General features: G+C 35.5%; 40 protein-coding genes (2 of these 40 cut by a window edge). 25 read left to right on the top strand and 15 right to left on the bottom strand.

Annotated features, from left to right (window positions below; genetic code table 11):
* On the bottom strand, positions 1 to 111 hold the start of the coding sequence (locus IC221_RS02455; RefSeq protein ID WP_188167439.1) for a tetratricopeptide repeat protein. It extends 2,019 nt beyond the left edge of the window; only the first 111 of its 2,130 coding nucleotides appear in the window; its start codon is at positions 109 to 111; its stop codon lies off the left edge, out of view.
* A gap of 387 nt (positions 112 to 498) precedes the next feature.
* Between IC221_RS02455 and IC221_RS02460 the strand changes: the two genes are divergently transcribed.
* The 9 genes from IC221_RS02460 to atpG all read left to right on the top strand — a co-directional run bounded on the left by IC221_RS02460 (position 499) and on the right by atpG (position 8,000).
* Entirely contained in the window at positions 499 to 1,371 is an 873-nt protein-coding gene (locus IC221_RS02460) for a M23 family metallopeptidase (RefSeq protein ID WP_044203137.1), read from the top strand.
* A 136-nt stretch (positions 1,372 to 1,507) separates the two neighbouring features.
* On the top strand, positions 1,508 to 1,939 hold the full coding sequence (locus tag IC221_RS02465; RefSeq protein ID WP_052444230.1) for a polymer-forming cytoskeletal protein: 432 nt from the start codon (positions 1,508 to 1,510) through the stop codon (positions 1,937 to 1,939).
* Positions 1,926 to 2,237 carry an AtpZ/AtpI family protein gene (locus tag IC221_RS02470; RefSeq protein WP_188167440.1) on the top strand — a complete coding sequence of 104 codons (312 nt, stop codon included), beginning with the start codon at positions 1,926 to 1,928 and terminating at the stop codon, positions 2,235 to 2,237. Before IC221_RS02465 ends, IC221_RS02470 begins: the two co-directional genes overlap by 14 nt.
* A gap of 491 nt (positions 2,238 to 2,728) precedes the next feature.
* Positions 2,729 to 3,790, top strand: coding sequence for a F0F1 ATP synthase subunit A (gene atpB, locus IC221_RS02475; RefSeq protein ID WP_188167441.1), 1,062 nt, complete (start codon positions 2,729 to 2,731; stop codon positions 3,788 to 3,790).
* Positions 3,791 to 3,924: 134 nt separating this feature from the next.
* Positions 3,925 to 4,176 (top strand): ATP synthase F0 subunit C, encoded by a 252-nt coding sequence (gene atpE, locus IC221_RS02480; protein ID WP_044203144.1) that lies wholly within the window; start codon positions 3,925 to 3,927, stop codon positions 4,174 to 4,176.
* A gap of 119 nt (positions 4,177 to 4,295) precedes the next feature.
* On the top strand, positions 4,296 to 4,787 hold the full coding sequence (gene atpF, locus IC221_RS02485; protein WP_188167442.1) for a F0F1 ATP synthase subunit B: 492 nt from the start codon (positions 4,296 to 4,298) through the stop codon (positions 4,785 to 4,787).
* Positions 4,788 to 4,840: 53 nt separating this feature from the next.
* Entirely contained in the window at positions 4,841 to 5,377 is a 537-nt protein-coding gene (atpH, locus tag IC221_RS02490; protein WP_188167443.1) for an ATP synthase F1 subunit delta, read from the top strand.
* Between the two features lie 75 nt (positions 5,378 to 5,452).
* Positions 5,453 to 7,030: a F0F1 ATP synthase subunit alpha gene (gene atpA, locus IC221_RS02495; RefSeq protein WP_188167444.1), complete on the top strand. Its 1,578-nt coding sequence runs from the start codon at positions 5,453 to 5,455 to the stop codon at positions 7,028 to 7,030.
* Between the two features lie 73 nt (positions 7,031 to 7,103).
* On the top strand, positions 7,104 to 8,000 hold the full coding sequence (atpG, locus tag IC221_RS02500; RefSeq protein WP_062618525.1) for an ATP synthase F1 subunit gamma: 897 nt from the start codon (positions 7,104 to 7,106) through the stop codon (positions 7,998 to 8,000).
* A 380-nt stretch (positions 8,001 to 8,380) separates the two neighbouring features.
* Here atpG and IC221_RS02505 read toward each other — a convergent pair whose 3' ends face one another.
* The 5 genes from IC221_RS02505 to IC221_RS02525 all read right to left on the bottom strand — a co-directional run bounded on the left by IC221_RS02505 (position 8,381) and on the right by IC221_RS02525 (position 14,095).
* On the bottom strand, positions 8,381 to 9,688 hold the full coding sequence (locus tag IC221_RS02505; RefSeq protein ID WP_188167445.1) for a Na+/H+ antiporter NhaC family protein: 1,308 nt from the start codon (positions 9,686 to 9,688) through the stop codon (positions 8,381 to 8,383).
* Positions 9,689 to 9,889: 201 nt separating this feature from the next.
* Positions 9,890 to 10,879, bottom strand: a complete 990-nt coding sequence (locus IC221_RS02510; RefSeq protein WP_188167446.1) for an aspartate-semialdehyde dehydrogenase — start codon at positions 10,877 to 10,879, stop codon at positions 9,890 to 9,892.
* Between the two features lie 208 nt (positions 10,880 to 11,087).
* Positions 11,088 to 11,693, bottom strand: coding sequence for an RNA polymerase sigma factor (locus tag IC221_RS02515; protein WP_188167447.1), 606 nt, complete (start codon positions 11,691 to 11,693; stop codon positions 11,088 to 11,090).
* On the bottom strand, positions 11,684 to 12,817 hold the full coding sequence (locus IC221_RS02520) for a glycosyltransferase (protein ID WP_188167448.1): 1,134 nt from the start codon (positions 12,815 to 12,817) through the stop codon (positions 11,684 to 11,686). Before IC221_RS02520 ends, IC221_RS02515 begins: the two co-directional genes overlap by 10 nt.
* Positions 12,818 to 12,820: 3 nt before the next feature.
* Positions 12,821 to 14,095, bottom strand: a complete 1,275-nt coding sequence (locus tag IC221_RS02525; RefSeq protein ID WP_188167449.1) for an asparagine synthetase B — start codon at positions 14,093 to 14,095, stop codon at positions 12,821 to 12,823.
* 334 nt (positions 14,096 to 14,429) lie between these two features.
* Here IC221_RS02525 and IC221_RS02530 point away from each other — a divergent pair, with 334 nt between their 5' ends.
* Both IC221_RS02530 and IC221_RS02535 read left to right on the top strand, forming a co-directional pair.
* Positions 14,430 to 15,266: a hypothetical protein gene (locus IC221_RS02530; RefSeq protein ID WP_188167450.1), complete on the top strand. Its 837-nt coding sequence runs from the start codon at positions 14,430 to 14,432 to the stop codon at positions 15,264 to 15,266.
* Positions 15,263 to 17,266 (top strand): hypothetical protein, encoded by a 2,004-nt coding sequence (locus IC221_RS02535; RefSeq protein WP_188167451.1) that lies wholly within the window; start codon positions 15,263 to 15,265, stop codon positions 17,264 to 17,266. Before IC221_RS02530 ends, IC221_RS02535 begins: the two co-directional genes overlap by 4 nt.
* A gap of 68 nt (positions 17,267 to 17,334) precedes the next feature.
* Here the strand turns inward: IC221_RS02535 and IC221_RS02540 are convergent, their stop codons facing one another.
* The 4 genes from IC221_RS02540 to IC221_RS02555 all read right to left on the bottom strand — a co-directional run bounded on the left by IC221_RS02540 (position 17,335) and on the right by IC221_RS02555 (position 21,741).
* On the bottom strand, positions 17,335 to 18,294 hold the full coding sequence (locus IC221_RS02540; RefSeq protein ID WP_044203162.1) for an acetyl-CoA carboxylase carboxyltransferase subunit alpha: 960 nt from the start codon (positions 18,292 to 18,294) through the stop codon (positions 17,335 to 17,337).
* Between the two features lie 203 nt (positions 18,295 to 18,497).
* Positions 18,498 to 20,192 carry a Na/Pi cotransporter family protein gene (locus tag IC221_RS02545; RefSeq protein WP_188167452.1) on the bottom strand — a complete coding sequence of 565 codons (1,695 nt, stop codon included), beginning with the start codon at positions 20,190 to 20,192 and terminating at the stop codon, positions 18,498 to 18,500.
* A 284-nt stretch (positions 20,193 to 20,476) separates the two neighbouring features.
* Positions 20,477 to 21,379, bottom strand: a complete 903-nt coding sequence (locus tag IC221_RS02550) for a histone deacetylase (RefSeq protein WP_188167453.1) — start codon at positions 21,377 to 21,379, stop codon at positions 20,477 to 20,479.
* The gene (locus IC221_RS02555; RefSeq protein WP_188167454.1) at positions 21,379 to 21,741 is read right to left on the bottom strand and encodes a CoA-binding protein; all 363 of its coding nucleotides are present in this window, start codon (positions 21,739 to 21,741) and stop codon (positions 21,379 to 21,381) included. The genes IC221_RS02550 and IC221_RS02555 overlap by 1 nt, the downstream gene beginning before the upstream one ends.
* 365 nt (positions 21,742 to 22,106) lie before the next feature.
* Here IC221_RS02555 and IC221_RS02560 point away from each other — a divergent pair, with 365 nt between their 5' ends.
* Positions 22,107 to 24,110 carry a DUF3857 domain-containing protein gene (locus IC221_RS02560; RefSeq protein ID WP_188167455.1) on the top strand — a complete coding sequence of 668 codons (2,004 nt, stop codon included), beginning with the start codon at positions 22,107 to 22,109 and terminating at the stop codon, positions 24,108 to 24,110.
* 4 nt (positions 24,111 to 24,114) lie between these two features.
* Positions 24,115 to 26,040 carry a DUF3857 domain-containing protein gene (locus tag IC221_RS02565; RefSeq protein WP_188167456.1) on the top strand — a complete coding sequence of 642 codons (1,926 nt, stop codon included), beginning with the start codon at positions 24,115 to 24,117 and terminating at the stop codon, positions 26,038 to 26,040.
* An 89-nt stretch (positions 26,041 to 26,129) separates the two neighbouring features.
* Here the strand turns inward: IC221_RS02565 and IC221_RS02570 are convergent, their stop codons facing one another.
* Positions 26,130 to 28,100, bottom strand: coding sequence for an OmpA family protein (locus IC221_RS02570; RefSeq protein ID WP_188167457.1), 1,971 nt, complete (start codon positions 28,098 to 28,100; stop codon positions 26,130 to 26,132).
* 174 nt (positions 28,101 to 28,274) lie between these two features.
* On the bottom strand, positions 28,275 to 29,054 hold the full coding sequence (dapF, locus tag IC221_RS02575) for a diaminopimelate epimerase (protein ID WP_188167458.1): 780 nt from the start codon (positions 29,052 to 29,054) through the stop codon (positions 28,275 to 28,277).
* 226 nt (positions 29,055 to 29,280) lie between these two features.
* On the opposite strand from dapF, the gene trpA reads away from it, so the two are divergent.
* Positions 29,281 to 30,057: a tryptophan synthase subunit alpha gene (gene trpA, locus IC221_RS02580; protein ID WP_188167459.1), complete on the top strand. Its 777-nt coding sequence runs from the start codon at positions 29,281 to 29,283 to the stop codon at positions 30,055 to 30,057.
* Between the two features lie 87 nt (positions 30,058 to 30,144).
* Positions 30,145 to 30,594, top strand: coding sequence for a hypothetical protein (locus IC221_RS02585; RefSeq protein WP_188167460.1), 450 nt, complete (start codon positions 30,145 to 30,147; stop codon positions 30,592 to 30,594).
* 172 nt (positions 30,595 to 30,766) lie between these two features.
* On the opposite strand, the gene IC221_RS02590 is transcribed toward IC221_RS02585, so the two are convergent.
* From IC221_RS02590 to IC221_RS02600, 3 genes are all read right to left on the bottom strand, one after another.
* Complete coding sequence (locus IC221_RS02590; protein WP_188167461.1) at positions 30,767 to 31,813, bottom strand: GntR family transcriptional regulator; 1,047 nt, start codon at positions 31,811 to 31,813, stop codon at positions 30,767 to 30,769.
* Between the two features lie 154 nt (positions 31,814 to 31,967).
* Complete coding sequence (gene fucK, locus IC221_RS02595; protein ID WP_188167462.1) at positions 31,968 to 33,365, bottom strand: L-fuculokinase; 1,398 nt, start codon at positions 33,363 to 33,365, stop codon at positions 31,968 to 31,970.
* A 66-nt stretch (positions 33,366 to 33,431) separates the two neighbouring features.
* A complete protein-coding gene (locus IC221_RS02600; RefSeq protein ID WP_223241270.1) occupies positions 33,432 to 35,210 on the bottom strand; it encodes an L-fucose isomerase in 1,779 nt (592 codons plus the stop codon).
* A gap of 228 nt (positions 35,211 to 35,438) precedes the next feature.
* Here IC221_RS02600 and IC221_RS02605 point away from each other — a divergent pair, with 228 nt between their 5' ends.
* From IC221_RS02605 to IC221_RS02650, 10 genes are all read left to right on the top strand, one after another.
* On the top strand, positions 35,439 to 36,467 hold the full coding sequence (locus IC221_RS02605; protein ID WP_188167463.1) for a LacI family DNA-binding transcriptional regulator: 1,029 nt from the start codon (positions 35,439 to 35,441) through the stop codon (positions 36,465 to 36,467).
* Between the two features lie 283 nt (positions 36,468 to 36,750).
* The gene (locus IC221_RS02610; protein ID WP_188167464.1) at positions 36,751 to 38,580 is read left to right on the top strand and encodes an alpha-L-fucosidase; all 1,830 of its coding nucleotides are present in this window, start codon (positions 36,751 to 36,753) and stop codon (positions 38,578 to 38,580) included.
* 239 nt (positions 38,581 to 38,819) lie between these two features.
* Complete coding sequence (locus IC221_RS02615) at positions 38,820 to 39,755, top strand: SGNH/GDSL hydrolase family protein (RefSeq protein ID WP_188167465.1); 936 nt, start codon at positions 38,820 to 38,822, stop codon at positions 39,753 to 39,755.
* A 229-nt stretch (positions 39,756 to 39,984) separates the two neighbouring features.
* Entirely contained in the window at positions 39,985 to 44,070 is a 4,086-nt protein-coding gene (locus IC221_RS02620; RefSeq protein WP_188167466.1) for a hybrid sensor histidine kinase/response regulator transcription factor, read from the top strand.
* 125 nt (positions 44,071 to 44,195) lie between these two features.
* The gene (locus tag IC221_RS02625) at positions 44,196 to 46,631 is read left to right on the top strand and encodes a hypothetical protein (protein WP_188167467.1); all 2,436 of its coding nucleotides are present in this window, start codon (positions 44,196 to 44,198) and stop codon (positions 46,629 to 46,631) included.
* Positions 46,632 to 46,807: 176 nt separating this feature from the next.
* Complete coding sequence (locus tag IC221_RS02630; RefSeq protein WP_188167468.1) at positions 46,808 to 47,971, top strand: putative glycoside hydrolase; 1,164 nt, start codon at positions 46,808 to 46,810, stop codon at positions 47,969 to 47,971.
* A gap of 170 nt (positions 47,972 to 48,141) precedes the next feature.
* Positions 48,142 to 52,146, top strand: coding sequence for a putative glycoside hydrolase (locus IC221_RS02635; protein ID WP_188167469.1), 4,005 nt, complete (start codon positions 48,142 to 48,144; stop codon positions 52,144 to 52,146).
* A 278-nt stretch (positions 52,147 to 52,424) separates the two neighbouring features.
* Complete coding sequence (locus tag IC221_RS02640; RefSeq protein WP_188167470.1) at positions 52,425 to 55,595, top strand: TonB-dependent receptor; 3,171 nt, start codon at positions 52,425 to 52,427, stop codon at positions 55,593 to 55,595.
* Between the two features lie 3 nt (positions 55,596 to 55,598).
* A complete protein-coding gene (locus IC221_RS02645; protein ID WP_188167471.1) occupies positions 55,599 to 57,224 on the top strand; it encodes a RagB/SusD family nutrient uptake outer membrane protein in 1,626 nt (541 codons plus the stop codon).
* A gap of 14 nt (positions 57,225 to 57,238) precedes the next feature.
* Positions 57,239 to 57,671, top strand: partial view of an Ig-like domain-containing protein gene (locus IC221_RS02650; protein ID WP_188167472.1) — the beginning only. Its footprint extends 1,193 nt past the window's final position; only the first 433 of its 1,626 coding nucleotides appear in the window; its start codon is at positions 57,239 to 57,241; its stop codon lies beyond the right edge, outside the window.

Here is a 57,671-nt window from a genome sequence, read left to right on the forward strand (position 1 = left end):
CTGTTCTTTATGCGATAATGTTTTATTAGAATCTATGGGAATAAGAATAGAAAGAACATCGTTGTAATCATCCACGTGTTCATTGAAGTAGTCTTCTTCAAACTTCTCCATACCCTCTTTTGCTAGGAAATAGGAATTATAATGCGTTGCCGTATTATGATAAAAATGACACCCTGATCCTAGTAATAAAAAAATTAATAGAAAAGATTTAAAAAAATACTTATATATGAAGTTTGAAAAAGTTTGCATCGTTTTTCAACAAGAATTACTCTTTTAAATTGAATTTATTGAAGTAGCGAAGTCTAAGCTAAAATTACAAACATCATCAAAGAAGGATTCATGTAAATTAGTTTTGTCTTGATACTTAATAGCTAATTTACAGTTTTTCTTGACCAAAAAGTTATAATAATTCAATACTTCTATCAAAAATGACAAGAAACTCTGCATTTATTGTAATTTTGTGAACCAGAACCTTCTGACAAGAAGAAGAAATTATACATGAAAAGACAAGGTAAAACGTTATCAGAATGGCTAACAACAAGATTTGTACTTGTTGTTCGAGACGAAGAAACATTTGCAGAAAGAGCAGCATATAGATTATCCTACGTAAAAATACTTTTACTTACTGGTATTGTTTTTACAATTTTAGGCGGGTTAAGTTTTCTTTTAGCAACTACCTTATTATCTAAGATCTTTGATCCTAGAGTCGCTTATAGAGAGACTGATCGTAAATTAATCGAAATGGAGCGTATTGTAGATTCATTGAAAATCGCTTCAGATGAAAAAGATGTTTACATGGCATCTATTAAAGCCATTTTGGATGGTGAAGTAGAAGACGCGGAAGATATAAAGGCCAAAATAGAGGATGAATCAAGCGTAAAAGAAGCAGAGGTAGATTTAACGCAATTAGATCCTGTAGACTCTGTATTTAGAAGCGAGTTTGAAGATCTAGAAATAAATTCAGCACCTATTAATAGTGTCAGTACAAGTGTAGATGACTTATTTTTCTTTCCTCCTGTATCCAATGGTGTATTATCCAAAGGATTCGATATTCGAAATGGACACTATGGTGTGGATGTCTTAGCAAAAAGAAATGAAGGAATAAAAGCGATTGCTGAAGGAACTGTTATACTATCTTCTTGGACTCAGGATTCAGGTTATGTTATAGGTATACAACACAAAGGTCAAATCCTTTCATTCTACAAGCATAATTCTGTCTTATTGAAAAAAGTAGGAGAGACTGTAAGAACAGGAGATATTATAGCCATTATTGGAAATAGTGGAGAGATGACCGATGGTCAACATCTTCATTTTGAATTGTGGTTTAATGGTAACCCAGTTGACCCTGTTGACTTTATACCTTTTGAATAGAATTACTTATCTTTAAAAAGAGTTTTAGTAGGCTTTATAAAAAGTGACAAACGCTTTTTTGGAATAGTTTTTAAAGATTAAGAGTTATTTCCTCAATAAGAAGTACTACTTCAACGATTATAAATATTAAATAAATATGGGATTGTTTAAAAACAATGAAGAAAGAGTTGCTCCAGCTCAGCAATCTTCAAACGCCGCAAATAATACTATTGGCCATGGCACTACTCTGAAAGGAGATGTAGAAACACATGGTATTTTGAGAATGGACGGTAAGGTGATTGGAAACTTACACTGTCATTCTAAATTATTCTTGGGTAAAGACGGACAGGTAGAAGGAGATATTTTTTCTCAAAACGCAGAAATTGAAGGAGAGATCCATGGTAAGATTGAAGTATCTGAGAACCTTGTTTTAAGGGGATCAGCAGTGGTACACGGTGATATCATCACAAAGAGTTTGACGATTGATCCAGGTGCTATTTTCAATGGACAATGTCATATGGGAGAGTCTGCAAAACCTCTTTTAACTGCAAACGCTTCTAAGGAAGTAGTAGAAGATGAAACAACATAAGGAGGAACATTCTGATGATACTTCAAAGCCAAAGAAGGCCATTGAAAAATATTCCACCTTTTTGAGATACTCTTCATTAAGCACTGAAATGATCGTGACAATGCTGATTTGTGCTTACAGTGGAAGGTATTTAGATAATATTATTAAAGCCAATGGTCCATATTGTACCATTGGTTTTCTTTTGTTTGGAACTTTTGCCTCGTTAGTGATTCTAATCAACGGGTTGAAGAAAATTTCTAATAAAAAAGGAGAAATATTGAAAAAAAAAGGTAAACATGACAATTTTTCTGAAAAATGATTACTTCCTTCTTTGTGTTTAAAAGGTATTACCTTATGTTTGCAATCGATTCAACTGATTGAGTTGAAAATTTAATATGCAACTAAGTTTACGAACAAGATTTTACTTTGCTTTGCTAATTACTTCATCAATTTTCTTGTTGATCATTATAATAGCAGAACAAAGTGAATTCAATGTTGGTCGCTTTATTTATCTTGAACTCGCATTCAATTTAATATTGGCGATAATGTCATATGAGGTCACATGTTTAGGAGCAGGATCGGGAAACGGAGAAATCTTCTATGGCTTTTATATGGCGACAGTATTGATAAGGATTTTACTAACATTAACGATCTTTGTCTTGTACTTTATTTTGATGGATGCAGATAAGCAGGAGAAATTAGTTTTCATATTAAGTTATTTCTTTTTTTATTTTGCATATACTATCCTTGAGGTAAAGCACCTCATGTCTAAGTTACAGGATAAACGAGGTAGTGAGTGATTTTATAATAATGAAAAGTACTTATTCTTTTTACACACGCTTTGCAACACTAGCGTTGCTTTTTACAGCACTATTACAAACTTCTTCATCATATGCAAGTGATGGACATAGTGACTCTCACGGTGAGGCTCACGTAAAGGAGTACAATCCAGTTGAAACAATTCTTCATCACGTTAAAGATGAACACTATTGGACTCTCTATTCTACTACAGATGAGAGCGGGCATGAACACCATTATGGTATCAACTTACCTGTGATCTTATACGTAGAAGGACAAGGTTTAGAGTTTTTATCATCAAAAGATTTTCTTCACCACAATGAGGTGAAAGGAAAATTCGGTACTTATGTGAATCACCATGAGCACATTGCTTCAGTGGATGAATCCGTAAAAGTATTAGACTTTTCATTAACTAAGAATGCAGCTTCTACAGGTCTTTCAGTGATCTTATTACTAATCATTTTTAGTGCAATTTCAAAAGGTTACAAAAAGAATGCAGGTAAAGCACCTTCAGGCATCCAATCAGTATTTGAACCTCTTATTCTTTACATGAGAGATGAGGTAATCCAACCAAACTTAGGCAAAAACACTGATAAATTCCTTCCGTACCTATTAACGTTGTTCTTCTTTATCTTAATCAACAACTTATTAGGTTTAGTACCAGGTGGAGCCAACGCTTCAGGTAACATTTCATTTACAATGTTAATGGCGGTGTTTACATTGATCATCACAAACATCAATGGTAATAAGCACTATTGGGGACACATTTTTGCAACTCCAGGTGTACCAGGTTGGTTGTTGCCAATTATGATTCCAGTAGAACTTATTGGTATCTTCACTAAGCCAATTGCCTTAATGCTACGTTTGTTTGCCAATATCACTGGTGGTCACATCGTATTATTATCATTCATGTCATTGGTATTTATCCTTGAAGCAGCTTGGGTAGGTGGTGTAGCATCATTTATCATCATTCCTCTATTCTTCATGGAGATCTTTGTAGCTTTCTTACAAGCTTACATTTTCACAATGCTTTCAGCATTATTTATCGGATCAGCGGTATCCGATCATCACTAGAATCTTGTCTTACATGCTGAATTTTAGTTCTTTAACGGATTAAGCATGGATAAGTGAATATAATGAATGATCTTCGCGCAAGCGAAAGCTTCATATACGTTTCTTTTTTTAAAACTATTTAAACAAAATTCAAAATGTCATTACTTTCGATTTTACTAGAAGTAAGTGGTAGCGTAGGTCAATTAGGTGCAGCAATCGGTGCAGGTCTAGCAGTATTCGGTGCAGGTCTTGGTATCGGTAAAATTGGTGGTAACGCTGTTGAGGCGATGGCACGTCAGCCAGAGATCGCAGGTAACCTTCAAACTGCAATGATTATCGCAGCAGCCTTGATTGAAGGTGTTGCTCTTTTCGCAGTAGTAGTTTGTCTATTGATCGGTTTAGGTTAATCCTAATCCCGCACAAAAGAAACATTTTGTTTGGATATCCATCGCTTAAGGGGTTTGCCCGGCGATGGGTATCTTTCAACAAAGAAACGTCAAAGCTCACACGCAAAATATAAACGAAAATGGATATCATAACTCCAGGTGTAGGCCTTCTCTTTTGGAATACAATATTTTTCTTAGTTGTATTCTTAATTATCGGAAAGAAAATTGTTCCTGCAATTTCTAAATCTTTAAAGGATAGAGAAGAGTCTATTGATAACGCTCTAAAAAGTGCAGAACAAGCAAAAGCTGATATTGCACAACTTAAGGCAGATAACGAGAAGATGAAAGAAGCTGCTCGTGCTGAAAGAGAAGAAATTATCAATGAAGCTAAAGCGAAAGCAGACGCAATGGTTGCTGAAGCAACTGAAAGTGCAAAAGCTGAGTCAAAAAGAATCATTGATGAGGCAAGAGCTTCTATTGAAGCTGAGAAGAGAGATGCTTTGTCTGAAATCAAAGGTGTTGTAGCAGAGCTTTCTTTAGACATTGCTGAAAAAGTTGTTCGTAAGCAACTTTCAGATGATTCAGCTCAACAAGAACTTGTAAAAGAGTTAGTTGCTGAAGCAAAGATCTAAGTTAAAAAGGTAATCAAACAAGGTGTTCACCTTGTAGTATATAAATCATAACCATGAGTGCAGAATCTAGAGTAGCATCTCGATATGCAAAAGCTTTTGTATCGGTTGCATTAGACGGACAAGATCAGACAAAATTATACGATGACGCAAATTTTGTTTTGAATACTATCACTGATAGTAAAGATTTAGCATTAGCGTTGAACAGTCCAATCATTAAAGCCGAGAAAAAAGCAGCAATTCTGAAAGAAATTTTTTCAGCGAAAGTAAGTGATCTAACCAACAAGTTATTTAACTTGGTGATAGACAAAAACAGAACAAACGCTTTGAAAGAGATTATGGAATCTATTTTGAGTGAGTTTGATGCTGTAAAAAATATTCAAAGAGCTACTGTAGTTACTTCTTCTCCTTTAGCAGCTGAAACAAAAGCTGTTTTGGTTGAGAAAGTAGCTAAATCTACTGGTAAAACAGTTGAGTTGGAAGAAAAAGTTGATCCAGCTCTCATTGGTGGTTACATCCTGACTGTGGGAGATAAGCAATTAGATTGCTCAGTAAAAACACAGTTACAACAATTAAAGGTTGCGTTTCAGTAAGCTTTAATGCGAAGTGTCCTTTTATGGATGCTTTTTTTTAGAAAAGAATAGTCAAATTCAAATCCAGATACAAAAATGGCTCAAGTTAGACCAGATGAAGTGTCTGCGATCCTGAAGGAACAGCTTACAGGGTTTAAAGCTTCTTCTGAGTTAGAAGAAGTGGGAACTGTTTTAGAAGTAGGTGATGGTGTAGCTCGTATTTATGGCTTGCTTAATGCTGAAGCTGGCGAGTTGATCGAGTTCGAGTCAGGTGTCGTAGGTATGGTATTGAACCTCGAAGAAGATAATGTAGGTGCCGTAATTATGGGTAAATACACAGATATCAAAGAGGGTGATACAGTAAAACGTACAAGACGTATTGCATCTATTAACGTAGGTGAAGGTATGTTTGGACGTGTTGTCGACGCATTAGGTAACCCTATCGATGGCAAGGGCGAGATCGAAGGTGAAACGTATGAAATGCCTATCGAGCGTAAAGCTCCAGGTGTATTGTACCGTCAACCAGTAGATGAGCCTATGCAAACGGGTATCAAGTCTATTGACTCGATGACTCCTATTGGACGTGGCCAACGTGAATTAATCATTGGTGACCGTCAAACAGGTAAAACAGCGGTTGCAATTGATTCAATCATCAACCAAAAAGAGTTCTACGATAAAGGAGAACCTGTATACTGTATTTATGTTGCTGTAGGCCAAAAGGCTTCTACAGTATCATCAATTGTACAAACGCTTGAGAAAGCTGGTGCAATGAAATATACAGTGGTTGTTGCAGCAAACGCTTCTGACCCTGCTCCAATGCAATACTTCGCTCCTTTTACAGGTGCGGCAATTGGTGAATTTATTCGTGATACTGGGCGTCCTGCATTAGCAGTATATGATGACCTTTCAAAACAAGCGGTAGCTTACCGTGAGGTATCACTTCTTCTTCGTCGTCCTCCAGGACGTGAAGCTTATCCAGGTGACGTATTCTACCTTCACTCGCGTCTATTAGAGCGTGCTGCAAGAGTAAACGCATCGGATGAGATCGCAAAGAATATGAACGACCTTCCTGAATCAATCAAGCACTTAGTGAAAGGTGGTGGATCTTTAACAGCTCTTCCATTGATTGAAACTCAGTCAGGTGACGTATCAGCATATATCCCTACAAACGTAATTTCAATTACTGACGGTCAGGTATTCTTAGAGACTAACTTATTCAACGCAGGTGTACGTCCAGCGATGAACGTTGGTATCTCAGTATCTCGTGTAGGTGGTAACGCTCAGATCAAACCAATGAAGAAAATCTCTGGTAAATTGAAGACTGACTTAGCGCAGTTCCGTGAATTAGAGGCTTTCGCGAAGTTCGGTTCTGATCTTGATCCAGTAACTCAGTTAACAATTAGCCGTGGTCGTAAGAATACTGAAATCTTGAAACAAGCTCAGTATACTCCTTACAGAGTAGAAAACCAAGTGGCAATTATCTGGGCAGGTACTAATGGTATCCTTGATCCAGTAGCTGAAGAAAAAGTAAAAGCATTCGAAGCTGAGTACTTAGAAGTACTTAACTCTAAGCATGCTGATACTATGTCTCAAATCGCTTCAGGTAAGTGGGGAGATGACCAAATCAACCTTCTTAAGAAAGTTGGTGAGGAAATCGCTCAAAACCACAAATAATTATATTAGAAATTAGCAACAAGGTATTCTCAATACTCTTGTTGCTAATTCACTTTTATTACTCAAACAGAAAATGGCTAGTCTTAAAGAAGTAAAAGAGAGAATTACCTCTGTAAACTCCACGCAGCAAATCACTAAAGCCATGAAAATGGTTTCAGCGGCAAAAATGCGTAGAGCTCAAGACCGTGTAACAGGTATGCGCCCGTACGCTGATAAGCTTGCGTCTATACTTGAAAACGTTACTGCGGCACTTGGAAACGACTTTTCTAGTCCATTCGTTGAGGCACATGACGAAGTGAATAGCGTTCTTGTTATTGTAGTAACTTCAGACCGTGGTTTAGCAGGTGCTTTTAATGCCAATATCATCAAAGAAGGTTCTAGATTGTTAAATGAAGAGTTCGCAGCTCAACATAAAGCAGGTAGAGTTGAAATCTTAGGTGTTGGTTCAAAAGGTACTGACTTCTTTAAAAAGAGAGGAGTTCAAACAAACTCTGACTATGTTAACTTCTTCCATGAAGTGACTTTTGAAGAAGCTAGAAAAGCTGCTGAATATGCTATGGATGGCTATGTTTCAGGAAAGTTTGACAAGGTAGTAGTTGTTTATAATGAGTTCAAAAATGTTGCAACTCAGATCGTGAGAACGAAACAATTCTTACCTTTTGCCTTAGAAACGGCAGAATCTACTGATGAGAATGATGGTAACGAAGCGGATTACATCTTCGAACCTGAAAAAGAAAAGATTCTTTCAGAGTTGATTCCAAAAACGTTGAAGGTGAACTTCTATACGCATTTGCTTGATTCGAATGCGGCAGAACACGGCGCTCGTATGACTGCAATGGATAAAGCAACAGAGAATGCAGGTGAGTTATTAAAAGAGTTGAAATTAGATTATAATAGATCGCGTCAAGCAGCTATTACTAATGAAATTCTTGAAATCGTTGGTGGTGCAAACGCATTGGCTGAAGGTTAATAGCAATTCCTCATTTGAATATATAAAGTCTCAATCTTGTGAAAGGTTGAGACTTTTTTGTTTGACTCTAAAAATTGTAAAATCACCATGTTTCAAGTGTTAAGTGATAGCGTCACTTGGAACTGATTATTGGCAAAGTCTCCTGACTTCAAATATGAATAATACATTGTTATCCATTTCGAAGTCGGGAGACTTTGCCAAATATGTTATCACAAGTGACGGCTTTCGCCTTAACACTAGCGATATAAATGGAATTCATCTTTTTCTTCTATGTGGTACCTAGCGTAGTAGACAACGTTACTACGAAAAAACAGCCTTATTGAGTTACTTTCAAGAAGATCTCAATAAGGCTGTTTTATTATTTATAGCTAAAAAACTCCCTATGCTGCCACAGTAGGTTTTGGCTCTCTTTTCATAATAAAGATATATCCAAGAGCACAAATACCTAAAATAAATGGATAATAGAGGTATTGAATCACACTTAAAGGAGATAATGCTTCAGCAGCACCTACAGCTACTAAAATTTGAGCTCCGTAAGGAATTATACCTTGTGTGAAACAAGAGAAAGTATCGAGAATACTTGCTGCTCTCTTAGGTTCTATATTGTATTTAGTACTGATTTCTTTTGCAATTGGACCGCCTATGATAATAGCAATAGTATTATTGGCAGTACACATATCGATAAAGGTGATTAGTAATGCAATACCTAATTCGCCACCTTTAGTACTATTAATTCTTGATGTAATAGCGTAGATGATATATTCAATTCCGCTATTTTTATGAGTAATCGCTACCACACCACCAATCATTAAACAAAGAATGATGATTTCAGACATTCCCATAAAACCTGCTGAAGTAGCTGAAATCAATCCCCATATATCAAATGAACCAACTGATATACCTATTACACCAGAAAGTAGTGTACCCAAAAGGAGAACGATTAAGACATTAACCCCTGATAAGGCTCCAACTAATACAGCTAAGTAGGGTATAACTTTAATAAAAGAATACTCATAGCTGTCTTCTAAGCTAAGTGAGAACCCACTTGTAGTAACAAGGTAGATGACTATGGTTAGGATAGCGGCTGGAAGGGCAATTTTAATATTAGCTCTGAACTTATCTCTCATTTCTACACCTTGTGTTCTTGCTGCTGCAATGGTTGTATCAGAAATCATTGAAAGGTTATCACCGAACATTGCACCACCGATTACAGCACCAAGTCCAATTCCTATAGGCATTCCTGTTTTCTCAGCAATACCTACTGCAATCGGAGCAATGGCTACAATAGTACCTACTGAAGTACCTACAGAAATAGAGATAAAACAAGCAATGATAAATAGGCCTGTAATTAATAAGTTGCTAGGAAGGTAAGTAAGAGCAAGGTTAACCGTAGAATCAATAGCTCCCATACTTTTACTCACATTACCGAATGCACCCGCCAATAAGAATATAATACACATTAACATGATGTCGCTGTGTCCCATTCCTTGTGTATAGGTATTAATTTTTTCTTTTAAAGTAGCCTTAGAGTTCATTGATAATGCTACTACAGAGGCTAGTAAAAAAGATACTGTAGCAGGCATTTTATAAAAGTCACCCGTTATTATTGATACAGCTAAGTAGCTGACCAGGAATGTTAGTAGAGGTATTAAAGCATAAGGATTTCCTTTCTTTATATTATTTTCCAAAACGATTAAAATTTGGTTTATAGTAAAATGTAGTTTGTTGATCAGTAGCTTTTTAAGCAAATCAAATCAAACGGCTAAGCTACAAAAGAATTCATACTTGAAGAGATAGCGTGCGTTAATTAATACTAATCCCTTATAAATAAAAAAACTGAGGCAAAATAAATTACCTCAGTTTTGGATATATATAATCTGATTTAAAAACTATACTAATCCGCTAGATACTAAATATTCAGCAATTTGAACAGTGTTTGTTGCTGCACCTTTACGAAGGTTGTCAGCTACGATCCACATGTTTACTGTTTTCTCTTGTGTTTCATCACGACGGATACGACCTACAAACGTTTCATCTCTATTATGAGAAGTCAACGGCATAGGATAAACATTGTTAGCAGGGTCATCTTGGATGATAATACCAGGAGCTTCTGCTAAGATCTGACGTAATTCAGCTTCGTCAAATTCGTTTTCAAACTCAATGTTTACAGACTCAGAGTGACCACCTACTGTTGGGATACGAACTGTAGTAGCAGTTACTTTTACTGAATCATCTTCTAAGATTTTCTTTGTTTCATTGATCATCTTCATTTCCTCTTTAGTGTATCCATTGTCTTGAAATACATCAATATGAGGAAGAACGTTCAAGTCGATTTGATGAGGGTAAACCATGTTAGCCTCTTTACCTGCTCTTTCGTCGAATAATTGATCAACAGCGGCTTTACCAGAACCAGTTACTGATTGGTAAGTAGAAACAACCACTCTTTTGATTTTATATTTTTCATGCAAAGGACCGATAGCCACAATCATTTGAATTGTAGAACAGTTAGGGTTTGCAATGATCTTATCTTCTTTTGTAAGAGATTTAGCGTTTACCTCAGGAACAATCAACTTCTTAGAAGGATCCATTCTCCAAGCTGATGAGTTGTCAATTACTGTACTTCCAGCTTCTGCAAATTTTGGAGCGTACTCTAATGAAGATGCACCACCAGCAGAGAAGATAGCAATATCCGGCTTCTGAGCAATCGCTTCTTCTGCAGTAATAACTGTATACTCTTTACCTTGGTAAGTAACTACTTTACCAGCCGATCTAGCTGATGCAACGAGTAATAATTCATCGAATTGGAAACCTCTTTCCTCGATGACGTTTAGAATTTGCTCGCCAACCAATCCAGTGGCGCCTACAACTGCTAATTTCATAATTTTTAAAGATAGTTGGTTTGTTTGAAATAACCGCTAAGGACTTCAATAGGTCCTTCTAGATAGATTACGGTGTAAATGTAGAAAAACAATTTTTAAATTGTTATTTATAAAACTGTTTTATACAATAATAACACATAGTGTTATAAAAAAAACAGCATCAGTATTTTCAATAGTACTGATGCTGCATTGACAAGAGTTTATCTTTTTAGAGAATGTTCTTACTATTCTTTGCTAAGTCATATAGTAACTCTCTTGCTCTGTGCAGCTGTGCCTTGATGGTACCTAGAGGTGCTTCAAGTTCAGCAGCAATTTCATCGTAAGATTTTTCTTCAAAATATCTCAGTTTTACAAGTCTTTGATACTTTGGAGGAAGTAGACTTACGAACTCTCTAACGATCTGTATTTTCTGAGCTTTAATGGCTTCTTCTTGAGGAGTAAGGCCTGAATCTTGAATATTCATACTCATAGTATCACCATCCTTGTTGGTGACTTCAGCATCGATAGAATAAGTTTCTAATTTCTTTTTACGAATAAAATCAATTGCATTATTGGACGCGATTCTAAATAACCACGTACTGAATGTGTAGTCTTTCTTAAACTTGGAGAGATTCTTAAATGCTTTAGCGAAAGCTTCAATGGTTAGATCTTCTGCATCATCTACATTTCTAACCATTTTTAATATCGTATGATATACCGATTTACGGTAACGGCCCATCAGCTGTGCGTAAGCCTGCTCATTACCTTCAATCGCTTCGTCTATTAATTCAAAATCTTCAAGCGCCTTTTGGGAAAACTGTCTGTCTAAATCCATGTTTTTCGCTTTGAGATCACAGAGGATACTCCTATTAATATTTGATATGCAATTAGCATTAGGTCCAAAATTGGTATATGCCACCACTTGATTTTCTCACCTACCATTTTGGTAAACTTCTTAAAACATACCATTATCAATAATGTCCGAATTAAGAGTAGTACTGAGAGTTGCAATAAATTTGCCATTTCAAGCGGTATCATTAGTAAATATATAAAATATACTGATATGTGCGAAGCACTTAGTGTACCTAAAATTAATTTATTTGAAAATTTATAATGATAACTTGCACTAACATGTCTAGTTTTTTGTCGAAACCATGTTTTCCAATCTTTTTCGGGTAAACTATAAGTGAGTGCATTACTATTGATGATTGTGACGGTATTTTTTTTACTCGACATTTGGTTGACAAATAAGTCATCATCACCACTTAAAACACTTTTGTGCTTTTGAAAACCATTAGCATTATCAAAAATATTTTTCGTGTATCCAAAATTTCTTCCTACGGCCATATAATTTATTCCAATATTGCTAAAAGAACTGTACTGAATGGCTGTTGAAAGGGTTTCAAATTGTGTCATGTTAGCCACCCAACTTCCTTCAATTTTTTTATATAATCCAACACCAATAAGTATATCATATTGTAGGAAATAAGGAGCCATTGTTGCCACCCATTTGTCACTTTCTACCCAGCAGTCACCATCTATAAAGAGGAAATTATCATATTTTGCTACCGCTATACCTTGTGTTAAAGCATATTTCTTAGGACTCCAATTAGTGTCGGTTTCTTGAATTTCAACCTTTCGAATAAGGTTGTGTTTTTGGATGAATTGATCAATTATTTTACCCGTATTATCAGTTGATCGATCATTGATAACAATGATTTCAAAAGATGAGTAATCTTGGTTGACAAGAGAACTTAAAAGTTTTGGAAGATTATCTGCTTCATTTCTAGCCGCTATAATAATACTTACAGGAGGAGTTGTGCCTTTTTTTTGTTTCTTATTTTTCCAAAGGTTGTAAGGAGCTATTCCTCCCCAGAATATAAGCTGAGGAAGCAATGAAATAAAGTAAATAAGAGTGATAAATGTTTGAAGCTCTTCAGAAGAAGAAAATGCGTACATGGCCTACGTTTTTTGCTTTTTCTTCTTCGCTGCAGGGAACAGGATATTATTCAAAATAAGTCTATACCCAGGTGAATTAGGATGGAGATTGAGATCCGTAGGTTCTTCACCCACTAAATGTTGATAATCTTCAGGGTCGTGACCACCGTAAAAAGTCCAAGTTCCTTTTCCATAGGTACCATGAATATATCTTACTTCATTTGCTTCACTTGTTTCTCCCAATACAATGACATCAGACTTTACAAGGTGCTTTTTAAAAGCAGTTGTTTGTCCCATGAAACCCTTAATGTTTTGTTCGTGGTTTTGAGTAAGCATTGTTGGAATAGGATCCCATTTGGCAGAAAAAGCAAACAACTTGAAAAAGTCATTACTCTCTGTTAACCCTCTTTCATAATACTGATTGTCGATGTCAGAATATTCATATTTATAAGGATCCATGTACAGCTTGAAATTCTTGAAGGCAAAGGTCTTGTTGTAATCTAATTTTGACTGAGCATTAGGGTCAGCAGGGTCGCCATCATACATAAAATCGCAGATATCTACTCCTTCAGCAGATAAAGCAATATCATACGTATCTGTGGCAGAACACATTGCAAATAAGAAGCCTCCACCTGCGCAGAAGTCTCTGATTTTTTTAGCAACACCCAACTTCAATTGAGAAACCTTACCAAAACCATGTTTATGAGCTGACGCTTCAAATTTCTTTTGATTATCAATGTACCATTTTTGTCGACCATACGCTCTGAAAAACTTGCCATACTGCCCAGTAAAGTCTTCATGATGAAGGTGTAGCCAATCATATTTAGGTAATAAATCTGCAATTACTTCATCGTCAAAAATAACATCATAAGGTATTTCTGCGTAGGTTAAAACGAGTGTTACGGCGTCATCCCATGGCATTTTAGAAGGGGGAGAATAAACCGCAATTTTAGGAGGAACATCCAAACGCATGATGTCCATGTTGGATTCAGGGTGTTCTATTTCTCTTTTGATCCCAACGACTTGAGCATCTGAGATAACTTCATAACTTACCCCTCTCACAATCATTTCATTTTCGAAATCCTGAGCATATTTGAACAAGAAACTTCCTCCTCTAAAATTGAGTAGCCATTCTGCTTCAACATCTTTTTGAAGTACCCAATAGGTGACTCCATATGCCTTCAAGTGATTCGTTTGGGAATGATCCATTGGCACTAGTATGTAATTCGCAAAAGCAGGTGAAACCAAGAACCAAAGTAATCCCAGCAATATAAATTTAAGTTGTTTTATCTCTTTCATTAAACTCTCTCTCTTCTAACTCTCAAAGTACCGTGACAAAAGATCTATAGTGATTGTTAAAGAGAAGTTTAGTAACGCACTCTTAATTCACTTTTTATGATCATTCAATTATCTGATTTTCTTTTGTTTTAATACTCTCTCGATCGATAATGTATTAATATCATCATTGAACAATGAAAATACAATTCTTTCCTCTATTCTTCACAATTTTATACTGATTATTATGAAAGTAGAAGATGATCTATTAATTTTTGAATGTTTACGATTCAGGAAAGCTAACGATTCTTTTTTCTGTATCATGCTTAAAGGCTAACTATATAACTAATTAAAAATAATGATTCATGTACTTCAAATCGTTATTCTCTATTGTATGTCAATAGGAATAATGCAGGCTCAATCTATCTATTCTACTACTTCCTTGCACAAAATAGGAGCGTCTTCTTTGGGTAGAACAGATGCAAATCTATTTGTAGATGATGTTTGGTCATCGGTAAATGCTATTGCCAATATTTCAACCCTAAAGAATACCACCATTGGAGTCAGTCATAGGCTTCCTCATCATGCTTTAGCATTATCTACTTTCAGTTTTTCTTCCATTCTACCTACTAGGAAATTTCATTTGTCAGTTTCATTTCAAAAATTTGGAGATGCTGATTTTAATGAACAATCTGTAGTTTTAGGTATTGGGAAAAAAATAGGCATTGTTCGATTAGGAGGAAGCCTAAACTTTCATCAAGTAGGAGGTGAAACGCTCAGAAGGTTGAATGCTATGACGCTTAACTTTGGGATTAATACAATACTGAGTGAATCTATCGCTCTCTCATTTCATGGGCACAATATATTGAATGAGAGTTATGCTGTAGATGAATTACAATTGCCAATTCCTTCTGTATACAGATTTGGGATTGCCTACAAGATGGACCAATCGATTCATCTGAGTACCCAAATCGAAAAGGAAATGGATCAACTTTTAACCTCTAGAAGTGCAATTTCATATCAATTGACGGATCTTTTTAAGATATACAGCGGAATTACTTTTCCATCTGTCAGAATTGGAGCTGGTTCTCAATTGAGTTATAAACACTGGATCTTTGATTATGCATTTCAAGTGCATCAGGTGCTAGGGTGGACACATGCTTTTTCTTTATCTTATGTAATTTCTAAGTCATGAAAAAAAGCATTGTTATTGTACTTCTAGCATTGAAAGCCTTTGTTGTTAGTGCTCAATCAAATAATGAAGAAATGCTATGGTTGCAAAGTATCTTTCCGAAAGATAAAATGGAGGTGCTAACTCCTAAAGAAGTGGACTATTGGTTATCATTTCATAGAAATCCTAAAAACTTGAATAAGCTTAAGGCTTGGGAATTACAGACACTATTTGGTTTGACTTATGATGAAGTGCAGTCTTTTCAAAAATATAAAGAGATGTATGGTGCTTTTGTAAGTACAAATGAGTTAAATAGAATAGAAGGGTGGAATGAATCATTGACTCGGAGAGTTAGAGCTTGTACTTACGTTTCCAATTTTAATGAAGAAGGATTGAGTCGAAAAGAGCAATTGAAAGCTCCTGATTTACATTATTCATTAAGTAATTTTGGTTTCTCTACCCCGATTTCTAAAGGGTTTCTTCAAGACCACTATTTGGGAAGTCCCACTTATTTTCAACAAAAACTTCTTTGGTCGAAACGGAATAATTATAGTTTTGGATTGACCTTGCAGCAAGACAAAGGAGAGGTATGGGATTGGAATCCTTCAAAAAGACATTTTGGATTCGATTTTACTTCAGCTCACTTGAGCATACACAATGATGGTTTTCTTCAGCAATTACTAGTAGGAGATTTTCAGATGATCGGTGGACAAGGTTTGGTATTTGGAGGAGGTTACTTTTTGGGGAAAGGAGGTGATCCCATTTTAAATATTACCCGTGCGGTATCAGAGGGAAGGCCTTACACTTCAGTAACAGAAAGCGGTTTTTTCAGAGGAGGGCTAGTCACCATAAAACCGATGAGTAATGTGAAATTAACATTGATGGGAAGTTATAAAAACATTGACGCTTATGCTTCTGATACTACAAGGGTAATCAATAATGGTTTGCATAGAACGACCAAAGAAATTGAAAAACGAAGTCAGATTACATTAGTAAGTGTGGGGAGTAGACTTGAGAGTAGCTTTAATACCTTAAATATCGGATGTAATTTTATTACAAGTCAGTACTCCAACTATATTGATCAAGGTGTGAGAAAAGATTCCCTTTCTGTTTTTGAAGGAAGATATGCTACAAATTTTAGTGTGGACCTGAATTATTATTGGAGAAACTTATCCTTCTTTTCTGAAGTCGCTAGTTCCAATTTTGGAGGAATGGCCTATTTATTTTCAACCTATGTTAGTTTAAAGAAAGGGTTTGACCTTGTTTTTTCATTTCGGGATTATGCACACAATTATGTGTCACTTTTTGGTAATGCACTTTCAGAAAGTACAAATACTACAAATGAAGAAGGCTTTTATGTGGGTTTTAAATGGAAAAAAGGCAAAAAGTTCTTACTAGAAGGGTACATTGATTTATACTCTTTTCCTTTTCCTACTTACAGAAATGATGTGGGTATTGAAGGGGTTGAATTTAGAGGAAGAAGTAAATTGAAATTGAAAAATAACACTTCCTTATTTCTTAATTTTTCAACATTTGAAAGAGGGAAATATATTACAAAAGAAGACTATTTTAAGTCCTCTCTCATTCAAGAAATTAGTCAAAAACTAACTCTAGGGGCAATTATTGAAGATCATCACCTTACCTTAAAACCTCAAATACAATTTCATTTTTATCAAGGTGAAGAGGACAGTTTTGGATATTTACTTGCTCAGGACTTGAGTGCACAACTTTTTGATAATCTTAAATTAGATACTCGTATTGCATATTTTTCTACGGATGACTATAACTCAAGGCTGTATAGTTATGAAAAAAATCTACAATATGTATTTTCATACCCGCCTTACTATGGAAAGGGATGGAAAAATTATTTACTCTTAAAATACAGATTATCTAAAAAACTTCGTGTGATTGCTCGATGGTCTTATACTTTTTATCATGATCGAGATGTGATAGGGAGTGGTTGGGATGAAGTAGAAGGAAATGCTAGGCATGATTTGGCTTTCCAATTGAAAGTAAATTTATAAAGGCAATAAAAAAGCGATTTTAGGTTAATCCTAAAATCGCTTTTATTTATTCAAATAATCAAAAAAGATTATTCTTGGAAAACACCCATCGTAGAGAATTTCTCAATTCTGTTGTTCTTAAGTGTTAGTGTGTCTAATTTTTCTAATTCAGCAGTTTCTGCTAAAATAGTATCTTTCATGATTTTGAACATTTCTTGAGGGTTAGTGTGTGCACCGCCAAGAGGTTCAGGAATAATCTTGTCGATTAATCCGAAAGATTCCATATCTTTTGCTGTTAGTTTTAAAGCTTCAGCTGCTTGCTCTTTGTAATCCCAGCTTCTCCAAAGAATTGAAGAACAAGATTCAGGAGAGATTACAGAGTACCAAGTGTTTTCAAGCATCATTACTGAATCACCGATAGCAATACCTAAAGCACCACCAGAAGCACCTTCACCAATTACAATACAAATTACAGGAACTGTCAATTTGAACATTTCCTTTAAGTTTCTTGCAATTGCTTCCGCTTGACCTCTTTCTTCTGCTTCTAGACCAGGGAATGCACCCGGAGTATCAATAAAAGTAACAACGGGCTTTTTGAATTTCTCTGCAAGTTTCATCAAGCGAAGTGCTTTTCTGTAACCTTCAGGATTAGCCATACCAAAGTTTCTCATTTGGCGTTGTTTTGTATTTCTACCTTTTTGCTGACCGATCAACATAAAAGTTTTTCCGTCGATAGTACCAAAACCACCTACCATTGCTTTGTCATCTCCAAAGGCTCTATCACCATGAAGTTCCACAAAGTCATCTGTGATTTGATAGATATAGTCTAGCGTGTAGGGTCTGTCAGCATGACGAGAAAGTTGTACTCTTTGCCAGCGTGTTAGGTTTTCAAAAGTACTTTTTTTAAGCTCTACGATTTTATGTTCAAGCTCTTCTATAGCTGTACTTACATCTACATTATTTTTAGATGCAAGATCTCTCATGTCTTCAAGTTTCGCCTCAAGCTCAGCGATAGGCTTTTCGAAATCTAGCAGTGTATTCTGATCCATTGCTGCGAAAAATATGATGTTTAATATTCTTTAAAAATCACTCAATGAATGATTTATTAAAAGATTGAATTCTAAAATAATACTATTCAGAAAGCAAACATACGCAATAAAAACTTTATTGGAACAAGAAAACCGTTAAATGATATAAAAAAAGCCTCTTCCATAAAAGGAAGAGGCTTAATATGAGTGAGTTATAATTCTTTTTATTCTTCTTCTCCTGCAAAAGCTTCAGAAATATTTAGGATGTGATCCCCGATTCTTTCCATAGAAGCAAGAAGGTCATTATAAGCTAAAATCTCACCTGTAGAAACGCCATCAGCATTGATTTCTGAACGGTTAAGGTGTTTCTTACGTAATTCTTTTCTTTTCTGATTGACCGCTTTTTCTGCACTTTGTGCAGCTTCTAAATTCACTTTATCCGCTTCGATATTGGATAACATGATTCCGAAAGCATTATCAACTACATTTAAGAACTCAGTTAAATCTGTTTGTTGGTCAGTAGTTAACCAAATTTTCTCTTCGTATCTTTTCTCAATTGTAAAGGTCATGCCTTTGAAGATATCGCCAATTCTCTCAATTTCATGAGCGGCACGCATTAAGCTTTTTACTTCATCAATTTGAGAAGATGAAAGTAGTTGATCTCTTGAGATTTTAGATAAGAAGTCCGAAACCTCTTGTTCCATTCTATCTGAATTCTCTTCAACTTTACGAAGTTTTGAGATATAACCCTTTCTTTCTTTTTTATTTTCTTTGCCAGAACTGAATAAGTTTTTGGCAGTTGTTGTCTGTTTAGAGATGATTTGAGCAAAACGTTTGATTTCGTTTCTAGCTTGCTCAACACCCGCTTCATTGGCAATTGGTCTGCCGTCAGAAATAAACTCAAGGCTGTATTCGTCTTGATCTTCTGTTTCTGGTACCATTTTCACTACAACATTCTTGATTGCATTAACAAAGAATATCATGATTGAAGTGTTGAGGATATTGAAAGTTGTATGGAAGATCGATAATGCAATAGGTACCGCAGTTGGGTCTTTAGTTGGGTCTCCAAATTCCGTGTAGCCATTCATAAAGAAAATAACTCCTTTAAGGAATAATGGGTAAACTAAAAGCATCCAAATTACACCTGTAACATTGAAAATAAGGTGAGCACGAGCTGATCTTTTAGCGTTTGTATTACCAACAACTGCAGCAAGGTTAGCAGTGATTGTAGTACCGATGTTTTCACCTAACACCATTGCAGCTGCAATTTCAAATGGAATAACACCTTGATTACAAAGTACAAGCGTTAATGCCATTGCGGCACTTGATGATTGTACTACGATTGTAATTAAAGTACCAATGATAACAAATGCTGCTGGTGCAAATATTCCTAAGTTTTGGAAAGTCTCTAAGAACGATAATTGCTCAGCACTAAATGATGGTACAGCTTCTTTAAGCATCTGTAAACCAATAAATAATACCGCAAATCCAATTAAAGTATTACCCCAATCTTTTGTTCTTTTAGAACCAGAAAACATCATTGGGAATGCAATAGCAATGATAGGCAATGCTAGCTTTGACATTTTCACTTTAAAGCCTAATATTGAGATGATCCAAGCGGTAACAGTAGTACCAACGTTGGCTCCCATAATTACGCCAATAGACTGAGTGAGGGAAAGCAATCCTGCATTTACGAAACTAACTACCATTACTGTAGTTGCCGAAGAGGATTGAATGATAGTAGTAATTAAGAATCCTGTAAAAACACCCGCAAATTTATTGGAGGTCATCGCTGAAAGAATATTTCTCATCTTATCTCCCGCAACGTTTTGGATACCTTCACTCATCACTTTCATCCCGTAGATGAATAAGCCGAGTGCTCCTACAAGCTTTAGAAACTCAAAAATTCCAAATTCCATATCTAATGTAAATACAACAAAATCAAAACCCTGATAAAAGAGCAGGGATTAGAGATCGCAAAGTAACTCAATTCCTAATTATTCTTTGATAAGATCTGCTTAAATTAATAATTTGTTAATCTAACCAGATTATAATAAAGAATGAGTATTCTTATTTTAGAAGTTTATTAAAAATTATTGAAAGCAAGATTGTTATTTTCAACTAGTGAAAGTATTGATCTCTTTTTCGGTGCAATAATCTTACTTTACTTTTAATAATCATAATAATACTTCTAATTGTTGACCTAGAAATAAATATTATTAGCAACTCGGAAGGTATTTGCATGTGCTTCGATGATTGTGCTCAACTTTTTTGAATAGCCGCCGCCCATACTTGTGACCACTGGTATACTATTTTCATAGCACTTATGATAGACCATTTCATCTCTAGTCTTACAACCTTGAATGGTCATACCTAGTTTTCCTAGTTTGTCAGTGTTCAAAATATCAACTCCAGAAAGGAAAAATACGAATTGGGGTTGTAGTGTTTCAAAAAGTTTTTCCAATTGAGGTTTTAAAATAGAAAGATAGGTGGCGTCGTCCATTTCATCTTCTAAAGGAATATCCAAATCAGAAACTTCTTTTTTCATTGGATAGTTATTGGCACCGTGCATGCTGAAAGTGAAAACTTCTGGAGTATTTTGGAAAATTTCTGCGGTACCATTGCCTTGATGAACATCTAAATCCAGAATCAGAATTCTCTCATACCCTTTTTTTCGGATAAGGTAATTCGCTGCTACTCCAAAATCATTGAGTATACAGAACCCTTCTCCATGTTCTGAATAAGCATGATGTGTACCACCGGCAATATTCATCGCCACTCCATATTTTAAAGCATACTCTACACAGTCAATGGTTCCTTGTGTAATAATGAGTTCTCTTAAAATAAGGTCATCTGACATTGGGAGACCTATTTTGCGTGCCTCATGGTAGGTCAGTGTTTGGTGCTTTAATTTTTGCCAATATTCCAAAGTGTGCGTAGTAAGAATATCTTCTTCTTTCACTGGGTTGGGAGCAAAAAGATTTTCTTCTGTAATAGTTCCCTCAAACAGAAGTTGTTCCATCAATAAAGGGTATTTATCCATTGGAAAGCGATGCCCTTCTTCTACAGGGTGTCCGTATCTTGGATGATAAGCGACTTTTAGCATTAGTAAGTTTGTGAGGATAACATGACTAGGGTACAAGCTTCTTCGGTGAAGATTCCAGCTTTCGCGGCTTTTTTGTAAAAAACAGGGTTTTCAGTCCCTGGATTGAAAATAATTCTTTTAGGTTTTAAAGAAATGATGTAGTCCATCCATTCCTCTTGCCTTTGGGGTCCGACATACATCGTAACAGTGTCAACATCATCAATTGCAGGTTTATCATTAATGATATCAATACCATCACCTACTTTTCCTTTTTTAATTCCTAATGGAATGATGGGATGACCTTTTTGAGTTAGTCTTTCTGCTGCAAAAAATGCATACCTTGAAGGATTGGGTGTGGCACCTATAATGACCGTTTTTTTCATAAAGTGTTGGAATGTTATATTCAAATAATGCCGTAAAAATAGGCATTTCTTTCGTTTTAAATCTTAGAATATAACAAGAAGTAGGTGGTAACTGTTTGATTATTCCGTGGTTTTAGTGAACTTTGTAATCGTAAAATTATTAAGCAAACTGTGTCTTAAATATTCACTTTAATACCATGTAGTAAATAATAATAGAACGATTCTTTTCATTGACTCTGAAAGAGAAGAACTATTTATTGTAATTGGTAAAAACAATACTCAATTTTCAAATTAATATTGACGTTGCTTATTCGTTCTTATGATTGAATTGTAATTATTGGTGTAAAACAAACTATGTGAGACGCACTTTTTTCAAACTATATCTTATGATGACAAAACTTAAAGCATTATTAATTCCTTTTTTACTAATAGTAGGATTGTCCACTTATGCTCAAACACCACCTCAAAAAATGAAAATGGGAAAGGTAGACCGTGAAATGGTGGCCTTGACGACTTATGAAAAAGATACTTCAGCGGTTGCTTTTGTAATAGGAGACTTTGGACATTTATCATTTACGGGGGGGAGAACCTTTTTTAGAACATTATTATTACGACATGTAAGAATTAAAATTCTTAAAACAGAAGGATTGGATTATGCAGACGTCGTACTTCGATATTATGAAAAAGGAAACTCAAAAGAATCGATATCTTCGATCAAGGGCTATGTCTATAATATGGTAGATGGAGAAGTGGTGAGAGAAAAGTTAGATAACGACAATATTTTTAAGGAAGATTATACAGAAAATAAAAAGGCAAAGAAAATTTCATTTACAAATGTAAAAGTAGGTTCAGTGATTGAATACTCTTATGTGAAGTATTCTGATTTTATCTATGCTCCTGATGATTGGATTGCTCAAAGAAAAATTCCAACCCTCGTAACTGATTTTAGTTTTGCCGTACCAGAGTACCTTACTTACGAAGTAAAGAATTCAAGGTATTATAAAATTAATGAAACGAAATCATCCATATCAAGTCAATCTTACCGTTTCACTGATTATGATGAGACAATCTCACAACAAGTGAATACTCGTCATTGGCGTCATGAATATATTCCAGCTTTTGAAAAAGAACCTTATATGACATCTCCTCATGAGTATGTGGCACGTTTAGAAATGGAACTGTCAACCACAAGGAATGGAATGAACCAATATACTACAACTTGGAAATCAGTATTGACAAATCTCATGAATAGTGGTTATTGTGGTCAACAACTCACAAAAACTGCTTTTATGAAAGAGGAATTGAATGCCATCAAAGCGAAAACGGATAATACATTAGAGAGAGCGAAGTTGGTGTACAAGCTGATTCAAAAGCGTATGACTTGGGACGAAGAATATGGTCATTATGTGAGAGAAGGAGGAACAAGGAAAGCATATCAAAAAAGAAAAGGAAATGTGGTTGAAATCAACTTAATGCTGGTAGCGGCATTAAGGGAAGTAGGGGTGTCAGCTGCTCCATTGATGGGAAATGTGAGATCAGGTGGTAAAGTGGTACAGTTAAATCCTGCATTGACGCAACTTCGTTATGTTATTGCTTATGTTTCGGATGGAGGAAAAGAATATTTTTTAGATGCTACGGCAAAAAATTATCCGTTTAATGTACTGCCTCCACGTGCCTTGAATTATCAAGGGGTAATAATGTCTGACAATAAACATGTGAATGGAACTTTCGTATCCCTTATGCCTACTACTAAAAAAGAATGGACAGAAACACTAAAGTTATCCGTTCAACCAGATTTGAGTATAAAAGGAAATTACAGGGGAGTACATCATGGCTATGATGCCGTGAGTTTCCGAAATAAATACCATTCGAGTGACGATGAAGATGAATATCTTACAAAATTAGAGGACGCTCATCCAGGAATACTAATTGAAAATTATTCCAACTCAGGATTAAAGAATATCAATAAAGATGTTACTGAAGAATATGATTTAGAGTATGAAAACGGACTTCAAAAGTTGGGAGATGGTTATGTAATATATCCATTAAGGTTATTGTCAAAATCTCGAAACCCTTTCAAACAGGAAAGTAGGAGGTATCCTGTAGAATTTCCTTATGCCAGAAAGGCGAAGTTCATGGTTCAAATTAATATTCCTGAGGGTTTTAGTGTAAAAGAAATGCCGAAACCAACAACAATCAGTTTGATTGATAAAAAGAGTGGAAGTTTAAGGTATTTAATTTCTCAGAACAATGGAATCATCACGATTATAGTGGATTATAAATTGAATCGACTTGTGTTTACACCAGATGAATATCCCTACTTGAAAAAATTTATTGAGGATAGTATAGCTTTCCAAGATTCACCGATTGTATTAACCCAAAACCAATAAGAACATGAGGTTTTTAATTTATGTCTTTCTATTTTCTTTTTCCATTTCGGTGGTTTTCGGGCAAGAGGAAGATATCGATGAGAAGTTATTGAAAGGGGCAGACTTTGTAATGCTAGAATCTGAAGAGGAACTGATTGTTGAATCTGAAGAAGAAATCACCTTTCATTGCCGTCAGAAATTATTGGTACTTAATAGTGACGGGAAGGAAAAAGTACAGTTGACTATCTATTATGATAACAGTGCGGAAATCACTCAATTGGAAGGCTCAATCAAGGAACCTGGGTATAAGAAACCTAAAAAGTTCAAGGATTCGGATGTTTTGGATTATGCGACTAGCCCTTATGCGGGTTATGTGACGGATAATAGAGTAAAAGTCATCTCACCCGTTATCACCCGTTATCCAGCAGTAATAGAATATGAATATACAAAGAGCTACGATGGAGGGTTTGTATATCCAAAATGGTATCCTGTTCAATATTACAGAGAAGCAATCCTCTCTTCTGAGTTTACGGTCCGTGCACCAAAAGGAATGAAGTTAAGAATCCGAGAACTTAATACAACTCCTTATACTAAAAAGGTGGTTGGAGATAAAGAAGTTTACCAATGGAGTTTAAAAGATTATTATCCTAAAAAGAAGGAATACAAGAGCCTGCCTTTTACCTCTATTTTTCCTAATGTATCAGTTCAACCTTACAGCTTTACTTATGAGGGAACAAAAGGCAATTTAGAAACTTGGTCCAACTTTGGAGATTACATTGTAGGACTAAATAAAGGAACAAGGGATCTTTCTCCTGAAGTGATTGCTGAAGTGCAAGAGATGACGAAAGATGCAGCGAATGATTTAGAAAAAGCTCAAATAATTTATGAATACATGCAGGGTAAAACGAGGTATGTAAGTATTCAATTAGGTATAGGAGGTCTAAAACCATTCAATGCAAGTGAGGTACATGAAAAAGGATATGGCGATTGCAAAGGGTTATCGAATTATACTTACAACTTGATGAAGGCTGTTGGTATAGATGCTCGATATATCATTATTAAAGGAGGGAGAAAGTACACAACTGTTGATGAAGAAATGGTGGGGTCACAATTTAATCATGCTATTTTATGCCTCCCAGATATTGTAGACCAAGATACCGTTTGGTTAGAGTGTACTTCTCAAATGAGTCCTTTTGGTTATATTGGAAGGTTTACGGGAAATAGGAAAGCATTAATAATAGAGGAAGGAAATAGTAAGCTAGTTCATACAAAACAATATACGGCAGAGGATAACCTTCAAGAGAGAAAAACGGTTGTTAAACTAAAACAAGATAAAAGCGTTTGGATACAAACTCACTTGACCGCTAAGGGTTTTCAATATGGAGAATATAACCGTTTAGAAAGAGAGTCTGAAGAAGATCTAAAGAAGGAGTTTTTGAAGAAATATGCACTTTCGGCTTCTGAGTTGGAGTCTATTGAAGTACATAATGATAAAAATTATCCAGACCCTACATTTACAATGGACTACACCATCAATGTTCGAAATTATAGTAAGATCGTCAATGGCGGTATGTCTTTTAACCTATTTCCTTATAAGGGTAGTTATAGTCAACCTAAAAGGTATCGTTCACGAAAAACTGATTTTGTCATTGATTACCCTTATACGGATGTGGATACTGTAGATATTTATCTTTTAGAAGGAATGATACAGAAAGCATTGCCAACAGCCCAATCGTTAGCGTCTGAATTTGGTAATTACTCTACATCAGTAGTCAAAAATGGAGAGAATTGTATTCGTCTTATCAGAACCTTGACCATCAAGAGAGGAGTTTATGCTAAAGAAAAATACGGTGATTATTATAGCTTTATGAAAGAGGTAAGATCGTATGATTCAAGAGCACCATGGATGAAATATTCTCCAGACTATAAGGACGATGAAGACGATTTGTAGTGATAACTTCCTATTAAATACAAACGAGGTCATTTTGATTTGATTCAAAATGACCTCGTTACTTTATATAAATGATCCCTTACAGGTTTTTAGATTTCATCTAAAAGTGCAATTGTTGTACGACGGTTTAATTGATGTTCTTCCTCCGTTTGTGCATTGAATTCAACAGGAAGAAGTTCCCCATACCCTTTTGCTTCCAATCGTTCTGGATCAATACCTCTACTCACAATATATTCAACGGCTGCTTCAGCTCTTTTTTGTGATAATTTTAAATTATATTTTTCAGAACCTCTATCATCGGTATGAGAACCCAATTCAATAATAATATTAGTATGTTGCTTTAAAAGTGTTACCAATTTATCTAGTTCTCGAGCAGCGTCAGGTCGAATTCTATAATCATCAAAATCATAAAAAATATTGTTCAAGGTGATTTCGCCTTCTTCAATTAATTCATCATAGAAATCTTTCGTCAATTCGACTTCAGACTCTAAAGTCCAGCTGACTATTTTTTCGGGAAGGTCTTTGATGTCTTCTTGATCCACTTCCTTATCAGCAGTAGTATAATACACGGAATCTTGGAAATATTTTTCTTTATCACCCATCAAAATATACTCATCTCCCATTGTCAACTGTGTCTTGAATTCGTAACGCCCCTCTTTATTGGAAACTACTTTTTCAATCAATTCCATTTCAGGAGTATATAACGTAACATCAACTCCTGCTAATAGGATTTGTGTAGTGTCTCTGACCGAAAATGCCGTACCAGCTAAGAAATATTTTACAGGTTTTAAAATAGGAGTTTGGTCTGAGAAGAAATAAATATGATCCGTAGCTGATCCACTTTCTCCTTCAACTCTGCTAGAAGTGAAAGCACCAAATCGTTTTTCCATAAAAACAAGACCGAAATCATCAGCAGAGGAGTTAAAAGGCTTACCCATATTTCTAATTCTGATTTTCTTGTTTTTACGAGTGGCCTCAAAAAGGTCTAATCCGCCTAAACCGGGGTGCCCGTCTGATGCAAAATACATTTTACCTGTTGGGGCCACAAACGGGAACATATCATTTCCTCTTGAGTTGATTTTTGGTCCCATGTTTCTTGGTTTACCCCAAGTGCCATTTGTATTTAACTGAGATCTATAGATATCAATACCGCCGTATCCACCTTTTCTATTGGAAGCAAAGTACAATGTTTTTCCATTGGTAGATAATGCGGGACTCGCATCCCAAGATTGAGGACTACTAATATTTAATATTTTTGGTTCTGTCCATTTTCCACCTTCCAACCTTGATTCATAAAGGTCTACTTCTTTGTAATTTTCCTTATGATGACCGCTATTACTTTTGGCAAAAATCATATAATTGCCTTCACGGTTGAACGTTGCCGAAGCTTCATGGAAATTAGGATTGTTGATTAAGCTGTCGAAGAAAGTAACGGTACCATTACAACTGTCAGCCTTGTCAAAAGTGTAGCGATATAGGCTGGAGTATCCTTCGCCAGTACCATGATAAACCGCATTTTTACTATCTCTTGTAGAAGCAAAAATCATATCTCCTTTTAAGAACATTGGAGAATATTCAGATGCTTCGGTATTAATAGCATCACACTTTGTGACTTCAATAAATGGATCTACCACTTTTGAAAGACTATCTACCATATCAATCTGCTTGATTTCATCTTTTGCTCTACGAATCAATTGACGGTCGTTTCCCTCTTTTGCATATCTTGAAAATAATTTTCTTGCCTTTTCATAATCCCCTTGCAGCTCTAAACCATAAGCATAATAGTAGTACATGTCCATGTTTTCATATCCGCTATCTTTCGCCTTTTTGTAATAAGGTAAGGCTTCTATCAAGCGGTTGGACAGACGGTATGCTTCAGCTATTTTAAAATAAGCTTCAGGTTTCTCCTTTTTGTATTTGTCTGAGGATACAATGTTTTCATATTTATGTATAGCAGGCTGGTATTCACCATTGTCAAAGTGCTTTTCTGCTACTGAAAGTGGAGAGGAACAGCTTCCGAAGAGGCTTGCGATTGATATTGCTATAAGAAGACGCTTCATATTTATTTAGGGCGTGCAATGGTTTGCTGAGGTTAGTAAAAAAAGACTACTGTATAGAAGTTAGGAGTTTGTTTACTTTTGTGCAAATATTGAGGTATAAAAATAGCCTTTATCCAAATAAAAATCTTGGATAAAGGCTATTTTTCAGAACAGAGATTTCACTCTATCACTCATTTATGCATCAATCTTTCCTTCAAAGACAGGAGTTGCTGGCCCTGATAGAATGATGTTGTCGTATTTTTTATCTTCCACTTTGTTGAAACCAACAGCAAGGTTACCACCTTTTACCCTTACAGCAATTGGTGAAGCCATTCCTTTTTCAATATTAGCAGCAATAGCACAAGCGGTTACACCTGTACCACAAGCTAAGGTCTCATCTTCAACACCTCTTTCGAAAGTATAAACAGTAAGTGCTTGATCACCTGTTACTTCAGCGAAGTTGACATTCGTGCCTTCTTCATTGAAACGCTCATTGTGACGGATCGCTTTTCCTTCTTCTACTGTATCAAAGTTTTCAAGAGTATTTTCAAAACGCACATAATGTGGAGAACCTGTATCCATGAAATAATGGTCAGCGTTTACCTCGATTTCACCCGGAGGGTTCATTTTTAAATGTACGGTATTGGATTCGTCCAACTCAGCTTCATGCTCACCATCTGCAGCCCAGAACTTTGTTTTGGTTTCGAATAAACCTAAAGTATGTGCAAAACGAACCGCACAACGACCACCGTTGCCACACATAGAGCCAAGGTGTCCATCTGCATTAAAATAAACCATATCAAAATCATACCCTTCCTTCAAGCGGATAAGGATAAGGCCGTCACCACCAATACCGAACCTTCTATCACATAAGAAAGCTACTTTTTTATAATCATTGATATCGAACTTATTTTCTCTGTCATCAATCATTACAAAGTCATTTCCTGCCCCTTGGTATTTCCAGAAGTTTATCATTTTGTTATCAGATTCTATGATTTATTATTAATTATTGAAAGGATGGGTGTGATTTTAAATTTATTCACAAGTTTAGTTCCTTTACACTACAAAAATATTGAGATAATTATTGAAAAAAAAGCAAATAATTGTAGATGTGTAGGTTTACCGATAAGAATTCAAACCGTAAGAGTGTTACTTTGATGTTAAATCCGTAACTTTCGTGGCAAAACAAACAGATAGAACTATGCATAGAATTGATGAATTATTTCAGAGAAAGAAAGAAGACGTCTTAAACATTTATTTTACAGCAGGTTTTCCGAAATTAGAAGATACAAGAGTAATTCTTAAAGCACTTCAAGACTCAGGTGTAGACTTGATTGAGATTGGAATTCCATTTTCAGATCCTGTAGCGGATGGCCCTACAATCCAAGACAGTAATCAAGTGGCTTTGGATGGCGGTATGACTATGCATAAGTTATTTGAACAATTAGAAGGTTTCAGAGAGGAAGTTCAAGTACCTGTAGTAGTGATGGGGTACTTTAACCCAATTATGCAATACGGTTTAGAAAACTTCTGTAGAGATGCTCAAAGAGTAGGTATTGATGGTATTATCGTTCCTGATTTACCAATGATTGAATACCAAATGAATTTGAAGGAAATGTTTAATGAGCACGGTATCCGAAACACATTCTTGATTTCACCTCAAACTTCAGATGAGCGTATCCGTGAAATTGATGATAACACTGAAGGCTTTATCTACATGGTATCTTCTGCGAGTGTAACTGGTGCTAAAACAGGTATTTCTGATGCTCAGGTAGATTACTTCAAAAGAATCGAAGACATGAACTTGAAAAACCCAAGATTGATCGGTTTTGGTATTTCAGATAATAAATCATTTAAGCAGGCGTCATCTTACGCTAACGGTGCCATTATTGGTTCTGCTTTCGTAAAATTGATCAAGGAATCAAAGGACTTACCTGCTGATATTAATACTTTCGTAAAAGGAATTAGAGGAGAATAATTTTTCTCTTTTTATAGATATAAAAATGCTATTAGGTTTTAGGCTTGATAGCATTTTTACATTTGATCAATTATATAATCTCATTCAATGAAATTCTTACCTTTATTTTTTAGCATACTATTGTTCTCATGTTCATTTGAAAAGAAAGAAATCCACTGTGAAGAGGTAATTTCTTTTCCTCAATATGCCTTTAGGGATTCTACTTTTACTCCATTTTATAATCAATTTATTTCAGATTCAGCTTATCAAATCGCTCATACTAAATTTCCGATATCAGGAAGCTATAATAGTTATGATGAGAAGCGAAAGTGGTCAAAGAAACAATGGCCAATGATGCGTTGGGACCTAAGAAATGAATTAAAAAATATGAAGGAGTCATATACTATTGCCGATCAAGATAGTATTGTTCTAAATGAGGAGAACGGAAAATTATTTTTTGGTATGTACTGCTTAAACTGTGGATTCTCATTTGAGATGGAATTTGAAAAAATCTCAAATGAGTGGTATTTGATTTATCGTCAAGAGAATAATTTTTAGATTGTACTTTCCCGAAACTGGTTTAAATCTTAAGCGAAAGCGTGATTTTTAGTATTGTTACATCTATAAGTCTTCAGACTTATAACAATTGGAAGCACAAGTGACGCTTTGCTGAACACTTGTGCTAGCTTAATATAGAGTAGAAGCAGACTTCTTAATTCTTCCCTTTTCCCTACAAAGAACCCCTTCTCTTCATCAAAAACGGAACCTTCACACTTTCCAACTTCTTATTAATAATCTGAAGAGCCGCAATTTTTCCCATATCTCTAAAAGATGCTGTAATCACAGTGATACCATCACCGCCAACCACTTCTTTTAATGGGGAATCATTATAAGAAATAATTCCTACGTCTTTGCTTAATACAAAATTATTGGCCTTACAATCTTTGACAATGTTGGTAAGGTCTTGATCATCTGTGCTTATGTATAAGGTGTCTTTTACGATTTCTCCTACATTAAATTGAGAAGTGACTGTATAAGGAATATTAAAGTGGATGCAGAAACGAACGAAACCAGACCAAATATCCCTCAATGACCTTGTACTGTCTTTTGCGATTACTAAATGGAGTTTTTCAAAGTTTAAGATGGGCTTGATATTTTGCTGTAGCGTATTGAAAATATCTTCAGAAAAGTCTTCATACACACTCGGTATTACTTTACTGAGGTTGTTTTCAGCTCTTCCCAAGAGTAATAATTTATGAGAAGGTAAAAGCTGAAGTGCTTTCTCTACATCAATATCATCTACTTGATTGAAAATTGGAATAATACCAAAATAATTGTAGTTGTTTTTCTGTTCAGAAATAATTTTTTTGAGATGTGAAAGACTACCATTATGTAAAAGGAGGTCTGTCTCTAGGTGGTTTTCTGAGGTTTTAACAAAGGATTCATAAAGTTTCTTTTTGGAGCTACTCATTTTGTTGAAGATGAGTAATACTTTCGCTTTCCCCAGAGAAGAATTACTCATGACAAAAGTACCCTTGCCTCTAACACTGATAATGTAATGCTCTTCCTTCAGAATTTTATATGCTTTCTCTATCGTATCTTTTGATACATCTAAATTAAAGATCAATTCATTGAAAGAAGGCATGCGGTCTTCTGATTTCAGGACGCCAAGTTTGATTAGGTTTTTGAACGTATTACTTAATTGAACATACTTCGGTACATTCTGTTTACTTTCTTCTTGAAAAACTGCCGTTAACTGTTCAACGTAATCCGTCATTGTTTATTTGGTAGGTGTTTATTGATAGTTGAGTGTTTCAACTCCATTTCGTTATGAGATGAAGTTAAGTAGAAATTTTCAAAAAGAAATAGAAAATAATATTCGGAGTATAAAATGTACTATTTTTTATACTTCGAATATTATTTTATCAAAATTATGCTAGAATCGTATCATTTTGAGGTGCAAAGCTTGTGAAACTATATTGATAATTTGATCGGATAGTTTCAGCAGTTTCGTCAAATAAGAAGAAAGAAGCCCCTAATACTGTCGTTTCTTTTTCTTGAATGGTTTGGATCTTCAAGTTCGTTTGATTTGACTTCAATTGATTCCAATAATCGTTTTTGGCACCACCACCTACAACAGTGATTTGCTCCACTTTGAAGTTACCTACTTCTTCCAAGATGCTTACCGCTTTTTTCAATTGCTTACTTAAGCTCTGCATACATGATTTGAAGATGTCTCCACGATTCGAAGAAAGCTCTAAAGAAGAAATGTTGATCGTTTGATCCGGCTGTAACTTTGGTTGATAAACGTCTTCTTCCAAATCAGATTTCATGGCTTCCGCAATCATCGTTTGGTATACCACATCATCAGCAAGGTCTGCAAAGAAAGTATTTTTCACCCATTCGATATTGGCAGATGCCATCCACTGAAGGCCGATGTTGTATTTTCCTTTGGCAGGGTCAAACTCTACCGTGATACCGTGCTCTGCTAATTCTGGTTTTAGGTTTACTTCTTTGGCTTGTACCATTAAGATTTCCCATGTACCCGAACTTAATACAGCGTTTGTCAGATCAACACCTGCACCGAATAAGGCAAACTGCGTATCGTGACCAATACTCTTTACAGGAATTCCTTCAGGAAGACCTAATAACTGAGCACCGCTTTGATTTAACTCTCCCACTTGTTCACCTGCATATTTCATCTCAGGGAAAAGGTCACGGTCTAAACCAATTTTATCTAAAATCTCTTGATCGAAATCTTGAGAAACTAAATTACATAATTGGGCGGTACCAGCCATAGTGTGGTCGGTGTAGAATTGATCCGTTAATTTATAACCAATCAAAGAAGAGATAAATAACCAGTGCTTCGCTTCTGAAATTGTTTCCGTTTGATTTTCCTTGTACCAGATCATTTTATTGATGGTATTAAAACTGAATGCACCCACACCTGTTTTCATCAATAACTCTTCTTTAGTAAAATATTTATCTATATTCTCAAGTACTGGAATGGTACGCTGACATTTCCATGAGATCACAGGACTTAATAATTGTCCATCTTGTCCTACAAAAGCACCATCAACTCCAAAAGTACTGATACCAATGCTCGCAATTCTTTTGTGATCTACTAATTCAATGACTTTTTGTGAACAAAAGCTCAATTTGTCCATAATCTCTTCTATATCCCAAATCGTATATTCCTCATTCGAAGGATCAGGTCTAGAATTATTGTTCACAGCGTATTTTGCTATTACTTGTCCGCTTTTATCAAGGATAATGGCTCTGATGTTTGTTGCTCCACAATCGAGAACAACGGCTAAATCTTTGGTCATAATAGAATAAATTTTAGAATGAAAAAAGGCTACCAAAATTGATAGCCTTTAGTGATGATAGTCTTCCTATTTATATAAAGGCCCGTAATTAGAGCAAGCTCTGTAATCGGCCCCTTCAGCATCCATTCCATGACCAGCCCATGAGCTAGGTCTGAAAACGTTGTTCGTATCCACGTTGTGCATACAAACTGGTATTCTAAGCATTGACGCTAAAGTGATTAATTCTTCGCCATAGTGACCGTAAGAGAATGCACCGTGATTTGCACCCCAGTTCGCCATTACTGAATAAACGTCTTTAAACGCACCTTCACCTGTTAATCTTGGAACGAACCAAGTAGTAGGCCAAGTCTCGTTTGTTCTTTGGTCTAATGCTTTGTGCACATGGTCAGGAAGATCAACACTCCATCCTTCAGCTAACTGAAGTACAGGACCGATACCTTTGATGATGTTGATTCTCGCCATAGTTACAGGCATTCCACCTTTTGTTAAGAACTGAGAAGAATAGCCACCGCCACGGAAGTACTCGTGTATGGCGGCAGGCCATTTCGTATTCAGTAAGCATTTTTCTTTTTCCTCTTCTGTAATTTCCCAGAACGGCTTCATTACTGGGTTACCTTCTGCATCTGATTGCTGACCAGTACCGTCTAAAGTAGCCGAACCTGAGTTGATCAAGTGGATCACACCATTACCTGCTAAACCTTCTAAACGCTCGCCAGTTACTCTTTCGATTGAGTCCGCAGACCAGAAAGTTCTAACGTCACAGAATACTTGTGCTTGGTTGGTCAATAGATATCCGAATAGCATTGAAACACCGTTTAAAGCGTCATTTTCTGTTGCCATCATGTATGGATTTCTAATACCATTCCAGTCGAACGAAGAGTTCAAGATCGCTTCCATAAAGTCACCGTTAGGTTGGAAGTCAGTCCATTGTCTTTGTCCTTGGAAACCAGCAGCAATTGCATTGTGACCTAAAGCCTCTTCACCAAATCCTGCCTCTTTTAATTTATCATTGCCTTGCATCAAATCTTTACAGATCAAAGTCATTTTTACAACTTTCTCCCAGATTTTTGCCTTTTCAGCATCCGTTCTCTTAACGCCGTCTTCGTTTAAGTCAACACCTTCCTCGCAGTATTCTTTTGTCCAAGCCAATGCTTTTTCATATTCTGCTTTATCGAAAATGTTTTCTTCAATACGTCTTGAGATTTCAGACATATCTACATATTCGTTTCTCATGCCAAGGTATTCTTGGAAGAAAGTCTCATCTACGATTGATCCAGCAATACCCATCGATACCGAACCAATAGAAAGATACGACTTGCCTTTCATGATAGAAACCGCTAAACCTGACTTCGCAAACTTCAATAATTTTGCTTGAACGTCAGAAGGAATATTGGTATCACCTGCTTCTTGTACCTCATGTGAGTAGATACTGAAGGCAGGAACACCTTTTTGTGAGTGACCCGCTAATGCTGCTGCTAAGTATACAGCACCTGGTCTTTCTGTACCATTGAATCCCCAAATTGCTTTAGGAATGTGTGGCGTCATATCAATTGTTTCACTACCATAGCACCAGCATGGCGTTACAGTGATAGACACACCTACGTTTTCTTTTGCGAATTTTTCAGCACATTCAGCTGCTTCTCTTACTCTACCAATTGTTGAATCTGCAATCACACATTGTACAGCTTCACCTGTTGGGTATTTTAGGTTTTCTTCTAAGAACTTCTGAACGGTTTTAGCCATTGCCATTGTTTGTTCTTCAAGGCTTTCACGAACGCCTCCTAGTCTGCCGTCAATTGTAGGACGGATACCAATCTTTGGTAAGTTAGATGCTGTTAAGATCATAATTGTATTTTATATATAGTTCCGATGTCCTCCTCAAAAACTTTGTATATGTTTTACATATACCCTTTTGATCAACATTTCATTTCAGATTTTTGAAGAGTTACCTATTGTTGTTTGTTTCGTGTTGATGATACAATTATAGAGGGCTGAAAATGAAAAGACAATGCAAACGTTTGCATTTTCACGCTTCAAAACGTATCATTGAGTATCAAATTCTATTCATGACTGATGAAAAAATCTAGAAAATCTACACTGACAGACTTAGCCAAAGCGATAGGAATGAATGTTTCTACTGTTTCAAGGGCACTAAATGACCATCCTAAAATCAGCAGTAAGACGAAAGCAAAAGTGAAAGCATTGGCGGAAGAGATGGACTATAAACCTAATCCATTGGCCCAAGGTTTAAAAAAACAGGATACTAAGACCATAGGTGTGATTTTTCCTACTTTTGATACCAACTTCTTTTTTAGAGTTTTAAAGGGGATCGAGAAAGTGATGCATGAAAAAGGGTATCAGATTATTATCTCTACAGCAGGTAACTCGGCTACACATGAAAAAGAAGCTTGTCAGGCTTTATCCTCTTATCATGTGGGCGGTATTATTATTTTCTTGTCTTATGATCACGAAGACCCTTCATTTTTGATTGATATTCAAGATGAAGGTATTCCACTCTTATTTATGGACCGTATTTATGAAGAGATTGATGCGAACTATGTGGTGAGTGATGATTTTAAAGGGATGTTTGAAACTGTTTCCGATTTTATAGAAAAAGGATTCAAGAATATTGTGCATATCAAAGGAAGTGAAGAAGTGTCTACCTCGTTTAGTCGTTTGCAGGGGTATCAAGAAGCATTAAGAGAGAATGGATTGGAAGTGAATCCTGATTTTATCATCAAGTGTGAACATGAATCTGAAGTGAAAACAGGTCTAAGGAAATTACTGTCAAAATATAGTATTGAAGACATTGACCTGATCACTTGTTATAATGACTACTATGCTTTCCAAGCTTTAGAACTTCTTAAGGAAAAAAATATTAGCGTTCCAGAGGATGTCTCATTGTTAGGCTTTGCCAATGACCCACTGTCAACTTACACTTCACCAAAACTTTCAACCATTAATCAACCTGCGGAACATATGGGAGTACAGGCTTCTTGTATACTTCTGGATGAAATTAATAAAAATAGAAAAGGAGAAAATTATCAGTATCAGACAAGCATGGTCAATACCTTTTATCTGAAGAGAGAAAGCACGAAGTGAGGGAAATCAGGGAAGAGGTGTTGATTTGAGGCTATTTAAGTAATTTAATATCGCAAGTGACGCTAACGCTTACCACTTGAAATATGGGAAGAAGCGTAAGTGTTTAACCTCCCTTTTCCATCAAATACAGGCTGATTTCTTCTTATAAAGAGTGATTTTTACACCTTGATAGAAATAGACAATTTATTGTTACTTTTCACACACTAACTCTTTTCTTACCTCAGTAGTTTTGGACTATTACTCGTGACTGCAACACAATTTTATTAATTTAAAAACATCTGAAATGAAAAGATATTTTATAGTATTCATGCTTTTTCTTTCATCACTTTTTGTCAATGCACAAGAGAAAGGAATGGATGAGCTTTGGGGAGAACAAACAACTCAAAAAGGAAAAGGTTTAGAGAAAGAAAGTCAATGGTATACGGATGCAAAATTTGCCATGTTTATTCATTGGGGGCTTTATGCACAAATGGCAGGAGAATGGGACGGTGAACATTATTTTGGAATTAATGAGTGGATTATGAAAAGAGCCGAGATTAATTCTGAAGATTATAAAAAGACAGCGAAGACTTTTAACCCTACAGAATTTAATGCAGATGCTATAGCACAATTAGCAGTGGATGCAGGGATGAAATATGTGGTAATTACAGCCAAGCACCATGATGGGTTTGCAATGTTTGATTCTAAAGTCAGTGATTTTACCATTACAAAAGCTACTCCTTATCAAAAAGATATTGTAAAAGCACTATCTGAAGCTTGTAAAAGAAAAGGGTTGAAATTTGGTTTCTATTATTCTCAGACACAAGATTGGATTGAAAAAGATGGTTATGGTAATACTTGGGAGTTTGATCCGGAAAAAGCAGACTTTCAAAAATATTTAACGAAGAAAGCATTACCACAAATCAAAGAATTGTTGACCAACTACGGTGAGATTGGATGTATCTTTTTCGATACACCTGGACCAATTCGTGAAGATCAAGTAGTTCAATTGAAAGAAATGGTAGAGAAGTATCAACCAAACTGTTTGATCAACTCAAGAATTGGGCAGGGATTGGGTGATTTCACTACGTTAGGTGATAATGAGATTCCAGCAATGCCAATGGATGGTCTTTGGGAGACTTGTGATACACACAATAATACTTGGGCGTATAGCAACTTAGATTTTAACTGGAAAACGCAAGATGAAATTGTACATCGTTTGATTGATGTATTGACTAAAGGTGGAAATTATTTATTTAACATCGGTCCTAAAGCAGACGGTTCTGTACCTCAGGTATCGGCGATGATTTTAAGAGAAACAGGACAGTGGATCAAGAAATATCAAGAAGCGATCTATGGAACAAAACCGCTTTACTTAGGTGGTCAGACGCAGTTCGCTTCTACTCAAAAAGGAAATAAAATGTATCTTTTTGTGAAAGAATGGCCTGAAAATGATGTATTGAATTTACCTCTTTTTGAAAATAAAGTAACAAAGGCTTATTTCTTAGATTCTAAAAAAGCTGTAGTGGTAGCCAATGAAAGTTTCAGTACTTCTATTACACTTCCATTAATGAAGCACGATCCAATTGCCTCAGTAATTGTTGTAGAATTTGAAGGAACTCCAAAAGTAGCGACTGACAAGGTGATCAACACTGGATTGGAAACAAAATTACTTCCACATGAGGCAGAATTAGTAAGTGTAGAAGAAGAGAAGAAAAGATGGATGGAGATCTTTGGAGACTGGCATTCAAAACCAATTTTGACGAACTGGAAAAAGAAAGGTAGTAAAGCGACTTGGGAAGTGGTCGTACCAGAACCGGGTATGTATATTGTATCTATTGATTATGCTTGTGATCAAGAGTCAGATATGCAGGAAGGTTTACTGACTGTCAATAATCATGCGTATAACTTTGTACCTACATTTAGTGGAGAAACCCCCACAGTGAAAAACCAGAAGGAAGTGAGAAGAATGAATATTTTCAAGCATAGAAAACTGGGTGTGATTCATTTTGATAAAGCAGGTAAGCAGAAAGTTTCAATTCAGTTGAACGATCAAGATAAGACAGGATGGATTCATCTAGCTTCTATTTCTTTTGTGCCGGTAGTTTCTTCATCTCATGTCTTGGAAAACTAAATTTAAGGCACTAAGAATAAGATTTAAGTAATTAAAATAATAACCAATCTAATATTTTGTATTAGCAGATGATTCCTAAGACTAAATCAATGGATGATAACACACTTTTGATTATTAAAGTACTATTAGAATTGTAATTGATGAAACCGTCAGTTTTATCAAAATAAAAGCAAAATTCAATTTTAACGTCAGCTCAATCTATTACAAATTGAGCTGATGTTTTTTTACTACTGATTTTTATGAAACAATATATTCTCGTATTTCTGTTTACTATCTTGAATGTAGTCCACGTATTTTCTCAAGATTTTTTTACTATAGACGAATCCATCAAAAGAGTGGTTTTTCTAGGAAACAGTATCACGTACTCAGGGAGTTATATTTCCTATTTTGAAACCTATTTTAGACTCAATTATCCTGATAGAAACATAGAATTTATCAATGTAGGACTACCTAGTGAAACGGTTTCGGGTTTATCAGAAGAAGGGCATGCCGATGGGGCGTTTCCAAGACCAGATCTACATGAAAGACTGCAACGAGTTTTGGATCAACTGAAGCCTGATCTAGTTTTTGCTTGTTATGGGATGAATGATGGAATTTATAAGCCGTATGATGATCATCGTTTTGCAAAATATAAAGAAGGAATGGAGTGGCTTCATCAAGAAGTGATAAAATCAGGAGCAGATATCATTCATCTTACCCCAGCAATTTATGACCCTATCAAAGGAGAAGCCTATTCAAAAGTATTGGATCTCTATGCCGATTGGATGTTGAGTCAACAATATACTGTCAATTGGAAAGTCATCGATATCCATTTTCCAATGAAAAAATATTTAGAAGAAGGAAGAGCGAAAGATCCTCAGTTTTTATTAGCCAATGATGGTGTACACCCCAATCAGGAAGGGCATTGGGTGATGGCATTACCTCTGATCAAAAAGTATAATTTACTCCATCAGAAGAATACAATAGTTCCTTACCAAGAGCCATACGGACTACTGAAAATTGCCAAAGTTTTTACATTAGTAGACCAACGTCAAAAAATAATGAAAGATGCATGGCTAAATCAGATTGGACACTTAAGACCAAGAATGAAGAAAGGATTGTCCATAGAAAAGGCAAATAAAAAAGCACGTAAGATTCAGGTAGAAATAGATCAGGAATTGTTGCCTTTAAAATAGTAGAAAACTTGCATTAGACGTTTTAAGTTGTCATATTTCAATCACCTATTTTTTTAAATAAACACCCATTTCTGGATTGTTATCGACACTTTTGAAAGAAATGAACAATTTTTTGTTATTATTCACCGTCAGTTTAAAAAAGGTGAATTGTAGTTTTGATTACAGTAATAAGTGATTTTTTGCACCTTCCATTTACATCATGGATTCGTGATTATAAACTGAAATGATAATGCAACATAGATATATAATATACTTACTTTTTCAACTTCTGTTTCTACCTTTTTTAGCAATAGGTCAAAAGAATGTTCCTTACTTTAATAGATTGACAAATGAAGATGGATTGAATCAAAATACCATTATCACTTTACATCAAGATGAGTTTGGTTTTATATGGATGGGATCACCCAATGGCTTGATTCGTTATGATGGAAATGAATTTAAATCTTTTGTTCACGAACCAGGTGATGACACTTCTTTATTGAATAGTCATGTTTACTTAATTCATAATGATCAAAAAGGAAATCTTTGGTTAGGCACCAATGCAGGATTGTGCATTTACTCCATAGACGATAATTCTTTTACTGAAGTGAAAGAAATGAACGCTTATCTTTCGAAGAGCAATGTGATTGAGAAGATTATTGATATCGATGATAAGACAAAATGGGTTTTAGCAAGAGGTGGACTTTATCAATTGTCACTTAACAACGGTTCATATGAAGCAAAAAAATTAGAGGTAGAAAAATCAAATAAAAAGGTTAAAGGTTATTATGTTGATTTAATTCAAGTCAATTCCACTTATTATTTTTTAACTAATAGATCCATTGTCGTTAGTCGTAGAAATGAAAATGGTTCTTTTCATGTGAAAGAAGTGCATGATATTATGAAATATGATGATTACCTCTGTTCCAATATGATATTAGAAGAAAAGACCAATATGCTTTATGTCTCAACCAAAACAAAAGTATTGAAGTTTGACTTGAATTGGGAGAAGATGAAGTTGGTGGATCAAAAGTCCTTTGAAGAGTATGTTGTCACTGCTCAGCATTTTCATATCACTAATATCAAACAAGATGTAGAAGAAAACATCTGGGTGACTACTTTCGGTGGAGGAGTAATAAAATATAATTTTAACAAGAAAAGTGCGGTGCATTATTCTCATTCTAAGAAGAACTATAGTTTGAGCAGTAATATTGTCAATGATATACTATTGGAAGACTCTGGGGTAGTTTGGTTTGCTACAGGTCATGGAGGAATCAGTATTTTAAACCCTCATAAAAAGCTATTTCACAAGCTCCAAAATAATGTCTCTCAGGAAGAAGTTTCATTGAAATCCAATTTGACTAATAACCTTTTAATAGATAGTAAAAATAGGCTTTGGGTAGTGCATTTTATGAATGGATTAAGTATCAGTAATGAGCCTTTTAGTTTAGAAAATGTTGATCATTTAACGTTTAGAAAAGAATTAGAAAATCTGAATGTAACGGGAATTTGTGAATTAAATGGACAAATTTTTATAGCGAATGATAAAGGAGTAAGTGTATATGATCTTGACTCAGAAAAGTTTATTCAGACAAGAAATATTCCTAATAAATCGAAGTATATACAAACCATAGCCGTGGTAGATGGTGATATTATTCTTTCTTCTCTAAAGAAAGTTTACAGGTTGAGATTGAATGGAAAGAAAGTAAAAACAAATGAAGATTTAAGCTATGAAGAGTTTGATGATAAATTAAAATTGGAGTCTAATGTCAATCAATTTTACAATGATAGTGAAACAAATCTTCTTTTTGGGACGAACCATGGTTTGATACAATATGATAAGAAAACAAAACAGTTTACTACTTTTTTATCAGACCGCAATGATGACAATTCACTAGGTGGCAATAAGATATTCTGTATTTACAGAAGTGAGATGGGGGTTTTATGGATTGGTACTTTTGGAGGAGGATTGCACCGATGTATAGAAAAGGATGGGAAAATAGTAGGTTTTGATAGAATCACTATCAAAGATGGTTTACCTGATAATGCCGTGTACAGTATTTTGGAAGATAAGGAGGGGGAACTATGGTTGACGTCCGATAACGGTATTGTAAAATATAATCCTACTACAAAAGCCGTAAAAGTTTACAACACACAAGATGGTCTCAGTACAAATAACTTTAGAAAGTCTTCTTATTATAAAGATCAATACGGTACTTTATTAATGGGTTCTCTGATGGGGTTGGTGGTATTCAATCCACTCGAAATCCAAAATAATCCATTTACTCCAAATCCTCAGATTTTAAAACTAAAGATTAGAAACCAAGAAATTCTTCCTCAACAGAAATATGAAGGTAAAGTATTACTAAGAGAACCGATTTACAAAACGTCAAGTATTACGCTTCCTTATGATATGAATCAGGTGACATTGGAGTTGGGAGCCATGAATCCGGAAGGAATCAATAATACAAAATTTGCTTATCGTCTGCAAGGGGTCGATAAAAATTGGGTCTATACGGAAACCAATCAGCGACATGCAAATTATATTAAACTGCCTTCTGGATCTTATACGTTTGAATTGAAGTCTTACAACAGTGATGGGGTAGAAAGTGATAAGGTAAAAACACTAGAAATTATCATAGAGCGTCCTTGGTATGCATCTTATTTAGCTTATCTGATCTACTTTGTGATATTGGCTTTGATCGTATTTAGTGTAACAAAGTATTTGACAAATATGATTAGACTGCGTCAAAAAGTATTGGCAGAGCAGAAAGACAAAGAGCATATTAAAGAAATTAATGAAGCGAAACTGAAGTTTTTTACCAATATCAGTCACGAACTAAGAACGCCTCTAACATTGATTTTAAGTCCATTGGAGAAATTGGCTTATGATGAAAGACTTCATCCTGATTTGAAGAGCTTTGTGGATAATATTAATATCAATGGACAACGCTTGATGAGCCTGACTAATTCTCTGATTGATTTCAGGAAAGTGGGACAAGGGGAAATGAAGTTGAAGCCGATACAGCAGAATATTATTCCATTTATCAGAAAAACAGCGGAGGCTTTTGAGGATTATGCTCGAGATAAAAATATTAATTATGAGATTGATATTGATGAGGAAATGATCAATGGATGGTTTGATAAAGCGGCAATTGAAAGAATTATGTTCAATTTACTTTCCAATGCCTTTAAGTATACACCTAAAGGAGGGGATGTGAAAATTACTGTTTTTCAGGAAAGACAGGAATTGAAAATGAGAGTGGAAGATACCGGTATCGGTATTAAGGAAGAGGAAATAGATAGAATATTTGAACGCTTTTTTAATGGAAACAACGAGGATACCGTTTTTGGAAGTAGCGGTATAGGATTGTACTTGGTCAAAGAATTATTGGATTTACATGGAGGACAAATTAGTGTGGAAAGCTCTCCTGCTCAGGGGACGACATTTGATGTGATCATTCCTACCAAAGTAGCAGAAGAAATAAAAGAAGACCTTCCACAAGAAAATACGATTACAGACGAAAAGGAGAAAGAGACCGAGCAGGTAGCCACTGTCAATAATAAGCCAAAGATCATGGTGGTAGATGATAGTCTTGAAATCCGTGAATTGATTCATCAATTATTCTCCGATAAGTATCAGGTTTTTGATGCTGAAGATGGCATTGATGGTTATGATAAAGTAGGGAAGATTCTTCCAGATGTACTTTTACTAGATATTAATATGCCGAATATGAATGGTTATGAATTGGCAGAAAAATTAAAAGCAAATGTCAATACCAATCATATTCCAATTATTTTCTTAACAGCATTGGTAGATTTTGAAAGTAGAAAACAAGCCTTAGAAAAAGGGGGACAATTACATATCGGAAAACCTTTTTCACCTTATATGCTTGAGTTGCAAGTCAACAACCTCTTAAGTCAGAAAAGTAATGAAACGGAGAAGCTAAAGAAGAAAATCATTATGAGTCCTGATACAGAAGAGGTGTTGACAAAAGATGAAACACTCCTGAAACAGATTAAAGATTTGTTAGAGGAAAATTATGCAGATGATCAATTTAATATTGAGAAAATTGCGGATGCATTGAATATGTCTTACATACAGTTTTATAGAAAATTCAAACAAATCACGGGAGCAAATTCTAATGAATATTTAAGAGAGTATCGTTTGAAGAAAGCAGCGCATTTGTTAGAACATGATCACTCGTTATCAGTAAGAGAAGTGATGTTTTCAGTAGGTTTTACGAGTCCATCTTATTTTACAAAAGCCTTCAAGAAGCAGTTCAATATCACTCCAGCGAGCTTCAAAAAGCAGTATAAACAAGTCGCAAATTAAAATGCTAGGGATTCCTAGCATAATGTCACAAAATAACAAATCATTGTCATTTTTGACCAATAGAAAAATAGGCTTTTCACCTACTTTTGAACCGTGACGATGATTTACTTTAAAATGAAATGACAATGAAATTTTTTAATACGAGTCTACTTTTTTTATTAGTCTCTTTATCGGTTGTAGGACAACAATTACCTTCCACATTGTGGGACAATGCGAGTACTTATAGTTACATGTATTATCCTAAAACACTGGATCAAACGAGTACTTTCCATATCCAAACCAACCATCATTTTCTAGCCTTTAATTATAAAAATGTTCATTTGGAGAAATTAGATTTCTTGACTGATCCTATGAATATTGAAGAAGCCCATCACCAAAATTTACCTGAGGCTTCTTTTAAAAAAGATCAGGATTTATTGGGGTTGTATTTGATATATGAAGGAGAGAAATATAAAATAGTGAAAGGTGCGGATATAGCTACCAATAATGAATTAATAGAGAGTGGTCAGTTTTTTCAGCGAAGATATATTACAGGCTTGGCTTTGGAAGACGGACCTGATTTCCCCTTTTCTCTAGAAATAGCCTCTTGGAATGATGTACTTTCTTTTGAGTTTGAATTTACAGGAAATCGAATTCCTGAAGACGAGATGGAATTAGTTTTGGAACTGGAGTTACCTCAAGGAGAGATAAAGTCAACAAAATTGATCTCTAATCAATTGAAAATTCAGACTAAAGAAGGAAAGAATTTACGCTTACTTTCAGCGACAGAAAAAGGGAAAGTAACTTTTAAGAAAAATAAATTTGTAGTGTCGGCACCTATTTCTGGGAGAAAAGTTTCAGCAACGTTGATTACTGCAAATACTAATAATGATGTATATCAATTACAGTTTAATGCAAAAGAGAAGACAACTCCTTTTAGAGATATAGAAATTAAAGAAGATCCATTACATCAGTCTACTGTTGTAGCCATTAATGATAATATCGATGGTTTAGATGGTATGGAAAGAATAGACCTTCACTTTAAAAATAAATCGAATAAAACTGTTTTTAGACGACTTGTTTTTGAGAAAACAGATGCAGTAAAAAATATTACTGGTGTTTCGATTTTACTCCGTGACAATGATGGAAATCCATTGGGTATTCCTATACAAGTATCAAAAAATTGGCATACAGAACCAGCTAAATTTAATGGACCTTGGCTAAGAGCCTACACCAAAATTGCGATTCCTCCTAAATCGGAAGTCAACATAGAGTTTACAAGAGTATCGGGTTTCTGGGGAAGTTTGCCAGCGGCATCACATTCTCAACTTTGTTTGGTAGGTTGGCCTAGTGCTCAGACTAAAAACAATCAATTGTGGGAGCAATCTGCCATTGGTGCTTTTGGTGAGAATATCTGTTACGAACCTGATGGAGGACAAGCCTCTACAATGATGACGGATGTACGTCCATTGATGATCAAGAGTACCATAGAAGGTGTGGATAATCCGAAAATTTGGAATTGGACCTCTAATGTTGGTGGTGGAGATTTTATGAGAGTGTATGATCAAAATGGTAAAAAACAGCAAATTGCTAACATCAAAACTCGTCATAAGCGATTGAGTCCTAATATGACCGAAGTAGTCTATGCAGGAGTAACCGAAGGTGGTGAGGCAAGTTATGAGTTGATGACCTCTATTTATAGAACGGATGATTACAACAGAGGAACCTATACTTTGAAAGTTAAAGTGGATAAACCCTTCACTTTTAGTCGCCTGGCATTGCTACAAGTAGGATCAGAAACGTATGCGTATTCAACGGAGAAGATGTTTGCCTATGGCAATGAAAAAGGTTTAATAAAAGAAATACCAAACCAATTTGAAAATAAAAAATACCAACAAAAAGAGATAAAGATAGAGGGAGAAACTCCATGGTTAAGTATGCATCAAGCAGAAAACTTTTTATCTAAGCAATGGGGAGCATGGGCCAACAAAGGTTTAGTACTTAGAGATTGGAAGGCGACTATTGGAGGGAAGAAAGTAGCACCTCGTTTTTCTACTTTTGGTAGTCATAGAGGGCAAATAAGTTCGAACTTAATGGAAATCAATTTACCTTCTGATATTAAGACTCTCCAAGCTGGCGATTACATAGAATTTACAGTTGTGATGTGTATTATTCCGCAGGAAGCAGAAAGTTATTATGGTCCTAACAAAGCATTTAAAGCTCATTTAGAGGAAGCTGAAGATACATGGAAACCTATTTTTAGAGAAGCACTTCAAAATAATATTGATGTAGAGGTAAATAATGGTAGAGTAGTTAGAAAATGTCCTTTGATGATAGAGGTAGAAGATGAGTCTAAAGTATTGGAAGTGAATTTCAAAAGCGGTGTGGGGTATATCCCGATGACAATAGCAGGTTTGAAATCATATAAAGATTTGAAATTAGTATTAAAGAGAAATGGTAATCCTATTCAACTTGAACAGGAAAAACATGGTAATGACTATTGGCAAACAGATTTTGACCCTACAAGCAAAACATGGGAACTGACGTATAGTATTCCTTTAGATGTGACTCTTCAACCATAAGCAATTATACAATCAAAATCGGAAGTTTTAGATCTTCTTTTTCTAGCTACTCAGCGTTAGAATTTCATCACATAGCTATGCTATGCTCTTCAATTCTGCCTTGATTAGTCAAAAAAATAATAATCTAACTTTTCCCAATTTTAAATGTTTAACTGCTTAATTAAAATCAGAAAAAAATGAAACCATTAATATTAATACTCTTCTGCTCATTCTTGACGTTATCATTATCAGCAGAAAACCCTACAGTAAAAAAGTCAAATCCACCAAGAGTGATAAAGCATGATTGGAGTAGAATACCGATGTTTTTTCACTTTGGGAAACAAAATGATACATTAACTGATAATGAAGCAAAGTTTGTGGCTCAGCGAACAGATATCATTGCATTAGAAAAAATGCACGGGTTTGATAAATTTAAGTGTACTGAAAAGGGGACTTATCTCGATGCTGAAAAATTAAAGAAGTATAATAAACAAGCAAAAGTGATTTTCTATTGGAACACTTTCTTGAACTATTCTTTTTATGATGCCAATGCCACCTATGATAAGCACCCGGAATGGTGGTTGAGAGGGTTAGATGGAAAATTGGATTACAAGCCCTATACAAAACACTTGAAGAGGTATGATCTTTCTAACGAGGAAGTAAGAAAATGGTGGGTGAGTGTGGTAGTAGAAGCTATGAAAAATGATTGTGATGGTGTCTTTATGGATGCTTTTATCCAAATTATTTCACCAGCCAATAAAAAGCTATGGGGCGAAGAAAAATACAATGCAATACAGGAAGGGCTTTACTCAATTCTAGAAGAAACAAGAGAAGCATTAGGTAAAGATAATATCATGATTTGTAATGGGGTACGATCGCTTAGAGGTACCACCAAAGGGATGGAATTTGTGAAATATACAGATGCTATAATGATTGAACATTTTGGACATTTTCATAGTGGAGCCAAAGAGATGATTTTAGCAGACATCAAAGCGATTCAAGAAATAGGAAAGCAAAAGAAAATGGCGCTAGTAAAAGGGTGGCCTAACTTTTCGTGGATCGATAAAGAGATGATGAAGGAGTCCTTTGAGCATAAAAAAGAATTAGCGATTGAACACCTTCCACTTTCTCTGGCTTATTTTTTAATGGGAGCCAATGAGTATTCTTACTTCAGTTATTCTTGGGGGTATGAATTCGAAGAAGGCTTTCAAATTCAATACGATTTATTGGAAAAAGACACCGGAAAACCGTTGGGTGAATTTACACAAGAAGGTTGGGTGTTAACTAGAGAATTTGAAAAGGTAAAAGTGACAGTTGACTTAGAAAACAAGACGTCAAATTTTAGTTGGAAACAACAGTAGTATTATTTTTTATACGCTTTTTGAAAGCATCTTTCTATGAGAGATGCTTTCTGTATTTTTTGACCATCATTTTGTAAGAATTGTACAATAGATCTTAGTGTGTTCAATTTATTTTTGGAATGTGTAAGTACTACACTTTTAATAGAAATGAAATGATTACCAACTACGAAATGAAAAGAATATTACTATTACTACTCCCTCTGCTACTATGCACTTTAGATTTTACTTTCGGACAAGAAGAAGAGAAGATTTTAATTCCATTTTCAGAATTTGGAACGCCCTACAACGGAACTTTTGAAGAGGAGGTGGATAATCCAGCTCCAACTGAAGAGACTTCTCCAAAAGTGAGTCGATTTATAAGAAGCAAAGGACTTTATGCCTCTATACACAATGAACTTAGAGGTGGGATTTTAATCGATCAACACACTGTATTTACATTAAATGTACTAGTACCGTCACTTCCTGAAAATAGTACAGAAGTACCCGTTACACTTATCTTAAGAAAGGATAATACTACTTTCACTCAATTAGGAAGAAAGCAAGTCATAGCCCATGAAAATGAATGGCAAACTGTCAGTTTTGATTTTTCAGCAGTTCCTCCAAAAGAAGTATATTATAATCAAATTTACCTCTTCTTTGGATCACCTGATATTGAAGAAGCTTATGAAAATGTCCCTTTTTATATTGATCAACTGAAAGGACCTGAAATTATTGAAACACAAATGTTGACTTCTTTTTCTGGAAGTTTAGAGCATTTAAATATCACGCTAGGTCAGCTAGAAAGTAACGTGACCAACCCCTCGGTTAATGCCGTAAATTCTAATGCGACAGTAGCAAAAGTGATCAAAGATGAAGGAATACATACCTCTTTGATGATACCATTGGAGGGGTATTATTTACCAGAAGATCATCGTATATTTAAAATTAAAATGTATATGGAAGATCCTCAAAAAGTGATTACTTCCAATACAATAAAACTATTTCTGAGGAAAGATGGCATTGGAAGTACGCAGTTGGTAAAGACACATACTATTGATACTTATGATCAATGGGTGGAATATATTTTTGATTTCTCATCATTGGATTTTGAAGAAGATTTTTATAACGAAGTTCACCTTTTTTTTAATTCAGCAGATAATGATTTAGATGCTACTGGAAACACATTTTATTTAAGTGATTTGATTGGTCCTCTTCAGAGTTATCCTAATCAAATAAATGTAAGTGAGATTGCTACCAACACCAAAGGAGATGAAATAACAGCTCAACTCAATGATGCAACCCCTCTGTTGTTAGAAGAAGTAGAAAAAGATTTTTTAGTGAATATTAATGGTAATGATTTTGGTGTCTCTTCCATTACTAAAGAAGATACAAAGCTCACCTTTACTTTAGATGGTGTTACACATATTGCCCAAGGAGATCAAGCAACATTAAGTTATACAGGAGAAGGGATTTTCTCAGCATCAGGTCAATATATTCGAGCATTCCAACAAACACCCATTCAAAATAAGGTGAGTTACGAAAAAGAATATGCTGAGCGTTTTCCATCCTTTTCATGGAATCAAATTCCTGTTCATTTACACTTTCATAAACAGAGCGGTTTACTTACTCCTGAAGAAGCAGATTTTGTCCTCAATCATTCCAACTTTATTACACTGGAAAAAACACATGCCATCACTCCCTATGGAAATACTGAAGCAGGGATCAAGGCAGAAGTGGAACAATTAAAAGCTTTAGACCCCAACTATAAGGTGATCTATTATTGGAATGGCTTTGTGCATTACAATGTGTACCAAGCAAGTGAGGAATTCCTTTCTCATCCAGAATGGGTATTGGATACAAGAGAAAATGGAGAAGGAGTAGAAGTGGTACGTTATGATATTTCCCTTCCTGAAGTTAGAAATTGGTGGATTTCCTCTTTGAAAAATACTTTGGATGAAACGGGAGCTGACGGCGTATTTATTGATGCTTTGATACAAGTGACACTCGAAAGTAATATCAATTTATGGGGACAAGAGAAGTACGATGCAATAGTAGAAGGATTGGATATTATGCTGAGTGATGTTCGTAAGGTAATTGGTGATGATAAGTTTATTATTATCAATGGCTATAGATCAGAATATGATGAAGGAGTGATCAGAGGATTGCATTTGGCAAAATATGCAGATGCACTTTTGGTAGAACATTTTGCGTTTCTAGGAAGTGCAGAAAAAGAGGATATTCTCATTGATATACAAACTATGGATAACCTTGGGAAAATGGGTAAATCAGTCATTATGAAAGGATGGCCGGGTTGGTATTGGAGAGATGTAGACTTTATCAATCAATATACTAATGACGAATTGATCTCAATCGCCAATGACAATATCGATTTTCCATTGGGCTGTTTCTTATTGGGAATGCACGAATACTCTTATCTGATTTACGCTTGGGGATACGCAAGTGTGGATGGAGGTTTGGGGACCTATGAGAAGTTGTTTCAGAATTTAGGAAAGCCTTTGGGTAACTTTAAAAGAGAAGGATGGGTACTTTCAAGAGAATTTGAATATGGAAAAGTAACGGTGGATTTAGAAAGTAAGTCTTCTAACATTGAGTATTATTTAACACCTTACTGGAGTAACGGACATTTGCATCATAATATAAAGGCAATGGAAAGTGAGAATTTAGGAGTCAATAAAGAAATTCAGACGCCTCCTTCCACAGCAGAATTCACCGCTACTAGAGCTCACTTTTTTCAGAAGGAAAATGAAAGCGTTTCTTATATAAAACTACCTATTGATGGTCAGCTTCGAGCTGAAGATTTGAAGACTTTTCAGTTGAGTATGATGGCAAGGAAAATCAAAGAAGTAGCAGGAACCAATACATTACTGACAATTACGTTGAAAAAGGACGGAAACTCAGCCACTCAACTTTCCCAAAGTACAAGTATTTTAGAGTACGATAATTGGCAAAATTATACTTTTGATTTTGAATACCTGACAAAACAAGAAGACTACTATAATGAAGTTTATCTTCATTTTGATGGAGCAGATTTCGGCTCAAGATCAGAAGAATACTATGTGGGTAGTTTGATGGGTACTGAAATTAAGAAGGATGATTTAATATTCTCTGCTAGAACCAATCAATATGGAAATCAAGTGATTTTATCTCTCGAAAATAATCATGATTTTGATATAGTAGAGGTCAATAGTCTTACTTTAAAATTGGAAGAAGAGACAATTACGCTCACTCCTGAATATAACACTTTTAATAAAGAAATCTATTTCGACTTACCGAAAATAATGATAGACTATGAGATGGATAGTATTTTCATTACTTCCATGGATGGAAGAATAACAGATACTTTTGGAAATGCATTAGAAGACCTATTGAAGGTGAATATTGAAAACCTAACTTCCATCGATCTTACTGACTATTATTTTGCAGAAACTTCCAATTTATTGATTGATTCTATGTATGCTTTTATGGGAGTAACCGAATTAGTCAACAACCCAGACCAAGAGTGCATAGTGGAGGATGAAAAAGTGTTAAAGTTCACAAAATCAGATAGTACAGTACATTCTGCGGTGATTTTTCATCTAAAAAATGATATTGACTTTTCTACTTCTAAAGTATTCACACTCAAAATCTTTCAACCCCAATTAGAGCAACCGATCACCGAAAATAGAATCAGTTGTTACTTACGAAAAGATAATAATGTGGAGACTCAAATTGCCGTTCATCAAAACATTGAAGTACAAGAAGAATGGACAGAAGTTGTTTTTGATTTCTCTGATGTAGGCTTTTTAGAAAGTGATTACAATCAGGTGAATCTATTTTATGCTTCACCAGATACAGATTTTGATGCATCTTCTTTGTCTATCTATTTTACAGCGTTAAAAGGTCCTGCCATAATAGGAGAAAATTATAGAGTCCAAGAGGATAACGAAATCATTAATGCTATAGGGGTAGATTCGTATGAGTCTTTAACGTTATATCCAATTCCTGCAAAATCGATAGTACACTTTTCCGAACCCTTACAGTGGGTGAAGATTACAGATGTTTTTGGCAAGAATATTATTTCAAAACCAGGGTTATCAAATCATATTGATGTATATCAGCTTCCCAAAGGTGTATATGTATTGCAAGGGAAAAAAGTGAACGCAGGGGTGGTCACTCAAAAATTTGTAAAGGAATAAATAAGGGAGGTTTCGAGTAAACTGTAAATATATGGTACTCGAAACCTCAAAAATTGAGGCTTTTAGTACTTGAGTTTATAAAAATATTACTAATTTCCCCTTGATGATTTTTTAATGTTTATTTCACATCGCTTTTGTAAGAGAAAACCTGATTTTAAACTGCTTTAGACCATAAATAGACCATAGTTTGTAATTTTTGGATAACATTTTACAGAAGCGTAACCTCTACATTTGCTATACAAGCAAGTAATTTTTTATCATCTATTTAGAAATTTGAAGTGAAGAAAGATTATTACAAATCAAGTCTCTTTCTATTTTTTGTTCTATTCGCATTACTATCATTTGACGCACAAGTTTTCGCTCAAAATTTTACTGTAGAAGGAACGATCAATAGTAAAGACGGAACATTGCCCGGTGCAATGATTATCATTAAGGGCAATTCCGGTATGGGAACTGTCACAGATATGCATGGACGTTTTAAACTATCGGCAAAGCAAGACGATATACTTGTTGTATCTTACTTGGGTTTTGTGACGAAAGAGGTGCCAATCAATGGTAGAACTTCTATAGCGATCACAATTCAAGAAGAATTCAATGAATTGGAGGAAGTCATTGTGATTGGCTATGGTACGCAAAAAAAGGAAGATCTTACTGGAGCAGTAGGAAGAGTAGGAGAAGATGTACTAGAAAAAACGTCACAAGCGTCTTTTGAAAATGAATTACAGGGTAGAATGGCAGGGGTACAAGTAACCACCAATTCCGGACAACCTGGTGCCTCTTCTTCCATTCGAATCCGTGGTGTCAACTCATTGGGGGGGAATTCAGCCCCTTTGTATGTGATTGATGGTGTGCCTTTAGCTTCAGGAACCAATGCAGGAATGGAGCAAGAAGAAGGAGCACAAATGAGTGCATTAGCCGATTTGAACCCCAAGGATATTAAATCCATTGAAGTTTTGAAAGATGCTTCTTCAACTGCCATTTATGGAGCGATGGGCTCTAATGGTGTTATTTTGATTACCACTAAAAAAGGTTCAGCAGGTAAAACAAGAGTCAATGCCTCTGTCAATTATTCAGTGCATGAAGTAGCTCCTTGGTCTTATATGGACATGGTAGATGCCAATGATTATGTAAAGTTACGAAAGGAAGCCGGTCATAATGTATCGGATTCAGTATTAGCATTAGCTAATAACGGTCAGATGTCAACTACAGATTGGCAAAAGGAATTTTATCAGCAAGGACATACTGTAGATGGAAACATAACAATTTCAGGAGGTACACAGAAGTTTAATTTTTATACTTCAGCAGGTTTATACAATTCAGAGGGTATCATTCCTAATTCAGGATTCTCAAGGTTTTCACTAAGAGGAAATATGAATGCTCATTTATCTGAAAAGGTGATGTTTGGTTCAACATTAAACCTCACAAGAAGTGAATCAAAAGTAGTGAATACAGCCACTAGTTTTAATGGAAATGAAGGGCAGTCGAGTGTAGTTTATCAAACTTTGAGAACGCAACCAACGATGACACCTGATGGCAAAAATTCATTGGGTTCTGATTCTACAATCGCTGATTTACTCAATACTCCTACTACTTATGTCAATAGTAATACCTATGATTATATCAACAATAACCTTTTAGGTCATTTTTACTTAAAATATAAAGTGTTGGAAGGTTTGGAAGCTGAGTCCCGTTTAGGATTCTTCCTTAGCCAAAGAGAAAACTCATTTTACAGAGATAGAAGTTTATTTATCCAAGGTTTTAACGCTGGATGGGCCAGAAGAAGATATACCAATGTAATGACTTGGAACTGGGACAATATGATCCGTTACAATAAGTCATTCGGCAGATTAAAAACCCAAAACTTAATCATGGGAAGTATGCGTTATTTGGGCGTGGATTGGAGTCAGCAAGAGGCTAAAAATTTCCCTACGGATAATAACTTATATTATGATATGGGAGCCGGTTTATTACAGCTTCCTAATATGTCAGGAAACCAAGTATCCACGCTGATGTCAGGTGTAGCAAGATCAATCATCAGCTTTGATCAGAGGTATTTCTTAACCTTATCATTAAGAGCAGATGGTGCTTCTCAATTTGCCAAAGGAAATAAATGGGGTTATTTCCCTGCCGCTGCCGCATCTTGGAAGATTAACAATGAGAATTTTTTGAAAGACAACAAAAATATTGACTTGTTAAAACTTAGAGTAGGGTATGGTACAAACGGTAATCCGGCCTCAACAGTAGGACAATCACTGAATACCTACACAACAAACAGAGTGATATTAGGAGATCCGGCCAATCAGTATTCTGTATTGAGAGAAGCTTCTTTTACCAACGATGAGTTGAAATGGGAGATGACGAAAGAAATTAACTTAGGATTGGATGTAGCAGTGTATAAATCGAGACTGTCATTGACGGCGGATTATTACAACAAAGATACTGAAGACCTTCTTTTGGTGACTAACGTACCATCTTATTCGGGGTTTCAGACCGGCTTATTGAATGTAGGTTCTATCAATAATGAGGGTATTGAATTGTCATTGACAACGGTCAACGTGGAGAAACAAAACTTTACTTGGTCAACAACTTTGGCCTATACTCAGTCTAAAACCATGATCACTTCACTCCGAACGGATACACTAAGTACAGGGTATCAAAATCCATGGATCACCGGACCTACACAGCGTTTGATTGTAGGTGAGGAATTAGGTGCATTTTGGGGTTTCAAAACGGATGGGGTATATCAGTACGAAGATTTTATAGAGTTTCAAGGAATGACACAAGCCGAAGCATCAGCTAAATACAAGTCAGATGTAGAACAACACGGTTATAATGTCACTTATACTCCTTGGAAAGAAACAGACCGACAACAAGCACAATACCCTGGACAGCAAAAGTACAAGGACTTGGATGGAGACGGTAAAATATCAGAGGATGATAAAACGGTAATTGGTAAAGCCCAGCCAGATTTTATTTGGTCTATGGATAATAAATTTACTTATAAAAACTTTGAGTTCAGTTTCTTTATAGTAGGAGAGCACGGTCGTGAAATGGCGAACTTAACGGATTGGAGACTATCGTTTATGGATGGAATTTCGAATGTGAAACAGGAAAGTTTTGATAACCGATGGACACCTGATAATCCAAGTGAAACTCATCATGCACCAAGAAGAACCAACTCACAAAACAATATACTTTTCAGTGATGCTGTTATTGAAGACGCCTCTTTTATCCGATTAAAAAGAATCAACTTGAGTTATCGATTCAAGTTAAAAGAAACAAGAGGTACACTCACTTTATCTGCCAATGATGTTTACACTTGGACCAACTACAAAGGATACAATCCTGATGTATCATTGGGAGGAAATAATTCATTGATGATGGGTCATGATTATGGTATTTACCCATTACCGATTACATATACTGTTGGATTAACTTTAAGCTTATAAACGATGATGAACTTAACTAAATATAGCTTACTGCATTTTTTAATAGGCGTTTTTATTTTTTCAACTTCATGTTCAAATTTTCTAGTTGAAGATCCTAAAAACCTGATCACAGAAGACGAAATACCTCAAACCGCAGAAGGGGCTCAGATGTTGACATTGGCTCCTTATGAGAATTGGGTAGAAGGAACGAATTTATACGCTCGTTTTATACCGTTATGGGATTTAGGAACAGATGATATGTCTGCCTCTTTTAACTTAGGGGCAATTGTCGATACTTATGTTTTGCATAAAGTGAGTTCATCTCAGCCTTTTATGTATTCGGGGGTTTGGACACCTCTTTGGAGAGGAGTTGCAGACTGTAATAAAGGAATGGAGCTGATCAGCAAAATGGACGCTGTAGATCCAAATATCCGTAGCAGTCATATTGCCGAGCTGAAAGTAATGAGAGCCTTATATTACTATCATTTAGTACGCATGTTTGGCGATGTGCCCTCAGTAACGAAACCTACGAATAAGCTAAGCGAAATCACATCCATTCCAAGAGTGAATGCTGTAGAAATATACCATACGATCATTATTCCTGATTTAAAAGAAGCTTTAGAAGACCTTCCTGAAAGTTATTCAAGCGAATTTAAAGGAAGAATGACTAAAACGTCTGCCAATGTGATTTTATCAGAAGTCTATTTGACTTTGGCAGGGTGGAGAAAAACTACTGAAGGAAATATGATTCTAGGGTTGTCGACCAATTATGACTCTGCAATGCACTATGCAGACAAAGCAATTCATAATAATGGTGGTTTTGATATTTTTGAACAAGGTGACGATGAAACGCCAGCTTGTGGAATGCCTTGGAGGAACCGTTTCTCGAAAGAATCAGTGGTTGAATTCGGAAATATATCAGGTGTAAATGAAGGACTCTATTTGGTGACAGAATCAAATATGGGTAACAATTCACTTTTCTGGGGTGTAAGAGGACCTCAATTCAACGGAGCACAAAGAGGCTGGTTTATTCCTACTCCTGATCTCTATAGAGCATTTGAAGAAGGTGATCAAAGAAGAGAATGGAGCATGTTGACCAAAGCTACTATGGCCAATGGGGAAACAGGTTTCAGTAATCCACTTTTTCATAAGTGGTGCGACCCCAACCTTTATAGAGGAGTGGATGGAGCCCTGAATCATGATGGTAATATCAACATTGTATTATATAGAATTGTAGATGCAATGTTGATTTATGCGGAAGCATCTAATGAAGTCAACGCAGGGCCAACTGCAGAAGCTTATGCACAACTCAATCGTTTAAGAGAAAGAGCAGGTCTTTTACCGCTCGCGGAAGGTCTTTCTTATGAAGAATTTAGAGAGGCAGTGTGGAAGGAGAGAAGAGTAGAATTGAACGGAGAAGTAAAGAGAAAGTTTGATTTGGTAAGAACCAATCGCCTGAAAGAAAAGGCAGATGCAAGAGTGATTTATTATCATTCCTCTGATAACAATGAATGGCCCTTGAATATAGAAAGAGACTCTATTTTGGTAACGTATGAACCTTATCCATATCCAAGACATGAGTACATATGGCCTATACCAATTGAAGAATTGACCATGAATAATTCTTGGAAACAAAATAGCGGGTATTAATCATGAGAAATAATATGAAAACATATAGTTACAGCATTATAAGCTTTGTCATGATTCTCCTTTTAGGAAGTTGTGCACAAAAAGAGGAGCAAAAAGCACTGCAAACCGTCACTGACGTGTACATCAGTCCATGGCAGGAACCGTATGGATTACAGGTAGATGATTCACTACAGTTTATGGCTTTTGTTCAGCCAGAAGATGTAAGATCAGAGGAAGTTGTTTGGTCAGTACTTCAGGGAGACGGTATTGTAAAGGTGGATGAAACGACAGGATGGGTAGTCGCTCAAAAAGAAGGTTGGACTTCTCTTGTTGCTGAGCATGTTCCCTCAGGTATTCAGGACACCACATTTATTGTAGTAGGAGAAGAAATCAGTGAAGTTGAAACGATTAAGTTTTCAAAAAGACTTTATGATGTGGTAGAAGGAAGAAGCATTCAGGTAATTGCCA

This window comes from Flammeovirga sp. EKP202 (genome assembly GCF_014534745.1).
Classification (GTDB): domain Bacteria; phylum Bacteroidota; class Bacteroidia; order Cytophagales; family Flammeovirgaceae; genus Flammeovirga.

Coding starts and splice junctions, on each gene's coding strand:
- IC221_RS02460 (WP_044203137.1), top strand. CDS start 499: ATGAAAAGACAAGGTAAAACGTTATCAGAATGGCTAACAACAAGATTT.
- IC221_RS02465 (WP_052444230.1), top strand. CDS start 1,508: ATGGGATTGTTTAAAAACAATGAAGAAAGAGTTGCTCCAGCTCAGCAA.
- IC221_RS02470 (WP_188167440.1), top strand. CDS start 1,926: ATGAAACAACATAAGGAGGAACATTCTGATGATACTTCAAAGCCAAAG.
- atpB (WP_188167441.1), top strand. CDS start 2,729: ATGAAAAGTACTTATTCTTTTTACACACGCTTTGCAACACTAGCGTTG.
- atpE (WP_044203144.1), top strand. CDS start 3,925: ATGTCATTACTTTCGATTTTACTAGAAGTAAGTGGTAGCGTAGGTCAA.
- atpF (WP_188167442.1), top strand. CDS start 4,296: ATGGATATCATAACTCCAGGTGTAGGCCTTCTCTTTTGGAATACAATA.
- atpH (WP_188167443.1), top strand. CDS start 4,841: ATGAGTGCAGAATCTAGAGTAGCATCTCGATATGCAAAAGCTTTTGTA.
- atpA (WP_188167444.1), top strand. CDS start 5,453: ATGGCTCAAGTTAGACCAGATGAAGTGTCTGCGATCCTGAAGGAACAG.
- atpG (WP_062618525.1), top strand. CDS start 7,104: ATGGCTAGTCTTAAAGAAGTAAAAGAGAGAATTACCTCTGTAAACTCC.
- IC221_RS02510 (WP_188167446.1), bottom strand. CDS start 10,879: ATGAAATTAGCAGTTGTAGGCGCCACTGGATTGGTTGGCGAGCAAATT.
- IC221_RS02515 (WP_188167447.1), bottom strand. CDS start 11,693: ATGGATTTAGACAGACAGTTTTCCCAAAAGGCGCTTGAAGATTTTGAA.
- IC221_RS02520 (WP_188167448.1), bottom strand. CDS start 12,817: ATGTACGCATTTTCTTCTTCTGAAGAGCTTCAAACATTTATCACTCTT.
- IC221_RS02525 (WP_188167449.1), bottom strand. CDS start 14,095: ATGAAAGAGATAAAACAACTTAAATTTATATTGCTGGGATTACTTTGG.
- IC221_RS02530 (WP_188167450.1), top strand. CDS start 14,430: ATGATTCATGTACTTCAAATCGTTATTCTCTATTGTATGTCAATAGGA.
- IC221_RS02535 (WP_188167451.1), top strand. CDS start 15,263: ATGAAAAAAAGCATTGTTATTGTACTTCTAGCATTGAAAGCCTTTGTT.
- IC221_RS02540 (WP_044203162.1), bottom strand. CDS start 18,294: ATGGATCAGAATACACTGCTAGATTTCGAAAAGCCTATCGCTGAGCTT.
- IC221_RS02545 (WP_188167452.1), bottom strand. CDS start 20,192: ATGGAATTTGGAATTTTTGAGTTTCTAAAGCTTGTAGGAGCACTCGGC.
- IC221_RS02550 (WP_188167453.1), bottom strand. CDS start 21,379: ATGCTAAAAGTCGCTTATCATCCAAGATACGGACACCCTGTAGAAGAA.
- IC221_RS02555 (WP_188167454.1), bottom strand. CDS start 21,741: ATGAAAAAAACGGTCATTATAGGTGCCACACCCAATCCTTCAAGGTAT.
- IC221_RS02560 (WP_188167455.1), top strand. CDS start 22,107: ATGATGACAAAACTTAAAGCATTATTAATTCCTTTTTTACTAATAGTA.
- IC221_RS02565 (WP_188167456.1), top strand. CDS start 24,115: ATGAGGTTTTTAATTTATGTCTTTCTATTTTCTTTTTCCATTTCGGTG.
- IC221_RS02570 (WP_188167457.1), bottom strand. CDS start 28,100: ATGAAGCGTCTTCTTATAGCAATATCAATCGCAAGCCTCTTCGGAAGC.
- dapF (WP_188167458.1), bottom strand. CDS start 29,054: ATGATAAACTTCTGGAAATACCAAGGGGCAGGAAATGACTTTGTAATG.
- trpA (WP_188167459.1), top strand. CDS start 29,281: ATGCATAGAATTGATGAATTATTTCAGAGAAAGAAAGAAGACGTCTTA.
- IC221_RS02585 (WP_188167460.1), top strand. CDS start 30,145: ATGAAATTCTTACCTTTATTTTTTAGCATACTATTGTTCTCATGTTCA.
- IC221_RS02590 (WP_188167461.1), bottom strand. CDS start 31,813: ATGACGGATTACGTTGAACAGTTAACGGCAGTTTTTCAAGAAGAAAGT.
- fucK (WP_188167462.1), bottom strand. CDS start 33,365: ATGACCAAAGATTTAGCCGTTGTTCTCGATTGTGGAGCAACAAACATC.
- IC221_RS02600 (WP_223241270.1), bottom strand. CDS start 35,210: ATGATCTTAACAGCATCTAACTTACCAAAGATTGGTATCCGTCCTACA.
- IC221_RS02605 (WP_188167463.1), top strand. CDS start 35,439: ATGAAAAAATCTAGAAAATCTACACTGACAGACTTAGCCAAAGCGATA.
- IC221_RS02610 (WP_188167464.1), top strand. CDS start 36,751: ATGAAAAGATATTTTATAGTATTCATGCTTTTTCTTTCATCACTTTTT.
- IC221_RS02615 (WP_188167465.1), top strand. CDS start 38,820: ATGAAACAATATATTCTCGTATTTCTGTTTACTATCTTGAATGTAGTC.
- IC221_RS02620 (WP_188167466.1), top strand. CDS start 39,985: ATGCAACATAGATATATAATATACTTACTTTTTCAACTTCTGTTTCTA.
- IC221_RS02625 (WP_188167467.1), top strand. CDS start 44,196: ATGAAATTTTTTAATACGAGTCTACTTTTTTTATTAGTCTCTTTATCG.
- IC221_RS02630 (WP_188167468.1), top strand. CDS start 46,808: ATGAAACCATTAATATTAATACTCTTCTGCTCATTCTTGACGTTATCA.
- IC221_RS02635 (WP_188167469.1), top strand. CDS start 48,142: ATGAAAAGAATATTACTATTACTACTCCCTCTGCTACTATGCACTTTA.
- IC221_RS02645 (WP_188167471.1), top strand. CDS start 55,599: ATGATGAACTTAACTAAATATAGCTTACTGCATTTTTTAATAGGCGTT.